This is a genomic window from Pantoea sp. Lu_F5_004 (assembly GCF_051136245.1).
In the GTDB taxonomy this organism is placed as follows: domain Bacteria; phylum Pseudomonadota; class Gammaproteobacteria; order Enterobacterales; family Enterobacteriaceae; genus Pantoea; species Pantoea agglomerans.
Genome location: NZ_CP194946.1, coordinates 2,006,196 through 2,063,866, shown reverse-complemented (window position 1 = coordinate 2,063,866; position 57,671 = coordinate 2,006,196). Strand labels below are relative to the sequence as shown.

The following is a 57,671-nucleotide window of genomic DNA, read 5'->3' as shown; positions in this document are numbered from 1 at the left end:
GGCGGCTGACGTGCAGCAGCAGACGCGGCACATAGAGCATCGCGGCGGAAATTTTGTCGGAGATCACTTCGGTGGGATGGAAATGTCCTGCATCCAGGCATAGTGCCGTCTGGCGGCTGGCGGCGTAACCAAGATAAAACTCATTGGAGCCCACGGTGTAGCTCTCTGCGCCAATGCCAAACAGCTTGCTCTCAACCGCGTCGATATGGTGCTGCGGATTCAGTTTTTCTGAGATGACCTCATCCAGTGCGCTCATCAGACGCTGACGCGGGGCCAGGCGATCCACGGTAATATCTTTCATTCCGTCCGGCACCCAGATATTCATCACTGATGGCGTGCCAAGCTGATCACCAAACGAAGCGGAGATGCGGCGACTCGCTTTGCAGTGATCGATCCAGAACTGACGCACGGTTTTATCACTGTGCGACAGCGTAAAACCGTCGGCACTCATCGGATGCGAGAAGCAGCTGGGGTTAAAATCCAGCCCTACCTTGTGCTCTTTCGCCCAGGCGACCCAATTGGCGAAATGGGCAGGTTCAATGGCATTCCGCTCTACTGGCTTGTCGCTTTCCAGATAGATAGCGTGCAGGTTCAGACGTTTTGCGCCTGGGATCAGAGACATCGCCTTGTCGATATCGCTGCGTAATTCACTGGCATTCCGTGCCCGCCCCGGATAGTTGCCGGTCGCCTGGATACCGCCTGTTAATGCGCCCTGTGGGTTCTCAAACCCCCGGACATCATCCCCCTGCCAGCAGTGCATCGAGACAGGAATGCTGTCCAGCTGGCGAATGGCCTGTTCAACATCAACTCCATTATCAGCGTAGCGTTGTTTAGCCAGTTCAAAAGCCTGTTCAATCTGCTTAGTCATAAGCGGGTTCCTTAGCGGGTTGACTCAGCGTCGCAAAGCGTGCCTGACTGGCACTGAAGACGCTGTGAGTTTGCGGTTCAAATTTTTCCAGTGGGAAGTTGTTGATGACGCTGCAGCGGAAATCAGCCACATCGATCAGTTCGCCAAGTGCAATCAGCTGGCAACCAACGTTACCCAGCGTGGAGGCTTCAACCGGACCTGCCAGCACCGGAATCTGGCAGGCATCGGCACAGAGCTGGTTAAGAAAACGGTTCTGACTGCCGCCCCCTACCACGTGAAGCTGATTGAAAGGTTTGCCTCGCAGCTCTGCCAGTTCCTGGATCACCTCGCGATAGAGCAGTGCCAGGCTGTCAAATATGCAGCGGGCCAGCGCGGCGGCAGATTGTGGCACTGGCATTCCCTGCTCTGCGCAGGCGTTCTGAATCTCGTTAACCATGCTGTCGGGATTGATGAAGCGCGCATCGTTGGGACTAATCAGTGAAACACAGGCGGGCTGGCGGGCCGACTGATCAATCAGTGCGCTGAGATCGTCAATCTGCAGTTCGCCGCAGATGCGCTGCAACAGCCATAAGCCCATGATGTTTTTCAGTACGCGGTAGCCTTCTGCGCCGCCCTCATTGGTGATATTGGCGCGTAACGCGGCATCGCAGGCATAAGGCTGCAAACTTTCAAAGCCCATCAGCGACCAGGTTCCGGAACTAAGATAGGCCGCATCGTCCTGCATCAGCGGCGTTGCCAGAACCGCGCTGGCGGTGTCGTGAGTGGCGACAGCAATCACCGGGACCGGCACACCCGCGCTATTGACCCAGTGGCCGACGGTGTTGCCCGGTGCCTGCGGCTGACCGAACCATTCAGGAGCAACCCCCGCCCAGGCGAGCAGATCACGATCCCATTCGCCGCTGTGAATATTGAGCATTTGCGTGGTGGTGGCGTTGGTGTATTCCCAGTTGAGATTGCCGGTCAGCCGATAATGCAGGTAGTCCGGCATCATCAGCGCATGCGCCACGCGGGCCTGCCAGTCGGGCTGCTGCTGATGCAGGGCACGCATCTGATAGAGCGTATTGAATGGCAGAAACTGAATGCCGGTTCGGGCGTAGATGGCACTGCGGCTCAGTTCGTGCTGCGCCTGCTCCATCAGGCCGTGGGTGCGCGCATCGCGGTAGCTGACCGCCTCACCCACCGGCTCGCCCTCTGCATCCAGCAGCACCATATCAACGCCCCAGGTGTCGATACCGATACTGTCTGGCACGATCTTCTCTTCGTCTAACTGAGCCAGCCCGGCGCGTATCTCCTGCTCAAGCATCGTCAGATCCCAGCAGTCATAACCGGCACGACGCTGGCACTTATTTTTAAAGCGCCGGACCTCACGAAGCGCCAGCTGGCGCTGCGCAGCATCCCAGCTTGCGAGCATGACGCGCCCGCTGGATGCTCCGAGATCAATAGCAACAATGTTTCTCCTGGTCATGGCGACTTTTCCCTGTGATTGAGTGGTCACAGAGTAAAAACCTGGCCGGTTAAAGACCTTCCCCGGAGTGCCAGCGGCTGATAAGCCCTGGCAGACTTGCAAAGAACTTCGTGAGAGAGATCACAGAGGCGAAAGGCGGGAGGATGTGACCCCTGCCGCAAATCTGTTAACTGCTGAGGATTTCTTGAAAAATCAGCATGATTCCTGCTGAGTCAGGCTGAAAATTCAAGGTAAGGTTAGAGTGTGCTGATTAGACTGCGTTACGGTTTTGTTAAGCAGCGAGAGATGACCATGACCATATTGCACAGTGCGGATTTTTTCCCCGAAGGCGATTACGCCATTGCGATTGAACCCCGCATACCCCAGGCAGCCTTCCCGGAACATCATCATGATTTCCATGAAATTGTGCTGGTTGAGCAAGGCTCTGGCATTCATGTGTTTAATGGTCAGCCACAAACGCTGTGCGCCGGTTGCGTCTGCTTTGTGCGCGATCACGATCGTCATCTCTACGAGCAGACCGACAACCTTTGCCTGACCAACGTGCTTTATCGCAGCCCCGGCGCGTTTCGCTTTCTCTCAGGGTTACAGGCTTTACTGCCCTGCGATCAGGACGGGCAATATGCTTCCCACTGGCGCATCAATCAAAAGGTGATGACGCAGGCGCTGAGTGTGGCGGCGCAGATGCAGCCGGATGATACCTGGTCGATGGAAAAACAGGCGCGTCAGGAACAGCTCTTTTTACAGTTGCTGGTGCTGTTGCGTGAGGCGTGCATTGATGGACAGAGTCAGGATCAGGAGGCGCGGCTGCATCGTCTGCTCGACTGGCTGGGTGAGCATTACAGTGATGAGATTATCTGGGATGAACTGGCTGATCGCTTCTCCCTGTCGCTGCGTACCCTGCATCGGCAAATGAAGCAGCAAACCGGCAGCACGCCGCAGCGCTACCTGAACCGTGTGCGGCTGTTGCAGGCCCGTCATCTGCTGCGTCACAGTGATATGCGAATTACCGATATCGCCTTCCAGTGTGGATTTGGTGACAGCAACCATTTCTCAACCCTGTTCAGGCGCGAATTTGGCTGCGCACCGCGAGCGGAGCGCCAGCAGATGATGTAAAGGAGCCAATCATGGCATTGATACTCAGTCGGGATGACTATTTTCCCGCCACTACGCTACCGGTGGCGGTCGCCGAAAGGATGCCACAACCCTCTTTCCCGCCGCACCGGCACGAGTTCAGTGAAATCGTGATTGTCTGGCGCGGCAACGGCCTGCACGTCCTCAACGATCGCCCCTGGCTGATTACCTGTGGCGACGTTTTTTATATCCGCGACAGTGACTGCCACAGCTACGACAGCGTTAACGATCTGGTGCTGGATAACATCCTCTACTGCCCTGACCGCTTTGGTCTTGCTCTTGACTGGAATCAACTGCTGCCGCAACAGGGGCCGGATGCGCCAGGCGGCTGGCGGCTGACCACGCGAGGGATGGCGCTGGCCCGGGGAGTGATCAGCCAGCTGGAGCGTGAAAGCCGAAAAAGCGATCCCCTGTCAGTTCAGCTCTCAGAGGCGCTGTTTTTACAGCTGGCGCTGATTCTGCGCCGCCACGGCTACGCGGCCGACCGCCCCTGGGCGTTGCCGGAGGGCGAACAGCTCGATCTGCTGATGTCAGCGCTACAGGGTGCGATTGCCCGCCCCTTTGATCTCGCAGAGTTTTGTCAGCTGAACCAGCTCAGCGAACGGGCGCTGAGGCAGCTTTTCCGTCAGCAGACCGGGATGACTATCGGTCATTACCTGCGTCAACTGCAGCTCTGTCAGGCAAAATATCTGCTGCGCACCCAGGATTGTCTGATTAGCGAGGTTGCCGCCCGTTGCGGCTTTGATGACAGTAACTATTTTTCGGTGGTCTTCACCCGTGACACCGGTTTACCTCCCAGCGCCTGGCGACAGCAATTTATCGCGCCACGCCAGGCGCTGAAAAGTTCCACGTCTTAATAAAACGGGCCTTCATTGAACGCTGTTGAGCAATTTACTGCACAAAAGTAGCAATAAATCAGCTAAAAGGCGCAGGGAACACAGTCAGAAGAGGAAAGCGTCCCACACCATGGACAAAAACGCCGGGAGCGTTTTTGAACAACGCAACGCGTTGGCCCGGCTACGGGCGCACCTCAGGGATGAGGTCCGTAATCGTGCGGGCCGGGCATGACATGGATGGCTGCTTTTGCGTCTTTCCGATCTGACCGGGTTCCCTGAGCGGGCACGATCTGACCGCCATTCTGATAACGCTAAGGGCCTGCATAGCAGGCCCGTTCTGTATTAAGACAGCGTCTCTGTATTCGCAATCAGGCTGCCATACCCAGACCAACAATATTGGCGGCAATGATAATCACCACACAGCCGATTGATAACACGCTGACCGGTCGGCGCCCCGCAGACTTCCACTCCTTCATCAGCAGCCCCACCAGACCACCACACAGGACATAAAGACTCATGTGCAGCATCCAGCTGACATAGTCATACTGCGCCGGGATTCTGGCATGGCCCCAGGCATAGAAGAAGAACTGCAGATACCACATGGTGCCGCCGAGCACCGCAAACGCGGTATTAGCAATCAGCAGCGACTTCCCGACCGAGAAGTCTTTACGCACCGACAGCTCTGGCCGGGTGGCCAGCCGCCAGAAACAGAAGGCCAGATTAACCAGTGCCCCGCCACCCATAATGATCACGTAGCTGGGCAGAGCCACATACAGCGGATCGATGCCAAGATTAGCGGCGGCCTGATGCATGGGTTTAGCCGCATCCATGGCAAAGGACATCCCCGCCGAGAAGATGCCGCACATCACCGCCAGCACCAGTCCTTTTCTGAGATTAAACTCTTCTGCGTTAATCCCCAGCGCCCGCTCTTTTAACAGCCCGGCACGCGACACAATTCCGACGCCAATCAGTGCCACCAGTACGCCCAGCAGGGTTAACCGGCCACCCGCCGACGCGAAGAGTTCACCAAAGCGCCCCTGCAGAAGCGGGGTCATCAGCGTGCCGACCACCAGGGTAATGCCAATCGCGATACCGATACCCATCGACATGCCGAGATAACGCATGGTCAGGCCGTAGTTGATATTGCCTATGCCCCACATCGCGCCAAACAGAAATACCGGTGTCAGCTGGGACAGTGAGAAGCTGCTGTAATAGGCCATAAAATCTGGCAGTAAAATGGCACTTACCGCCCACGGCAGGATCAGCCACGACATCAGGCCACCGATCGACCACATGGTTTCCCATGACCATCTTTTCACCTGTTTAAAAGGCGCGTAGAAACACGCGGCGCTGGCAGCTCCGACAAAATGCCAGAAGATACCCGCAATAATGGCACTGTTCATTGTTATTCCCCGGTTAGGTTGAGGCCTGTCGGAAACCTGTCTGCTTCCGCTCAGCAGGCAGTCTACGTTCAGCAGGAATTCCTCAGCCTTTGGATAAATGCCGGAAGCCACAGTGAAGTGGCAATATTTACCCGTTGTGCCCATCAGGGATCACAATTTCACCGTTGTCAGAAAACCGGACGATCAGTTAAGTAAGTAACTTATTATTCAATGTTTTTTTCATTTTTGCTGTGTGGCGCAGCACAATTCTGATCTGACTGCCATTCATAAGGGAAGGTTGGCAAATGTGCAAAGAAGCCTTTCATTAACGCGGGCAAGGCCGTATAAACTGGGGAAAATTGATCAGATCAGGGAATGGGATGACGACGAAGTGGTTAACACTGTTTCTTTCGCAGTCAGTCAGCCAGGTAATGCTGGATGATCTGCGCGCGATATTACCTGCAGATGCGATAAAGGTGTTTGTGAATGGCCTGGATGAAACCCACTATGCCACCCTTGAGTGTGTGCAGGCGGATCAGCATTGCGCCCTGATCGCCTCAGCGATAGTGGTCTGGCGTCAGCTCGGGCATGTTCACCATATTCTCTATAAAAAAGGTGAGGTGTTGCGGGAAGAAAATGATGCAACGCAGTTCCAGCTGTTCACTCTGCTGAAAACCCACCGCGCCGTACTGCAGATCTCATGATAAGATCGCAGCCCCTGAAATCGCTGTTTGCAGCAGGTAAATTATGAGAATTGGAATTCTGTTTCCGATCGCCATCATTGTGGCGGGCGTGGGCTTTCTGGCGTGGTTTATTGGCAGTGGCCTGGCGATGCCAGGCTCCTGAGGATCAGCGCAACTGACTGTCTTTACTGCCCCGACGGTTATATAAACTGCTGGTCTGCTGCTGCTTGTCGATTTTTTCCTGACACGCCACACAATAGTGCACGCCTTTAAGCGCCTGACGACGCGCTTCGGGGATCGGCTCGCCGCAGAGCTCACATTCGGTGGCGCTTTCGCCCTGTCCGATCGACTGTCTTACCCGCTCAATGCCGTCATTGACGGTGCTATCGATCTGTTCCTGTACTGCGCCTTCTGACGCCCATCCATTTGCCATGATTTAACCCCTTTATTACCACTTCACTCCTTTAAATCTACAACATATTGACGTTTTTGCCGCAGAACTCACCGATATCTGTGATTGGCTGCCAGCCGCTCCCGGCAGCTGGCAATCAGCTAAAGGTAGCCCTGAGCAATCTGTTTCACCCTGCTATCACATTACTGCAACGTATCGATAGCGGAGAGCTAAGCGAATGACAACACATCATCAACATTTCATTAATGGCGAATTTGTAGCCCATCAGGGTGACCGTTGGATTGAAGTGATCAATCCGTCCACGGAGGCGTTGCTGTCCCGTATTCCCCAGGGCAGTCGTCAGGATGCCAGCCTTGCCATCAGCGCCGCAGAAGTGGCTCAGCCTGGATGGGAAGCGCTGCCTGCAGTAGAGCGCGGCGTCTGGCTGCACAAAATTGCCACCGCCATCCGCCAGCGTGAGCCTGAACTGACGGCAACCATTGTGGCTGAGGGTGGAAAAACCCAGGGACTGGCGAAGACCGAAGTGATGTTCACTGCCGACTACCTCGACTACATGGCGGAGTGGGCGCGCCGCTATGAAGGTGAGATCATCAACAGTGACCGCCCCAACGAAAACATCTTTCTGTTTAAAAAAGCGATCGGCGTCACCACCGGAATACTGCCGTGGAATTTCCCCTTCTTCCTCATTGCCCGCAAAGCGGCACCGGCCCTGATCACCGGAAACACCATCGTGATCAAACCCAGTGAGCTGACACCGAATAATGCGGCACTTTTTGCCGACATCATACAAACGCTGGGCCTGCCTGCTGGCGTCATTAACTTTGTTTATGGTCTGGGACCGGAAGTAGGACAGGAGCTGGCGGCAAATCCCAGGGTCGGTCTGGTAAGTCTGACCGGAAGCGTCGGTGCGGGCATTGCCACCATGGAAGCCGCGGCTAAAAATGTCACCAAAGTGTCGCTGGAACTGGGTGGCAAAGCCCCCGCCATCGTGATGGATGATGCCGATCTCGAGCTGGCTGTGCGGGCGATCGTCAGCTCGCGGATCATTAACAGCGGCCAGGTCTGCAATTGCGTGGAGCGGCTCTATGTGCAGGAAGGCATTTACGAGCGTTTTATCAGCGCACTGACCGCCGCGTTTCAGCAGGTGACATTTGGCGATCCGGCCGAACGTAATGATATCGATATGGGTCCGCTGATTAATGCCGCAGCACGGGATCGGGTGGAGCAGAAAGTAGCAGAGGCCGTCGCCGCAGGGGCAAAAGTGGCGCTGGGCGGCAAGCGCGCCGGAGATAAAGGCTTCTTCTTTCAACCCACCTTGCTGACTGATGTGCGCCAGGAGATGGCGATTATGCAGGAGGAGGTTTTTGGCCCGGTTCTGCCGGTGATGAGTTTTAAAACGCTGGATGAGGCGATTGCGCTGGCCAACGACTGCGAGTATGGGCTGACCTCCTCGATTTATACGCAGAATCTGAATACCACCATGACCGCGCTGCGAAAGCTCAAGTTCGGCGAAACCTATGTTAACCGTGAAAACTTCGAAGCGATGCAGGGTTTTCATGCCGGATGGCGTAAATCGGGTGTCGGCGGTGCCGATGGAAAACATGGTCTGGAGGAGTATCTGCAGACCCATGTTGCCTATTTACAGTTCAGTTAATCACTGGCTCGATCTTACCGCCTCCCGTACCTGACGTTGTCAGTACCAGAGTGGGCCAGTAATCGGCCCACTCTTTTATGCCACCCGCTTACTGCAGCGCAGCAGCGCGATGCCACTCAGCACCGCTACGGCCATCAGGTAGTATCCAGGCGCCAGACTGCTGCCGGTGGCGGCAATCAGCATGCTGCAAATCAGCGGTGCAAACCCGCCAAATACCGTCACGGCCACGTTGTAGCTGATCGCCATGCCGCTGGCGCGCGTGGTCGCCGGGAAGAGATCGGCCATCACCGACGGCACCGTGGAGAAATAGACCGACTTGAGTAGCGCCATCCACGCCACCAGCAGGATCAGCGTGGTGGGCGTAGTGTGATCGACCATCCATTTGAAGGCGGGATAGATCGTGACCATCAACAGCAGCAGCGATCCCCACATCAGCGGCAATCGGCCTATCCGCTCCGCCCACAATCCCATTATGGGCGTCACCACCGTCAGGATAATCCCTGCGACCAGCGTGGCGGTAAAGGCTACCGACCCCGGCAGATGCAGCGTTTTGGTGGCGTAGGTCGGAATGTAATTGAGCATGTAGTTGACGGCGGTCGAGATCACCATCACCCCAATCGCCAGGGTGATCAGCGCTTTCTGCCGCCCGAACAGCGTTTTCAGCGGTGCGGCTTCCTTCTCCTGCGTCGCAAAGCTGGCGGGCTCCTGCACGTGACGGCGAATGTAGATCCCCAGCGGCCCAATGAGTAAGCCGAAGGCAAACGGGATACGCCAGCCCCACGCCTGAATCTCGCTTTCGCTCAGCCAGTGTGTCAGCCCCAGGCCGAACGCCGATGCCATCAGAGTACTGGCGCCCTGGGTGGCGAACTGCCAGCTGGCGATAAAGGCTTTGCGCTCGGGAAAATGCTCTACCAGGAAAGCGGTGGAACTGCCAAACTCGCCCCCGGCAGAGAAGCCCTGAATAAGACGCGCCAGAATAATCAGCAGCGGCGCCGCCAGACCAATAGTGGCGTAACCCGGCATAAAGGTAATGATCGCCCCGCCCAGCATCATCAGATTGATTGAGAGCAGCAGCGCTTTTTTACGGCCATGGCGGTCGGCATAGTTGCCCAGCACGATGGCACCCAGCGGACGGATCAGGAATGAGATGCCGAAGCTGCCGAAGGTCAGCAGTAGCGACACCGACGGATCGCTGACCGGAAAGAAGACGTGCGCGATGTAGCTGGCGAAGAAGCCATACACCGCGATGTCGAACCACTCCAGCGCGTTACCAATGCAGGTAGCGAACAGCGTTTTGTGCAGGCTCGGTTTCACCTTCGGAGTACTCTGCGCGATGCTGCTCATTGTTCACCTCTCCGCCACTGATGGTGGCGTGACATCAGTTGTTCGCCCTCTTCACCCAGTTGCCAGAAAAGGCGGGTCATGATCGCCAGCCCTTCACGTGCAACAGAGGTGAGCATGTGTTCGTTAACGCCGTGCTGGCCGCAGGCCGGATAGGAATGGGGCACCCACAGCGTCGGGAGGCCGAGGATATTGGCAAATACCTCATTGGGCAGTGAACCGCCGAGATTGGGCAACAGCGCCGGTTTTTTACCGCTGCTGCGGGCCAGCGTGTCCAGCGCCCAGGCCACCAGTGGATCCTGCGGATCGAGCCGCGTTGCAGGTGAACCGCGCATAAATTCCACGCTGACGTTATCGAAGCCGTGCAGACGCAGGTGACTTTCGACATGCCGGACCAGATTTTCCCAGTCGGTGCCGACCACAAATCGCAGCTGACACACCGCCGTGGCGCTGCCGGGAATGGCGTTCATCGGACGTGCCGGGTTACCGGTTTCAAACGCCAGCACCTCCAGCGTGTTCCAGCCATAAAGACGCTCCGCAGGCGTCAGGCCCGGTTCTCCCCAGCCGTCGGCCAGCGCCGGATCGCCCGGCATTCCGCCCACCTCGATATCACTGAGGATGGCGCGCACCGCATCGGTAAGGGAGTCCGGTTTCAGTGCGGCGACCTGCAATACACCCTGTGCATTCACCAGGCAGGCGAGCGCATTGGCCAGCTGGGTGCCGGGATTACTCAGCAGTCCGCCCCAGTTGCCGGAGTGATAGGCGTTGTCGCGCGCCCTGATAGTCAGACGAAAGTTCGCCGCGCCACGCGAACCCAGGAACAGTGTCGGCCGCACCGCGTTCAGTCGCGGGCCATCAGAGGCGATAAAGAGGTCTGCCTGTAACAGCGCCCGCTGCTGCTGGCAAATCTCCGCCAGCCCCGGTGAACTGATCTCTTCACCCATTTCAAACAAAATTTTGCAGTTGAAGCCCAGTGCGCCACCGCGTGCCTGCCACACCTGCTCCAGCGCCGCGAGATTGATGCAGTGCTGGCCTTTGTTGTCCGCGCTGCCGCGTCCATACAGGCGGTCATCTTCAGCCATGAGTCGCCACGGTGATAAACCGTCGCGCCAGTTCTCATCGTCGCCGAACACCACATCGCCGTGGCCATAGCAGAGCAGCGTCGGCCTGGAGGGATCTTCAATAAGCGTGGCAATCAGAAACGGCGGGCTGCCGGGCTGCGGATTCTCAAACGGGTGCAGCGTAAAGCCCATCGCCGCCAGTTGCGGGCCAATCTCCTGCTGCAGATAGTTCTCCAGCTCCGCCTGCCTGCTGGCGTGCTGGCTTTCGGTCACGCAGGAAATTCGTCGTGCCAGCAGTTGCTGAAACTCGCCACTGTCGAAATAGTGCATCGCCTGGTCAACGGTCTGTTGCTCTGTCATGTTTGCCCTGTCTGTTCTTTTTATCGTGCTTTATCTTTGACAAACTTCGCTCTTTGCCACAATTATTAATTTATCGAGTGAGCCTTGCTTTTAAAGCAAGCCACGCCTGCCCTTTTATGATGCGTTTTGCCGGAGTCACCATGTTAAGCAGTGAGATCCGCTATTTCATGGCGGTCGTACAGTGCGGATCGCTCAGCGCCGCCAGCGAGCAACTCTTTGTGGCGGTGTCGGCGATTAGTCGCCAGATCCAGCGTCTGGAGACGCAGGTCGGAGTGCCGCTGTTTGAGCGGCATGCACGCGGTATGGTATTGAACGAAGCGGGTGAAATATTCGCGCATCATGTGCGCAAGAGTCAGCTCGATATGGAATATGCGCTGGCGGAGATTAAGGGTCTGAAAGCAATACGGCGCAGCCTGATCCGCATCGCCTGCACCGATGGAATGGCGTTCAGTCTGCTGCCGGGTCTGCTGGCGGAGTTCCGTCAGGCCAACCCCGGCGTGCTGTTTGCGCTTAATGTGACGCACTCGCAGGGCGTGGCGGCATGCGTCAGAGCTGGGGAATGCGATGTTGCGCTGCAGTTCAGTCTGCAGCCGGAGCGCAGCGTTGAGGTGCTCGGCTCGTGGCCGGCGCCGGTGTTACTGGCGATGCATCAGTCGCATCCGCTGGCGTCGCGTCAGGTGACGCTGGCCGATCTGCATGGCTGGCCGCTGGCGTTGCCAGGTCAGCATACTACCGTGCGGCAGTTGTTTGACCTCTCCTGTCAGATGAACGACTGCGTGGTCGAGCCGGTGCTGACCTGCGACTATTTCGCTACGCTCTACCACTTTTTGCTGCATACCCCGCAGGCAGTAACCATTTGCAGTGCGTTTACCCTGTTGTTTGAGCGCGACACGCAAAATCTGGTGTTGCGTTCGATGGGGGTGGATCAGCTGAGTCAGCGTACGTTGCAGCTTCAGACAGTGTCGGGCCGTCAGCGGAATGCGGCGCTGACGCTGTTTCTGCAGTTTTTGCAGCAGCGGCTGACGGAGATGGATCAGCAGGTGAGGATGGGATGAGGGGTACAGGCTTAAAGGAGTTTGGTTGTTAAAGTCTGCGCTGGATGGCTGTCAGATAGTGCTGGCTTAGGGAACACGACCCGATCGGAAAGTCGCAACAGCCGCCCTCCATGGCATGCTCGACCCGCGCGATTACGCACCTCATCCCTGAGGGGCGCCCGTAGCCGGACCAACGCGTTGCGTTGTTCAAAACGCTCCCGGCGTTTTTGTCCATGGCGCGGGACGCTTTCCTCTTCGGGTCATGTTCCCTTCGCATTGAGCTTTATCATTGCGGTCATATAAACCCTGACATTAGTGCAGCTTTATCATTGCGGTCATATAAACCCTGACATTAGTGCAGCTTTATCATTGCGGTCATATAAACCCTGACTTTAGTGCATAAGCTTAGCCCCACTCGTAAGTGGGGCTCTGGCTTTAGCGGCAATCACTTACTGCTTAATATCAACCTGATAGAAAATATGTTTGCCGAACGGATCGACCTGATAGCCGCTGACCGATTTGCGCACCGGCTCAAAGATGGTGGAGTGCGCAATCATCACCGCAGGCATCTGGTCATGCATCATCTGCTGTGCCTGCAGATAGAGCGCGGTGCGTTTGCCCTGATCCGGCTCGGCGCGGGCTTCGGTGATTAACTTCTCAAATGGCTGATAGCACCATTTTGAGGAGTTGGAACCGCCCTGTGCCGAGGTACAGCTGTAAAGCGGGCCAAAGAAGTTGTCCGGATCGCCGGTGGCGGTGGTCCAGCCCATCAGTGCCGCCTGATGCTCGCCGCTGCGCACGCGTTTCAGGTATTCGCCCCACTCATAGCTGACGATATTGGCTTTGATGCCGACTTTAGCCCAGTCCGACTGAATCATCTCCGCCATGCGGCGCGCATTCGGATTGTAAGGCCGCTGAACCGGCATCGCCCAGAGCGCAATTTCGGTACCCGGTTTCACACCCGCCTGTTGCAGCAGGGCTTTGGCCTTCTCTGGGTCGTAGTCGTAGTCTTTCAGATCTTTGTCGGCGCTCCATACGCCCGGTGGCAGGATATTTTTCGCGACCGTGCCGGTGCCTTTAAATATCGCATCGATGATCGCCGGTTTGTTGATCGCCATCGCCAGCGCCTGGCGCACTTTGACGTTATCGGTTGGCGCTTTGGTGGTGTTAAACGCCAGGAAGCCGGTATTCAGACCCGCCTTCTGTTCCAGGGTGATATCCGGGTTAGCGCGCATCTTTTCAAGATCGGCGGGATTAGGGAATGGCATTACCTGACACTCATTCTTCTCCAGCTTGGCATAACGCACGGAGGCATCCGGCGTGATGCTGAACACCAGCCGATCGAGCTTCGCCTTGCCCTGCCAGTAGTCCGGGAACGCTTTGTAGAGAATGCGGGAATCTTTCTGATACTGCACCAGCTCAAACGGGCCGGTGCCGATCGGGTTCATATCGACCTTCTCCGGCGTCCCCGCTTTCAGCATCGCGTCTGCATATTCCGCCGAGTGGATCGAGGCGAAGTACCAGGCGAGATCGGCAAGGAACGGCGCTTCCGGATGGGACAGCGTAAAACGTACGGTATGGTCATCAACCCGGTCGATACTTTTAATCAGCGTGGAGAGTTCCAGGCTTTCGAAGTTGGAATAGGTGCCGCCAGAGACATTGTGGTAAGGATTTTTCGGGTCCATCTGGCGCATGAATGAGAAGATCACATCGTCGGCGTTGAAGTCGCGGCTGGGTTTGAAGGCTTTATTGCTCTGAAACTTCACGTTCTTGCGCAGATAGAAGGTGTAAACCGTGCCATCCGGGCTGATTTCCCAGCGTTCCGCCAGGCTGGGCACCAGATTGGTGGTGCCGGGCGTAAAGTCCACCAGCCGGTTAAAGACCGGCACCGCACTGGCGTCAACGCTGGTCCCGGAGGTATAGAGCTGCGGGTTAAAGTTCTCTGGCGATCCCTCAGAACAGAAGACCAGCGTTTTGGCGTTAACGCTGCCAGCCAGCGCTATCCCAGCCGTAACAAGCGCTAAGGTGGCTATCTTGATTTTCATTATTATCCTCGCTTTGTATTGACTTCCGGTGATCACAATATCTAAATGAATCATTCAGATGCTTCATTGATAGCACGATTCGGCACCATAACGAACCCCGCCGGTGGCTGACTAATAAGGAATAGTGATGACAGACAAACTTGAGTCGCAGCTCACAGAACGTTTTTTCCGTTACCTCGCCATCAGCAGTCAGAGCGATGCCAAATCCACCACCCTGCCCAGCACGCCGAGCCAGCACGCCATGGCGGAACTGCTGGCGGATGAGCTGCGCGCATCAGGGCTGGATGAGGTGGTGATTGATGAACATGCCACGGTGACAGCGGTGAAACGCGGCAACCGTCCTGACGCGCCGCGCATCGGGTTTATTACGCATATCGATACCGTTGATGTCGGTTTGTCGCCCGATATCCACCCGCAGATCCTCACCTGGCAGGGCGAAGATCTCTGTCTGAATGCAGAGCAGGATATCTGGCTGCGCCGCGATGAACATCCGGAGATCGCGCCCTACGTCGGTCAGCAGGTGATCTTCAGCGACGGCACCAGCGTGCTTGGCGCGGACAACAAAGCGGCAGTCACCGTGGTGATGACGCTGATGGAGAACCTTAAGGGCGACCACGGCGACATCGTGGTCGCCTTTGTGCCTGACGAAGAGATTGGCCTGCGCGGCGCGAAAGCGCTGGATCTGGAAACGCGCTTTAATGTCGATTTCGCCTGGACCATCGACTGCTGCGAACTGGGCGAAGTGGTCTATGAAAACTTCAACGGTGCTGCAGCAGAAATTGTGTTTACCGGCGTACCGGCCCATCCGATGTCGGGCAAAGGGGTGCTTGTCAATCCGCTGCTGATGGCCCATGACTACATCAGCCTGTTTGATCGGCTGCAGACTCCGGAGCATACCGAAGGCCGTGAAGGCTATATCTGGTTCAATGAGATTCAGGCCAACGCCAGCAAGGCGACGCTGAAGGCCTCCATCCGTGATTTTGATCTGACCAGCTTTGCGGCGCGCAAGCAGCAGTTGCAACAGGCGGCAGAGGATCTCGCGGCGCGTTACCCCACCGGCAAGGTGAGCGTGAGTATCAGCGATACCTACAGCAATATCAGTAACGCACTGGGTGAGGATCGTCGGGCGATTGACCTGATCTTCAGTGCTTTTGCCGCACTGGAGATTGAGCCGAAGGTGATTCCGATGCGTGGCGGTACAGACGGTGCCGCGCTGTCAGCCAAAGGACTGCTGACGCCGAACTTCTTTACCGGCGCGCACAACTTCCATTCACGCTTCGAATTTCTGCCGGTAACGTCGTTTGTGAAGTCCTATCAGGTGGCGGAAAAACTCTGTTATCTGGCAGCGAAATAAGCGGAGGAATCGGGCGCAGAACGCGCCCGATTGCGATTATGGCTTCGCGCTGACATCAATGCCTGGGAAATATTTTTCAGCCAGCTTTTTGATGGTGCCATCGCCCTGCACTTTAGCAATCGCCGCATCCAGTGACTGCTTCAGCTGCGCGTCATCTTTGCGCAGGCCGTAGCCGATGCCTGAACCAAGAATCGCGTCATCTTCTACTGGCTTGCCAACAAAACCAAAGCCTTTGCCCTGCGGTTTATCGAGGAAGCCAGACTGACCGGCAGCGGACATCACCAGTGTGCCATCCAGGCGGCCCGCGACCATGTCGTTGTAAACCTGGTTCTGATCCTGATACGAGGTCACGGTCACACCCTGCGGCTCCCAATGCTTCTTCGCATAGGTTTCCTGAATGGATCCCTGCAACACCCCGATGTTCTTGCCCTTCAGACCTTCGGCGGTCGGTGCCAGATTTTCACCGGTCTTCGCCACTAACATGGTGGGAATACGGTAGATCGGCTGCGTAAACGCAATGCTTCTGGCGCGCGCTTCGGTGATGTTCATCGCCGAGTTAATGGCGTCGAACTTTTTCGCCTGCAGTGCCGGGATCAGCGCATCAAAACTGCTCTCAACCCAGTGGCAGCTGAAGTTGCCCGCCTTACAGATGGCATTGCCCAGCTCGATATCAAAGCCTTCCAGCTCCCCTTTAGCATTGCGGCTTTCAAAAGGCGGATATTGTGACTCCACGCCGTAGCGTAAATCCTGTGCCAGTGCCTGTACCGATGTCATCATGCCCAGAGCGAGAAAAAGCGCGTTCAGTTTCTTCATTATGTTATTTACCCCGAAAAGTCCTGGTTACCTGTTCCCCGAGCTGCCTCACGCGGTGGCGTGAATCAGTGAGAAAAAGCACATAGCGCAGCCGCGCCAGCCTCAAGTGTCGCCTCGTCTTTGGCAAAAGAGAGCCGAATCAGTTTGTTATCTGTGCCATCCATATAAAACGCCGACAGCGGTATGGTCGCCACACCGTGACCGACGATAAGACGTTTTACCATTTCACTGTCCGGTTCGTCACTGAAATGTCCATAGCTGGCGAGCATAAAGAATGAACCAGCACTCGGCAGCAGCCGGAACGGGGAGTTCTGCATCAGGGCGATCAGCCGATCGCGCTTCTGCTGATAGAAGGCGCTGAGCGACAGATAGTTCTCTGGCGTCTGCAGATAGTGTGCGAAACCGACCTGCATCGGCGTATCGGCGGCGTACATCATAAACTGATGCACTTTCACCAGCTCAGTCATCAGCTCTGCCGGTGCCAGACAGTAGCCTATCCGCCAGCCGGTGACGTGGAAGGTTTTGCCAAACGAAGAGACAACGACGCTGCGGGCTGCCAGCTCCGGATGCGTCGCCATCCCACAATGCGGGCGGCCATCAAACAGAATATGCTCGTAAACCTCATCGGAGAGCACCACGATATCGGTGTTGCGGATTAAGGCTGCCAGCTGATTCAGGTCGTCGGGGGTCAGCACCTGCGCGCTGGGGTTGTGCGGCGTATTAATAATGATCATCCGGGTGCGCGGCGTGATTGCTGCCCGCAACTGATCCCAGTCGATAGCAAATGACGGCACCTGCAACTTCAGGCCAATCGGTTTACCGCCCTGCAACCGCACTACCGGCGCGTAGCTGTCAAACGCCGGTTCAAAGAAGATCACCTCATCGCCCTGATGGACCAGTGCGGTGATGGCCATATAGAGCCCCTGGCTGGCGCTGCCGGTGATCAGCACTTCACTGGCGGCATCATATTGTTGTCCATAGAGCGCCTGAACTTTGCTGGCAAGCGCGTCGCGTAAGGCGGGCAAGCCCATCATGGCGGCATACTGATTATGTCCTTCCTGCATCGCGCGGCTGACTGAGTCGACCAGCGCCGGATCACAGGGGAAATTGGGCGCGCCCTGCGACAGGTTAATCGCCTGATGCTGCGCCGAAAGCTGGCCAATCACGCTGAAAATAGTGGTGCCGACGTCCGGCAATTTTGAGTGGATAGCGACAGGCGTTTTCAGGGACATACTCTCTCCGTCAGGGGCATAACCGATCAGATGCGGTAAATAGCTATTCAACGGGCTGAGACTTGAGTCGGCAAGCGAAATGTCGTCATAATAGCCATGACAAAAATGCATAGCTGAGGTTCACCGTGTCACGCTTATCGCTGCCGCTTAATGGCATTCACGCCTTTCTGGTGACCGCCCGACATCTCAATCTGACCCACGCTGCCCGCGAACTTTGCCTGACGCAGGGCGCCGTCAGTCGTAAAATTGCCGCGCTGGAGCAGTGGCTGGGCGTGACGCTGTTTGACCGCCACGCGCGCGGTCTGCGCCTGACCCCTCAGGGCGCGGCGCTGCTGCCCGACTTACAGCAGGGTTTTGAGCTGATGGTTAAGGCCAGCGAGAAGGTCCGCCGTAGTCAGGTCAGCATTCGCCTGAAAGCGCCAACCTGTGCGATGCGCTGGCTGGTGCCCCGGCTGATGGCGCTGGAGCAGCATCGTCCTGAACTGCATGTGGCCCTGACCACCACGCTGGATCATGCCGCGCAGCTGGAGAACTTCGATGTGGCGATTGTCTATGGTAAGCCGCACCCTGACGGAATTTGCCTGTTCAGTGAGTCGCTGACGCCGGTGATGGCGGGTGATCAACCCCGCCCGGACTCCCTGGCGGCACTGCCCACAATGACCTTCTTGCATCCAACGGCAGATACGCGTGACTGGCAGTGCTGGCTGCAGGCGCAGCAGGTGACGCTGAGCATGAAGCGGAACCAGCATTTTGCCACCATGGACTTAGCGATCAGTGCAGCGATTCAGGGGTTTGGTGTGGCAATTGCCGACAGCAATCTGGTGGAGAGTGATATTGCCAGCGGCAGGCTGATTAAGCCGTTCGCTGGCGAGGTAAAAACCGGTGCGGTTTACAGTTTACTGCAACGGCCCGCGCAGGATGCGCCTCCGTTCCTGGCGGAACTGGTGGCGTGGCTGTGCAGGGATCAGAAGGTAACCCAGTCGCCGTTATCCGCCGGTTTAGCCTGAGCCGCACTCAGCACGGGCGCTTTCGGCGCGGTCGGTTTACTGCTGATGACCGGTGCGATCTGGCTGTTGCTGGAGAGACGGAACTTCGACACAGAAGCCTGTAACGCTTCCGTCTGCAGTGCCAGCGCGCTCGCCGCGGCCGAGACCTCTTCAACCAGTGAGGCGTTCTGCTGGGTCACGCTATCCATTTCAGTCACCGCGGCACCGACCTGAGAGATGCCTTTGCTCTGCTCTTCCGAGGCTGAAGCGATCTGTTTCATGATCGCATCAACATCCTGCACCGATTTCAGAATATTGTTCATGGTGCCGCCGGTGGTGCTGACCAGCTCAGCGCCTTTACCTACACGCTGAACCGAATCTTCAATCAGCGTCGCAATCTCTTTTGCGGCGTTGGCGCTGCGCTGTGCAAGGTTACGCACTTCAGAGGCAACCACTGCAAAACCCCGACCCTGTTCGCCGGCACGTGCCGCTTCGACGGCGGCGTTCAGCGCCAGAATATTGGTCTGGAAAGCGATGCCGTTGATCACGTTAGTGATTTCAGCGATTTTCTTCGAGCTGCCGGAGATGCCATCCATAGTGCTGACGACTTCACTGACCAGCTGACCGCCACGTTGTGCCGTGGTGGTGGCGGTTTCTGCCAGCAGGCTGGCCTGGCGGGCATTATCGGCGTTGAATTTTACCGTGGCCGTCAACTGCTCCATGCTGGCCGCAGTCTGTTCCAGCGCAGCGGCCTGCTCTTCAGTACGTGAAGAGAGGTCATTGTTACCGGCAGAAATCTCTGCGGCACCGCGCGATATATTCTCGGTGCCGCTGCGAATGGCGCTGACCGCTTCTCGCAGGCTATCCTGCATGGCGCTCAGCAGTGGCACCAGTTTACCGACGCAGTTGCGACCGAAATCGGATACCGGCTGACTCAGGTCGCCCGTGGCAATGACCGCGAAGTGGGTACGGATACTTTCCAGCGGACGGACCAGCATCGCTACCAGATAGCGGTCGGTAAACAGCAGAATAAACAGGCCGATAATTACCGTGATGGTAATTATCGTTTTGGTCATCGCCGTAAGGTGATCCACTTCAACCCGGGTTGCATCGAGCTTTTCAGCTGCGCCCTGGCTGAATTTCTCTGCGCTGATGCCAAAGGCACGACTGAGTGGGGGCGTGACGTTATTAGCCTGCTGACGATAAGCATCAGGCGACGCCTGACGGGCCAGCTGCAATTGTGGCGTGACGCCCGCATCCAGCAGCTTTTGCCAGCTCTGAATCACTCCATCCACGACATCCGGGTTCATCGGGCCAGGTGCCAGTTGTTTAAAGCGCGCCAGTTGCTGGGTCATGCTGTCCAGCGCCTGCTGCACCGGTGCATAAGCCTCATCGTTCAGGGTCTGACCTGCGGCTTTGCTTTCCATCACACGAGATAAGCGCGTGATGACACGAAAATATTGATCGTTGCCTTTGCTCAGCACCGTCATTTGCTCAACCAGATGACGGTCCACATCATTCCCTTCGCTGAGTGCGCCAAGAGAGTGAATGCTATACAGCCCGACGCCGCTCCACAGTAAACAAAACATTCCCAGAATAGAGAGCATCACTGCGCGAATGGTAAAATTTTTGAGCATTCCCATACCAAAATCCTATACACGTTGACCCGCAAGCGTCGGGCATAGGAGATTTATCGGCATGCGATTGTGAAGATGTAACTGTTTTGTTACCTAATATTTTACAGCGTCCCTAAGCCAAATTTCACTTTGTAGCCTTTTTATTCAGCAGGTTAACCTTTAAAAAGCAGAGTAATTCCATTCGCATAATTTAATGGTTAGCACGCTAACCATGGCCCGCCACTTAAAGCCTGACCATACGGGTCATTAATAGCCGGAAAAGCCGCATACGGGCGCGCATAAAGTTCCGCTTCAGAACCAGTCCGCTCTTCCGATTATCACCAAGTGACATTGTCACATCAGAGCCTGGATGCCAGGCTGGCCACATGACCTCCCCCTCCAGCTGATGCTTATATTCCGTAGCATCACGGGCAAAGGTAAACCAGTACTCGCTGACACGCGCCGCAAATGCCCGATCGGCCTCACTGAAGGGTCGTTCTTCGTTGGGATCCGGCATCTGACTCAGCGTATTCAGCACATAAGGCACTTCGTTGCCGTGCCAGGTGCCGTGCGGATAGAGGTCACGGGCATGTTCAGAGACATAATCAAACCAGTAGCGCCAGCCTGGCATTCCGGCATTGTGCTGCGCCCGCATCACCAGCCACGGCACCAGGCTGAATGCCATATCACGCGCCACGGCACGTCCCAGCCGCTGATCGTCATGAATGTCATACATCCATTTCAGCGTCCGGTAAGTGAGACGATTTTTATCGCGTAACTGATGCAACACCGCGGTGGCATCCACGCCAAAATATTCCAGCACGCTGGCTTCATCGCTGTTACTGCCCGCCATCAGCGGCAGACGGTGCTGTTTTGCAGCCATAAAGGTTTTCAGCATCGGCTCAGGCAGGACAGCATCACCCGCAATCGGCACCGGCGGGATCGCCAGCGGCCCTTCCAGCGACCAGAAGGCATCGGCGGGCAGTGCGCGCAGGTCATCAGCACTGGCATCGGGCGGCAGACCGAAATGGCGGGCCACCGCCATGCCCTGCTGACGCGCTTTTTTCAGCGGCGTGTCAGGCAGGCTGTAGGCGCTCTGCACAATCCCTTTATGAAACAGCCCTTCAGCCAGCGGCGAACAGCAGAGTGACAGCACGCTGCGTGCGCCTGAGGATTCACCGAAAAGTGTCACATTGCGGCGGTCGCCGCCAAAGGCAGGAATGTTGCGCTGCACCCACTGCAGTGCGGCAATCTGATCCAGCAGGCCAAAATTGTTCACCGTGCTGGCAACAGGGTATTCAGCATCCAGGGCCGGATGAGAGAAGAAACCGAGATGGCCGAGCCGGTAGTTGAGCGTCACCACCACCGCGCCGCGTGAAGCCATCGGCTTGCCGTTGTAAGGTGCCAGCCCGCCAGCACCAATGGTGTAGCCACCACCGTGCAGCCATACCATCACCGGCAGGGGTTTCACGGGCGCGACATCGGGCGTCCAGACATTAAGGTAGAGGCAATCTTCACTGAACTCACCCGGATCGCCACCGCCTACGGCCTGGCAGTAGGCGCGGTTTTGCCAGCCGGAAGCCCCAAACGCGGTGGCGTCGCGCACCTGCAGCCAGGGCGTAACCGGCTGTGGCGGGCGCCAGCGCAGCGCGCCAAGTGGTGCCGCCGCATAAGGTATGCCTTTGAATACGAAAAGGTCATCGTCCATGCATCCACGCAACTCCCCCTCAGCAGTCATGATCCTCAGACCTGTTTCGTTTTTCATTCCTGTTTCCCTGTTCAAACGTCCCTCCATTATTTGCAGGCCCGCCAGCATTGTCCAGGTACGGAAGGGATTTGCAGAATATGCCGAAGCGTGAGGGGCAGGCGTGAACATGCTCATCATCAGGTTCAGAGAGTCAATTACCGTTATGATTCAACGTTGTTTATCTTTTCGCAGTGGGTCAATGGCGCTGCCAGCGCCGGAGTGGCGCGTCGTTGCTCTGTTATCAGGTGCGGTTTTGCTGCTGTTAATCAGTCAGCCTGCTAATAGATTAAGATACTCACGCAGGTAAACCTGCGCTGAGCGGTAAAGCGTTGTTTTTCCCCAGTCCTGTCAGCACATTACAAGCGTTGTCCCACTTCAGGTCCACTGGCCTTAGCAGGGGCGGTGCAGAGAAAACGTTGCGGGCAACGCGCCTGTTGCCCGCAGAGGCGTCAGTCTGACCGCAAGCCGCACTGCGCCAGCGAGCGCTGCTGGCGCTCTTTGTATAATGCCATCTCATCCAGCACGACAGCGCCCAGCGCGGCTTCAAATGCCTGGCGGCTCGCCTGTCCCGCCGAACGAACCTGCGTCCGATCGCCGAGGTTGGACTGGAAAATGCCCGCCGCGCTAACGGGCAGAAAATCTTCATAGATGATGGGATCTGCCAGCACACGGCCTTCTTCGATGAGGGTCTCCAGCGATTCACCCTGAGCCGGCGGCGTCGCGATGCCCTTTTCACTCAGGCGATAATGGAACCAGGCCAGCTCCTGCTGGCGCAGCGTGGTTTCGTCGTCGGGGAAGTCACGGAAAATCGCCGCCAGATGTTGCTGATGCTGCAGATTATCCTGACCGCTGCCCGCCTCGCTGAGCAGCCGATCGTAGAGCGCACGGCCCTGAGGCGTCAGCGCCACGCCGCGCTGCTCAATTTCACCGAAGCGTGCAGTATGGGTTCCCTGATGCCCATCCTGAAAGATGATCGGCTCTTCCAGCGCTTTAAAGCTGGTCTGACGTAACAGGATCGGTACCTGACGACGCGGTGGTCCCTCGATCAGGGTTTTCGGATCGATACCGCGCGACGGCATCAGTTGCTGTACGCGGTCGATATCCAGCGTGCGCGGTGTGAGATGGTTGATGTGGCAGCCAGGGAAGCAGACCACGTCAGCGATCAGCCGATGCTGCTGGTTCAGCGCCTGATAGGTCTGACTGTCCACGCTGCTATGGGCGTGCCAGCGGAAGGTTTCCAGTGCTTCGGTAACAAACTCAGTGGCCTGCTCGTCAGTTAAACCGCCCTGCTGCTGATGCAGTTCCAAAAGCGCCCGGCAACGGGGGGTGAAAATGTCGCGCGCGGCAAGAATCTCCGCCGCCTTTTCACGCAGTGCGTGGTCGTCGATCAGTTCAGGGCGTAACAGCGAGGTAAAGACCCGAAAGGGATTGCGCCGCAGCGCCGCATCGGTGACCGGCCGGAACGCCGTGGAGTGTACCGGCACACCAGCCTGAGAAAGATCGTAATAGCCAACCGGGTGCATTCCCATCACCGCAAACAGCTGCCGCAGTGTGGCTAATTCGTCTGCCGTGCCCACTCGGATTGCACCGTGACGTTCCAGGTTGAGTCGGCCGATCTCATCGGCTGCGGTGAGACGATCTTTCAGCGCGATATCCGCTTCCAGCGCACGGTCGTTGACAGTCGCCACCAGTTGCATCAGCGTGCCATATTGCGGCACTTCCTGCTGATACATAGCTGACATCGCCTGAGAGAAACGGGTGCGGATGAGATCCGCACTGAGAAAGTTGTCCATCTTATCCACCTGACACCGTTAGCGTTGCTGCTAATGTAATGCAACGCGCTGGCCTCAGCGGAAAAAATCACGAATCTGTGATCGGCTTAAAGCCGTAGCGGTTTTTTAACAGCAGCATCAGTGTAGTGATCACAGCTGGTATTGCCAGCAGCAGAAAGATTACGCTGAAAGACCACCCGAGAGACATCATCTCTGCGCCAACGAAGGCGCTTAAAATCGCGCCGATGCGGCCCACACCATGCATCCAGCTGGAACCGGTAGCGCGGGCGTGGGTAGGATAATAACTGGCGGATAAGGCATTCATACCGGTATTAGCCCCGTTAAAACAGAAGCCACTGCAAAAGGCAATCGCACTCATCATCCCCACTTCCGCAGGTGAAAAGCCCAGCGCCACAATAAACAGCCCGCCGCAGCCGTAGATCGCCGCCAGCGCCAGGTTAGCGTTGAAGCGGTCCATCATCCAGCCCGCAAACAGGGAACCCAGCGTCCCGCCCGCCTGATACATCGCGGTGATAATCGCCGCTTCGGTCACTGACATGCCCAGGGTGTTGACCAGCGACGGAAGCCAGCTGCCAATCAGGTAAACCATGAACAGCCCCATAAAGTAGCCGCCCCACAGCATGGTGCTGCCAAACAGATAGCGGCGTGAAAGTACGGTGCCTATCGCGCCGCTCACCGGCACGGTGGCCTCAGGCGCGTGAAACGCACAGTCGGGCGCGGTTTTGCCCGGCATCATCCGGTCGAGGATGGCGTGAATGCGGGCAGCCGGTGCGCCACGGCTGATAAGAAATCGCACCGACTCCGGCAGGCCGCGGATCAGTAATGGCAACACCAGCAGCGGCAGAATGCCGCCCAGCAGTAGCACGGAGTGCCAGTCATAGCGCGGTAGCAGCCAGGAGGCAGCAAATCCCCCGCTGGCGGCACCAAAGGTAAAGCCGCAGAACACCACCGTGATGATAAAAGCCCGTCGCCGCTCAGGTGCATATTCCGCCACCAGCGTGCCGACGTTGGGCATCGCCGCACCCAGTCCCAGCCCGGTCAGGAAACGGAACAGCATCATCTGCTCAATGTTCTGTGACAGCGCCGTTGCCAGCGTCCAGAGACCGAAAAAGAAGACGCTGAGGATAATCATCATGCGACGGCCATAGCGGTCAGCCAGCGGCCCTGCCACCATGGCACCCAGCGCCAGCCCGATTAACGCTGCGCTGATGACGACCCCGAGCTGATGATTGCTCACCCCCCACGCGGCTTTCAGTGTCGGCGCAATAAATCCCATGATCGCAATGTCCATGCCATCGAGTGCCACCACGATAAAACAGAGCGCAATGAGCCGCTTTTGCCAGTGGCTCAGCCCCTGCTGGTTGATAAGCTGGCGGACATCTACCGCCTCGACGCTGGTCAATGAACACTCCTCTGGAGTAACGAAATCTGACATCAGTTTAAGTAAAAAAAACGGCGCTAATGATAGCCGATCGTTAACCTTAAGCGGTCAGATTTTTATATGATATTGAGAATTATTCAACATTCAGCAGTTAAGTTATTGATATACCGTAGACAGAGGATGGCGTATTTCAGCGGTATACCAGGCCGAGCGCTTTTTTATCAGAGAGTTAAAGGGTAACGCGGTCATTTCGACTCGTTTGTTAAAATAAATTTGCAGCAAAGTTAACAGAATTCATTTTAAACAGTTGCCTGAAGCCGGTCATTCTCATTAAGTTTAGGATATGGAAAAAAATATCCTTTTCAATCAGCGCATTCGCTTGCGCCATCTACATACCTTTGTTGCGGTTGCGCAGCAAGGCACGCTGGGCCGGGCGGCAGAGACGCTTAGCCTCAGTCAGCCTGCCCTCTCCAAAACCCTGAATGAGCTGGAGGAGCTGACTGGCGTTCGTCTGTTTGAACGTGGCCGGCTGGGCGCGCAACTGACCACCATGGGAGAGCAGTTTCTGACCCATGCGGTGCGGGTGCTCGACGCGCTGAACCATGCCGGACAAAGTTTTAATGAGCAGCCGGGGGATGCGCCGGTGATTATCCGGCTGGGAGCATTGACCACTGCCGCGATGGGGATGCTGCCACGCATCCTGGATCGTTTTCATCAGTTACAACCCAATACCACCATTCAGGTGGCGACACTCCACAATAATGTGTTGCTGGCAGGCCTGCGCGGCGGTGAGTTCGATATCGGCATTGGCCGGATGGCGGACAGCGCCATGATGACCGGGCTGACCTATGAATTGCTGTTTCTGGAGTCACTCAAGCTGGTAGTCAGGCCGGAACATCCGCTGTTAAGTGACAATGTCACGCTTTCGCGTGCGATGCAGTGGCCGGTAGTGATTTCGCCCGAGGGCACGGCTCCGCGCCGGATTGCACAGCAGATGCTGGATGAACAGGGCTGCACCCTTCCGCCTCACTGCATTGAGACCTCATCAACTTCACTGGCGCGCCAGCTGGCTCTTCGCTACGACTACATCTGGTTCGTCCCTTCCGGGGCGATTAAAGAGGATCTGAGCCACAACGCTGTTTGTGCGCTGCCGATCGCCTCTTCCGGACCGGGCGAACCGGTGGGCATCATTACCCGCACCGGCGCAGAACTGAGCCTGAGTGCCGAGGTGCTGATGTCCACCATCCGTAAGTTTCACAGTTAGCGGCTGCGTTTCGCATGCCGCTCACGGTTTTCAAGGCGTGCTTTATCAGTTTTGCGCAATCCCACATAAAGCGCCCCGGCCCCGCCATGCCGGGTCTGGGCCACGCAAAAGGTCTGTACGTCATCAAACTGCTTTAGCCAGCGCGCGAGATAGCTGCGCACAATGTTGGCATGCGATTCATCATCACGACCTTTGCCGTGGATGATCAGCAGATTGCGCAATCCCTGTTTGTGCGCCTGCATCATAAAGTTAAAGAGCGCCTGACGACAGGTTTCAACCGGTTGCCGCAACAGGTTGAGGCTGGCATTCAGCTGATACTCTCCTCTGCGCAGTTTATCCAGAATACCCTGCTGAATGCCGTCGGCTTTGTATTCCAGCGGGGTATTGAGTGGAACGATCTCCAGATCGCCCCGGGTCAGGAAATTCTCCAGCTCAGATTCACCTGGCGGTTTTCGTGGCGCCTTCGTTGAGGGTGCTTTGAGCCACAAGGTTGTGGTGGTGTCTTTTAACGGCGTGACATCGCCCATGGCATCCCGAAAGAGATCATTATCATCAAGGTTCATGGTTTTCTCACACCTGGTTAAAATTGATGGAATGTGCAAATCACGCTCTACCCGTTAGCGTAGCAAAAGCTGGAATCATCGGCCCACCCCACTTTTTCGAATGTCACTGCCAGCACAGAAGCGTGTGACAGATCACATAAGCGGAAACTTTTCGTGACAGTCGAACCTGTCGGGATTCTGAGAAGCCCGTCACATCAGCGTTTGTCGTTGTGTGCTTCGTCCATAATGTTTGTAGGTGTAAAACTGCTCGGATGAGTTCCCTTCAGCACAAAAAATGTTAAAATTGACCCCAGTCAATAATCGTCGAGCAAACCATTATGATCCCTGAAAAACGCAGCATTCGTCGTATTCAGTCGGGCGGTTGTGCCATTCACTGCCAGGATTGCAGCATTAGTCAGCTCTGCATCCCCTTTACGCTAAATGAACATGAGCTGGATCAGCTCGACAATATCATTGAGCGTAAAAAACCGATTCAGAAAGGGCAAACGCTTTTCAAAGCAGGCGATGAACTCAAGTCTCTGTATGCGATTCGCTCCGGTACTATTAAAAGCTACACAATCACTGAACAGGGTGATGAGCAGATCACCGGTTTCCATCTGGCGGGCGATTTAGTCGGCTTTGACGCGATTATGGGCTCCAGCCACCCCAGCTTTGCGCAGGCGCTGGAAACGGCAATGGTATGTGAGATCCCTTTTGAAACGCTGGATGATCTGTCGGGCAAAATGCCAGCCCTGCGTCAGCAGATGATGCGTCTGATGAGCGGTGAAATCAAAGGCGATCAGGACATGATCCTGCTGCTGTCAAAGAAAAATGCTGAAGAGCGCCTGGCGGCGTTTATCTGGAACCTTTCCCGTCGTTTTGGCCAGCGCGGCTTTTCACAGCGCGAATTCCGCCTCACCATGACGCGTGGCGATATCGGTAATTACCTGGGCCTGACGGTTGAAACCATCAGCCGCTTGCTGGGGCGTTTTCAGAAGTCCGGTATGCTGGCGGTGAAAGGCAAATATATCACGATTGAAAATCACGCCCTGCTGGAAGAGCTCGCGGGTCAGAGCCACCAGGCCGCCTGATACTCAGCCGGATCAATAAATCTTATTTTGTTGATCCGGCAGTAACTTTTTCACTTCTTCCGCTGTGCAACATAGGCTATCTTTATTCCAGTCGCTCTGGTTTAAGGAGAACGCCTCATGTCCCAGTACCAAAATGTTCTGGTCGCCATTGATGCCCAGCAAGACGATCAGCCCGCGCTGCGACGTGCGGTCTATCTGAATCAACGTCTTGGCGGAAGAATTAAAGCCTTCCTGCCTATCTATGACTTCTCATATGAGATGACCACCCTGCTTTCGCCGGATGAGCGCGCGTCGATGCGCCAGGGCGTGATCAGCCAGCGTACCGAATGGATCCGCGAGCAGGCCCGCGCTTATCTTGATGCCGGTGTCGAAATTGACATCAAAGTCATCTGGCACAACCGTCCCTATGAAGCCATTATTCAGGAAGTGCTCGCCCATCAGCATGACCTGGTGCTGAAGATGGCGCATCAGCATGATCGCCTTGAGTCAGTGATTTTCACTCCAACTGACTGGCACCTGCTGCGTAAATGCCCGTGTCCGGTGTGGATGGTCAAAGATCAGCCGTGGCCGGAAGGCGGTAAAGCGATTGTCGCGGTCAATCTTGCCAGTGAAGAGCCGCATCACGATGGCCTGAATCAGAAGCTGATTCGTGAAACGGTGATCCTGGCGGAAAAGGTGAATCAGACCGAAGTGCATCTGGTCGGCGCCTACCCGATTACCCCAATCAATATTGCTATCGAACTGCCCGATTTCGATCCCAGCGTCTACAACGACGCGATCCGTGGTCAGCATCTGGTGGCAATGAAAGCGCTACGGCAGAAGTTCTCGATTGGTGAAGAGTTCACCCATGTGGCTAAGGGCCTGCCGGAAGAGGTCATCCCCGATCTGGCGGCGCATCTGGGAGCCGGTGTGGTGGTGCTGGGAACGATTGGACGCACCGGACTGTCGGCGGCATTCCTCGGCAATACGGCGGAACAGGTGATTGATCATCTGCGTTGCGATCTGCTGGCACTTAAGCCTGACGATTTCAAATCGCCGATTGACCTGGATGATGAAGAGGATGAGGAGGATTAATCCTCCTCAGAAACAGAGAGGGCGGCTGATTAGCCGCCCTTTTTTATTACAGCGCTTTGAGAATCGCTTCCACGCTGGCTTTGGCATCGCCAAACAGCATCTGGCTATTCTCTTTGAAGAACAGCGGATTCTGCACCCCGGCATAGCCAGTGTTCATTGAGCGTTTGAACACTATCACGTTGTGCGCCTTCCACACTTCCAGCACCGGCATGCCCGCAATCGGACTGCGGGGATCATCCTGCGCCGCCGGGTTGACCGTGTCGTTAGCACCAATGACCAGCACCGTGTCGGTGTCACTGAAATCGTCGTTGATCTCATCCATCTCCAGCACCACGTCATAAGGCACTTTCGCCTCTGCCAGCAGCACATTCATGTGACCCGGCAGACGCCCCGCCACCGGATGGATACCGAAACGCACTTTGATACCAAGCGCACGCAGTCGGGCAGTCATTTCCGCGACCGGATACTGCGCCTGCGCTACCGCCATGCCGTAGCCTGGGGTGATAATCACCGAGCTGGAAGCCTTGAGCATCTCAGCGGTCTCTTCAGCCGTAATCTCACGATGCTCGCCCGCTTCCTGACTTTCATCGCCACTGCTGGCTTCAGTACCAAAGCCGCCCGCGATCACGCTGATAAACGAACGGTTCATCGCTTTGCACATGATGTAGGAGAGGATCGCACCGGATGACCCCACCAGCGCACCGGTCACAATCAGCAGATCGTTGCTTAACATGAAACCGGCAGCGGCGGCGGCCCAGCCTGAATAGGAGTTAAGCATCGAGACCACGACCGGCATATCCGCGCCGCCGATCGACGCGACCAGATGCCAGCCAAACGCCAGCGCAATCACCGTCATCAGCAAGAGTGCAAACACCTGCACAGCCGTGCTGCTGGTGTTAACAAACCACAGCAGCAGCAGGAATGAAACCACCAGCGCCAGCAGATTCAGCTTGTGACGATGCGGTAACGCTAACGGCCGTGAAGAGATTTTGCCGCACAGTTTGCCAAACGCCACCAGCGAGCCGGTGAAGGTGACGGCACCGATAAAGATACCGATAAACACTTCGCTGAGATGGATATTCTCCATCACCGCTGGCAGGCCAGGCGCATGGTCGATATAGCTGTTGATGCCCACCAGCACCGCGGCCAGGCCGACAAAGCTGTGCAGAATCGCCACCAGTTCCGGCATTTCCGTCATTTCGACTTTCTTCGCCAGACGAATGCCGATAGCGCCGCCAATGACCATCGCCAGCAGGATCCAGACCACATTACCGCTGTCCGGGCCAAATATGGTGGCGATCAGCGCAATCGCCATGCCGCTGATACCGAAAATATTACCCCGCTTAGAGGTCTCATGACGCGAAAGACCAGCAAGGCTACAGATGAACAGAATCGCAGCCACAATATAGGCTGCAGTGACTAATCCGCCAGACATGTATTACCCCTTACGAAACATTTTCAGCATGCGCTGGGTGACGGTGAAGCCACCAAAGATATTGATGCTGGCAATCAGCACGGCAATAAAGGAGATAAAGGTGACCCAGCCACCGTGGCCCATCTGTAAGACCGCACCGATAACGATGATGCCGGAAATAGCATTGGTTACGGACATCAGCGGTGTATGCAGCGCATGACTGACGTTCCAGACCACGTAATACCCCACCACGCAGGCGAGCGCGAACACGGTAAAGTGGGAGAGGAAGTCGGCCGGTGCCACGTTTGCCAGGCAACCAAACAGCACGATAGCCAGGGCGATCAGCAGATATTTACGCCATGGTGAAACGGGCTTCGCCTCAATTTTTTCTGACGGCTTCGCGGCGGCAGCGGCAGCCTGTGGCGTGGCGGAGACCTGAATCGGCGGGGCCGGCCAGGTCACTTCGCCATCGCGTACCACGGTGACGCCACGCACCACCACATCTTCGAAATCGACCTGGATTTCGCCATTTTTCTCTTTACACAGCAGCTTGATCAGATTGACCAGATTGGTGCCGTAGAGCTGGGAGGATTGTGTCGCCAGACGGCTGGGCAGATCGGTGTAACCGATGATTTTCACACCATTCGGCGTGACGGTAACCTGGTCAGCGACGGTCAGCGCACAGTTGCCGCCGGTCTGCGCCGCCAGATCAACAATGACGCTGCCCGGCTTCATGCTGGCGACCATCTCTTCGGTGATCAGTTTCGGAGCCGGTTTGCCTGGGATCAACGCCGTGGTGACAATGATGTCCACGTCTCTGGCCTGACTGGCAAACAGTGCCATCTCAGCTTTGATAAAAGCCTCGGACATGACTTTGGCATAGCCGTCGCCGCTACCCGCTTCCTCTTCAAAGTCGAGCTCAAGGAATTCGGCGCCCATACTCTGCACCTGCTCTTTGACTTCGGGACGGGTATCAAACGCCCGCACAATCGCGCCCAGGCTGCCCGCTGCGCCAATCGCGGCCAGCCCGGCAACACCGGCCCCAATCACCATCACTTTTGCCGGTGGCACTTTACCGGCTGCCGTGATCTGACCGGTAAAGAAGCGGCCAAATTCATGGGCGGCTTCGACAATGGCGCGATAACCGGCAATGTTCGCCATAGAGCTCAGGGCATCCAGCGACTGCGCCCGTGAGATACGCGGCACTGAATCCATGGCCATTACCGTAACCTGACGTGCGGCCAGCTTTGACAGCAGGTCTGGATTCTGTGCGGGCCAGATAAAACTGACCAGCGTGCTGCCCGCACGCGTCAGCGCAATCTCTTCGTCATCCGGCGCATTCACCTTCAGCACGATATCGGACTGCCAGACCTGCTCTCTGTCGCTGAGTGTGGCACCGGCTGCGATATAGCTTTCATCATCGAAGCTGGCGCGTTTACCGGCGTCATGCTCAAGGGTGACGCTGAAACCCAGCTTGATGAGTTGTCCCACGGTCTTAGGCGTGGCGGCCACGCGCGACTCGTTTGGCAACCTTTCCTTGGGTATTCCAATTAACATAGTGTTTCCTTTCATCGGTTAAAGGATGATGGCCCGAACCTGCACCACGAGAGCGCGACTAAAACGCGGTTTCAGCCGCTTTTGGACGAAACGCAGGTATTTCAAAGTGTTTATAACCTACTGAAAATGTGACGAGCGATCTACAGCGACTACGCAGAGTGATGACATTCACCCAATTATGCAGTGTTCTGTTAAGAAACCTGCGTTATCCCACTGCAAAATAGTCTCACAGGCAGATAATCTGCCAGAGATAATTGTACCAGGACGAATTAACCAACAAGAAAAACCTTTATTTAACAATGCATTAACTGTTTTAGCGCTAATAGTTACCGCTTTTAGTGGTAACTGTCACTAAAACTGGCCATAACTGCGTTTGATGACAAACAAATGAAAAAATCATGGTTGAATAACGCGATCTGACACAAAAAATCGCTGCGACAGTCTGTTTATAACATGCAATAATCAGCGGCTATTCTGTTATACATCAAGAGTCCAGCACGTTTTCGTACTCATTTTTGCGTAAGGCGAAGGATTATTTTTATGAAGCTGAAGAACACTATTCTGGCGACTACTCTGTTGTCCCTGCTGGCAGCCAACGCATTCGCTGCGCAGGAACTTACGCCAGAAAAAGCGGCCGCGTTGAAGCCATTCGAACGTATTAATATCACCGGCCGTTTCAACGCAATTGGCGACGCTGCCGATGCGGTATCTAAGCGTGCAGATCAGATGGGCGCTGCCTCTTATTACATTCAGGCGATCAACGACAGCAACGGCAACAGCGGTAACTGGCGCGTTACGGCTGACCTCTATAAAGCCGATGCCCCGGCAGCCACAGAGTCAACGACCTACCGTCGTTTCAACGGCGTAAACGAACTGCCAAAAGCAGAAGCGTATAAACTCGAACCCTTCGATACCGTTTCGGTCAGCGGCTTCTTTGCCAGCCAGCCGGATGTAAACGACGCAATTTCGAAAGCCGCAAAACAGAAAGGCGCAGCCTCCTTCTTTATCGTTCGCCAGATCGATGCCAACAGCGGCGGCAATCAGTATGTCACCGCCTATGTCTATAAAGCGGATGCTAAAGAGCGTGCGGTGCAGACACCAAATGCGATTCCTGCCGATTCAGAAGCGGGTAAAGCCGCACTGGCAACCGGTGGCGCTGCGGCGGCTAACGTAGAGATCCCAGGCGTGGCCTCGTCTGAAACGCCAAGCAACAAAGTGGGCCGTTTCTTCGAAACCCAAAGCTCTACCGGCAAGCGCTATACCGTCAATCTGCCAAACGGCAAATCGGTGCAGGAAGTGAATGCCATTACTGCTGCGCAGATGCAGCCGTTCGATACCGTAACCTTCACCGGTCACTTCGGTACGCCAACTGAGATTTCAGAAGAAGTGGCGAAGCGTGCGGCGGATAAAGGTGCCAAGTTCTACCACGTTACCCGTCAGTGGCAGAACCAGAGTGGCGGTAACCTGACCGTCACGGCTGACCTGTTTAAGTAATCCTTCTCAGGGCGGCGCCTGCCGCCCTGCTGTTTGCATAATTCCTGCGCTGTTTTGCATAGTCACGCATTGCCATCCCCTGCCACACTCCGTAAAATCCTCCGCCTGTTTTACCGGATATTGTCCCTGTATTGTGCCTTTGGTGTGACATAACCCAGTGACAGAATCCGATTTACCCAGCCATATATGCTAGCGGGAAGGTTGTTTTGGAGAAAAAATTAGGTCTCGGTGCGCTGACGGCGCTGGTGCTCAGCTCTATGCTGGGCGCAGGCGTGTTCAGTCTGCCGCAAAATATGGCTGCAGTGGCCGGTCCGGCGGCGCTGCTGCTGGGCTGGCTGATTACCGGCGTCGGCATCATCTTTCTGTCGCTGGCGATGCTGCTGCTGACCCGCCTTAAACCCGAGCTGGATGGTGGCATCTTTACCTATGCCCGTGCCGGTTTCGGCGAGCTGATGGGCTTCTGCTCCGCGTGGGGCTACTGGCTGTGCGCCGTGATCGCCAACGTCTCCTATCTGGTGATTGTCTTCTCTGCCCTGAGCTTCTTCACCGATACGCCGGACCGGATTATCTTTGGCGATGGCAACACCTGGCAGGCGATGCTGGGTGCATCCGTGCTGCTGTGGCTGGTTCACTGGCTGGTGCTGCGCGGCGTGCAGACCGCTGCCAGCATTAATCTGATGGCGACGCTCGGCAAGCTGGTGCCGCTGCTGCTGTTTATTGTGCTGGCGGTGATGGCGTTCAACTATGATCGCTTCCGCTTTGATTTTTCCGGCGTCACGCTAGGGCAACCGCTATGGGAGCAGGTCAAACAGACCATGCTGATTACCCTGTGGGTCTTTATCGGCGTCGAGGGGGCGGTGGTGGTCTCTGCACGCGCGCGCCAGAAAAAGGATGTGGGCCGGGCTACACTATTCGCCGTGCTGGCAGCGTTGCTGGTCTATCTGCTGGTGACACTGCTGTCGCTTGGCGTGGTTCCACGTGCTGAACTGGCTCAGATGCGTAACCCCTCCATGGCGGGATTGATGACCCGACTGATGGGCAACTGGGGCGATGCGGTGATTGCGGTGGGTCTGGTTATCTCGGTGTGCGGTGCCTATCTGAGCTGGACGATTATGGCCGCTGAAGTGCCCCTGATTGCTGCGCAACAGGGTGCATTTCCACGCAGTATCGCCCGACAAAACCGCCATAACGCGCCAGCCGCCTCACTGTGGCTGACCAACGGCAGTATTCAGCTCTGCCTGATCCTGATTGCCCTGACCGGTGCGAACTACAACAACCTGCTGACCATCGCCTCTGAGATGATTCTGGTGCCCTATCTGCTGGTGGGGTTATATCTGATCAAAGTGGTACGCGGACAGCATAAACCGCTGGCGATGGCGACCGGTATCGGTGCCAGCCTGTATGGCATCTGGCTGCTTTACGCCTCGGGGCCATTGCACCTGATGATGTCTGTGGTGCTCTATACACCGGGCCTGCTGCTGTTTCTGTTTGCACGACGCGGTGGCCGCGCAGAGTTTGCGCTGACTTCGCTGGAGCGGATTGCAATGGGATTGCTGATTGCCGCGACGCTGCCCGCCGTGTGGCAGCTGACGACTTAGCGCCTGGCCCGGCAGGCGTAATGGCTGCAGGCAGAGCGAACCCGGCCAGCGCGGAGCAACCAGGCGTACAGACAGTACGTGAGGATGGTGAGCACTGCCCAGGTTCAGAGCCTGATGGGAGAGGTTCTCAGTGTGACTGCACAGGTATTGAGACACACAGCAGGTCATCCTGCTGTGTCAGATTCAGCGGCCTGGAATATTCATGATGGATCGCGTCCAGCTGCTCCGCCGAAAGCGGATAAGGAAGCTGAATATCGAAGCGACTAATCTGCTGTTGTTCCGCAAGGGTAATCAGGCGCGCGATATTAATTTCGTCGCTGACCTGAGTAGAAATGATTTGTAATGCTAATTCTTTTAACGGGTCGTCACTGCCCTGTAAGCGGTGTGCCGATTTACGTGTCACCATGCCAAATATCGGCATCACACCATAAATAGCATCGACGAAGCTCCAGCGCTTTTTGCAGGAAGCGGAGAGAAAGTCACTGTAATTGAAGCAGATGCGGTCGGGGTATATGGCTGATGCCAGCTCTTTATCAGACACACTAACGCTCCTCATGATAATCATCAATATCCCAAACCTGGCGCAAAAAGGCCGCGCTAATGATTGCACATTTTGCCGGTTATATACCAGCAAGCCACGGATATTTCGTGCGGTAACGTAGAGCTCAGGACCAGGAAAAGATATGCTTCCGTCCATCCCTGTCTCTGCTTTGTGAACTATGAACAAAATTGTTTATGTAGAAGATGAACCCGAAGTGGGCTCACTGATTGCGGCCTATCTGGGTCGTCATGATATTGAGGTGATTGTCGAGATGCGCGGCGACCGTGCTGAAGCGGTCATTGCCGAACAGCAGCCCGATCTGGTGATGCTGGATATCATGTTGCCAGGCAAAGATGGCATGACTATCTGCCGTGACCTGCGGGCCAACTGGCAGGGGCCGATCGTGCTGCTCACCTCACTGGACAGCGACATGAACCATATTCTGGCCCTGGAGATGGGTGCGCAGGATTACATTCTGAAAACCACGCCGCCGGCGGTACTGCTGGCCCGCCTGCGCCTTCATCTGCGTCAGTCGCAGCAGGGACAGCCGGACGATGCGCCCAGCGCACCCGCCGCCAACCGTATGCTGCGTTTTGGCTCGCTGACCATCGATGCGCTGAACCGCCAGGTCACGCTGTTTGACGAGCAGATTGCCCTTTCCACCGCAGATTTCGATCTGCTGTGGGTACTCGCCAGCCATGCAGGCCAGACGCTTAACCGTGATGCGCTGCTGAAAACGTTGCGCGGGGTCAGCTATGACGGCCTTGACCGCAGCATCGACGTGGCCATCTCCCGGTTGCGCAAAAAGCTGCACGACAGCGCCACCGAGCCGTTCCGCATTAAAACCATTCGTAACAAAGGCTATCTGTTTGCGCCCCAGGCCTGGGATACCCGCGGACTATGAGAAAGCTTTTTATTCAGTTTTATCTGCTGCTGTTTGTCTGCTTTCTGGTGATGGCGCTGCTGGTGGGGCTGGTCTACAAGTTCACCGCTGAGCGTGCGGGCCGCCAGTCGATGAATGACCTGATGGCCAGTTCGCTCTACCTGATCCGCAGCGAACTGCGCGAGATCCCGCCGCGTGACTGGAATAAAACCATCAAGAGTCTCGATCTCGGCCTGTCGTTCGACCTGCACATTGAGCCGATGAACAAATATCAGCTTGATGAAGGCAACATGCGTCGGTTGCGCGCCGGAGAGATCGTGGCGCTCGACGATCAATACACCTTTTTGCAGCACATTCCGCGCAGCCACTACGTATTGTCAGTCGGGCCGATTCCCTATCTCTTCTATCTGCATCAGATGCGACTGCTGGATATTGCCCTGCTGATCTTTATAGGTATGTCACTGGCGCTGCCGGTGTTTATCTGGCTGCGCCCCCACTGGCAGGAGATGCAGCGACTGGAAAAAGCGGCTCAGCGCTTTGGCCGTGGCGAGCTGGACGTGCGCACCCATTTTGACAGTACCTCCAGCCTGTTCCGGCTCGGCATCGCCTTTAACCAGATGGCAGAGAACATCAATACGCTGGTTGCCAGTAAGAAGCAGCTGATAGACGGTATTGCGCATGAGCTACGCACACCGCTGGTGCGCCTGCGTTACCGGCTGGAGATGAGCGACAACCTCACTGATAGCGAACGGGTGGCGCTGAATCGCGATATCGGCCAGCTCGAAAGCCTGATTGAGGAGCTGCTGACCTATGCGCGTCTTGACCGGCCGCGCGTCGATCTCAATCTGAAAACACTGGATTTGGCCAACTGGCTGCGCGAGCGGCTTGACGATTTCCGCACTATCAATCCCGACGTGCGGCTCGACCTTGAGCTGCCGCAGCGTGAAAACATCGGCATTTCTGATACCCGCCTGATGGAGCGGGTACTGGATAACCTGGTAAACAATGCGCTGCGTTATGCGCAACAGCGGCTGCGCGTCAGTTTGTGGTTCGACGGTCCGATAGGGTGTCTGCAGGTGGAAGATGACGGTCCCGGCATTCCGCCTGAGGAGCGTGAACGGGTTTTCGAACCCTTTGTCCGGCTGGACCCCAGCCGCGATCGCGCTACAGGCGGCTGCGGACTGGGACTTGCGATTGTTCACTCTATTGCCCAGGCGCTGAGCGGCAATGTGACCATTGAGTCCAGTCCACTGGGCGGCGCCAGCGTTCGCTTTTGCTGGCCGGTTGATCTAACCTTGCGGGAAATTCCGCTGCGTTAAAAAACCACAAGGAGTCTTACGTGACCTCAGCGTATCAACAACTTACCAAGACGTTCCAGCGTCTTTCCCGTTTCAGCCACGTCACGGCCATCGCCGGATGTGACATGCAAACCACCATGCCGCCAGGCGGCAGTCAGGCGCGTGGTGAAGCGCTGGCCGAAATGAGCGTGTTGCAGCACCAGATCCTCACTGCCCCTCAGGTTGGTGAGTGGCTCAGGGCCGCGGAGCAGCAGTCACTGAACGATGTTGAGCGGGCCAATCTCAACGAGATGCAGCGCGCTTACCAGCAGGCCACTCTGCTGCCTGATGATTTTGTTGAAGCCAAATCAATTGCCGGTTCGGTATGTGAACATGCATGGCGCACTCAGCGTCCGGCCAACGACTGGCAGGGCTTCGCCGCCAATCTCAAAGAGGTGGTGCGTCTGAGCCGCGAAGAGGCCCAGCGCCGCGCCGACGCCACTGGCTGCTCGCGTTACGATGCGCTGCTGGATCTTTATGAACCGGGGATGACCCGCGCCCGGCTGGATGAAACTTTTGGCGAACTGAAAACCTGGCTGCCCGATCTGTTACAGCAGGTCGTGGAAAAACAGGCGAAACAGACTGTTGTCACGCCGCAGGGACCGTTCGCCCTGCCTGCTCAGCGTCAGCTCGGCCTGAGCATCATGGAAACGCTGGGTTTCGACTTTAACCATGGCAGGCTGGATATCAGTGCGCATCCCTTCTGCGGTGGCGTGCCGGAAGATGTGCGCATTACCACCCGTTACAACGAGAATGAGTTTCTCAGCGCGCTGATGGGCGTGATCCACGAAACCGGCCACGCTCGCTATGAGCAAAATCTGCCGCAGCAGTGGCGCGGGCAGCCGGTGGCGCTGGCGCGCTCCACCGCTATCCACGAATCACAAAGCCTGTTTATGGAGATGCAGCTTGGTCGCAGCCGCGAATTCCTGCAGCGCATTTTGCCGCAGATCATCGCCACCTTTGGCGACCAGCCTGCCCTGCAGGCGGATAATTTTGTGCGTCTGACCCAGCAGGTTAAGCCTGGCCTGATCCGGGTTGACGCCGATGAGCTCAGCTATCCGGCGCATGTCATTCTGCGTTATGAAATCGAGCAGGCGCTGATTGAAGGCGAGATTGAGGTTGAGGATATTCCGGCGCTGTGGGATGAGAAAATGATGCAGTCGCTGGGTCTGGATACCCGGGGTAACTACCGTGATGGCTGTATGCAGGATATCCACTGGACCGACGGCGCCTTTGGCTACTTCCCGACCTATACGCTGGGCGCGATGTACGCGGCACAGCTGTTCCGCTCGGTACATCTTGCGATTCCTCAGCTCAGCGAGCTGATTCAGCACGGTGAGCTGCAGCCGGTATTCGACTGGCTGCAACAGAACATCTGGCAGCACGGCAGCCGTTTCTCCACCGATCAGCTGCTGATCAACGCCACCGGCGAAGCGCTGAATCCGGCTTTCTTCCGCCAGCACCTTGAACAACGTTACCTGAATAGCTAAGCTCTCGGGCGGTCTGCTGACCGCCCTTTCCCGCCTTTGTACAATCGGTTACACGCCGATACCAAACACCCACGGACACCGTTCATTGATATCCCTATAGTCTCTTCACCGGCCCCGCAGTGGGCTACACATGAAAAAATAGTCTTCGAGGGATTTGCAATGAAAAAATTATTTGCACTGGTTGTCGCCGCTGCTATGGGTATGTCTTCTGTTGCTTTCGCTGCTGACACCACAGCTGCTCCAGCTGCTGCGCCAGCCGCAACAACCACTACTACCGCTGCAGCACCGGCTAAAACCGTTCACAAAACTGCGCACAAGAAACACCATAAAGCGGCTCAGAAAGCGCAGGCTGCTAAGAAACACCACAAAAAAGCTGTGAAAAAAGATGCCGCGCAGAAAGCGCAGGCTGCTAAAAAAGTTCACCACAAAAAAGTAGCTAAACCTGCTGCACAGAAAGCCCAGGCCGCTAAAAAAGTTCACCACAAAAAAGCCACTAAACCAGCTGCTCAGAAAGCCCAGGCCGCTAAAAAAGTTCACCACAAAAAAGCCACTAAACCAGCTGCTCAGAAAGCCCAGGCCGCTAAAAAAGTTCACCACAAAAAAGCCACTCAGCCAGCCGCTCAGAAAGCCCAGGCTGCTAAAAAAGTTCACCACAAAAAAGTAGCTAAACCAGCTGCACAGAAAGCTCAGGCTGCTAAAAAAGTTCACCACAAAAAAGTTGTGAAACCAGCAGCTAAAAACTAAGGTCGCCTTCAGCGCACGGCCACGAGATGATGATTAAAAACACCCGGTTCTGCCGGGTGTTTCTTTACTGGAGTCGATGATATGGTGCGTCGCTATCGCTTCGAAATTATTCTGCTGGTGATGATCCTGTGTGGCATTGTTGCAGCAAGCTTTTTTGTTTAACCGCTGTAGCGTACTGATTAACCAATAAAACTCCCTTTTTCAACGCTCACCGACTATAGTTACCGTACTTACGTAATAACAATAACGTTAATTTTTTCTCGCCATTGAGATTTCTATGCGCCTGGCTACCCTGTTAATGGTTGGACTCTTCAGCTTTGCCACCACGGTTCATGCCGATGATGACGATGACTCGCCTACTCCTGCTGAAATAAAGATGCTGTTTTTCGGTAAGGATCATCGCCAGGCAATCACCGATATTACCGCTGCCCCCTGGGATGCCATTGGTCAGCTGGAAACCGAAAGCGGCAACCTCTGTACTGCCACACTCATCTCTCCGCATCTGGCGCTGACCGCCGGACACTGTCTGCTTGCTCCGCCGGGTAATTTCGATAAGCCGGTTGCGCTGCGATTTATGGCCAGCGATAAAGGCTGGCGCTACGAGCTTCATGATATTGATGCGCGAGTTGAACCCTCGCTGGCATCAAAGTTAAAAGCGGACGGTGAAGGCTGGATCGTGCCGAGCAGTGCAGCACCCTATGATTACGGCATCGTGATTTTACGCAACCCGCCCTCAGCGATTACGCCTATTCCGCTGTTCGATGGCTCACGCAGCGATCTCACTGCGGCGCTGAAGCTGACCGGACGCAAAGTGACGCAGGCAGGCTATCCGGCTGATCATCTGGACACGCTTTACTCCCACAGCGATTGCCTGATCACCGGCTGGGCGCAGCGCGCCGTGTTGTCGCATCAGTGTGACACCCTGCCAGGTGACAGTGGTTCGCCACTGCTGCTCAACAGCGATAAAGGCTGGCAGTTAATCGCGGTACAAAGCTCAGCACCGGCAGCGAAAGATCGCTACCTGGCTGATAACCGCGCGATTTCGGTCACCTCGTTTAAAGATAAGCTGGAATCCCTGGCGCAGTAGCCCGCACTCTTACCCTCATTATCGGATGCGCGCCGGTTACGGCGCGCATCCCGGCGTTTAACCCGCTATCTGCTCCATCATCTGCAGAATACGCTTATCTGAGATGGGATAAGGCGTACCCAGCTGCTGAGCAAAATAACTGATACGCAGCTCTTCGATCATCCAGCGGATGCTCTGCACCTCTTCATCATCCTGACGCTGCGGCGGCAACTTGTTGCGCCACGCCTGATAAGCCTGCTCCACTGCCTGCACTTTTAACATCCGCGCACGATCGCTGTGCGGATCGGCAGGCAGTTTTTCCAGTCGGCGCTCAATCCCATGCAGATAACGCAGGGTATCGGCCAGTCGCTGCCAGCCGTTGCCGGTGACAAAGCCGCGATAAACCAGACCACTTAACTGCGCTTTGATGTCAGATAACGCCAGCGCCATGGTCATATCGACCCGGCCCTTCAGACGCTTATTAATGTTGAAGACTGCCGTCAGGATCTGCTCGACCTGCTTCGCGATGGTCACCACGGTTTCATTGAGTTCGCCGCGCACTTTGTCACGCAACTGCTCAAAAGAGGTTTGATCCCAGGCCGGTCCGCCCGCTTCCCCCATCAGCTTGTCGATGCCACAGGCGATGCAGTCGTCAATCAGCTCCAGCACTTTGCCATAAGGGTTAAAGTAGAGTCCGAGCTTGGCTTTGTTCGGCAGCTTCTCGTGCAGATATTTAACCGGTGACGGCACATTCAGCAGCAGCAGGCGACGCTGACCGCGCCACATCATTTTTTGCTGCTCCTGCTCGCTGTCAAACAGACGAATGGCGACGCTCTCTTTCTCGTCGACCAGCGCAGGCCAGGCTTTAACCTGGTAGCTGCCGCGCTTCTGTTCATAACTGCGTGGCAGATCGCCAAAACTCCAGATATGCAGCCCGCTCTGCTCCAGCCCGTCATCCGCCACTTTCGACAGCGTTTCCTGCACTTTGTCTTTCAGCTGTGCCTTAAGCGCAGTGAGATCTTTACCTTCCAGCAGTTTACGGTTGTGCTCGTCGACTACCCGGAACGTCATTTTCAGATGATCGGGCACCTGTTCCCACTGCCAGTTTTCCCGCTCCAGCGTGACGCCGGTCATGCGGCGAAATTCCCGCGCCAGCGCATCAGGCAGCGGCATCTCCATCGCTTTCACTCTTCCTAAGAACGCCTCGGCGTAGTTGGGCGCAGGCACCAGGTTGCGTCGCAGCGGCTTTGGCAGCGACTTAATCAGTGCGATGATTAGTTCACGGCGTACACCGGGGATCTGCCACTCAAAACCGCTATCCTCTACCTGGTTCAGCAGCGGCAGCGGAATATGTACCGTCACGCCATCCGCATCTGCGCCCGGCTCAAACTGATAACTCAGCTTCAGTTTGAGGTTGCCCTGATGCCAGAAGTTGGGGTAGTCGAGCTGACTGACTTTATCCGCACCCTCTTTGATCAGCATCTGCTTGTCGAAATTCAGCAGTTCTGCGTTTTCGCGACTGGCCAGTTTCCACCAGCTGTCGAAATGCTTCGCCGAGACCACCTCTTTGCCAATGCGCTGGTCATAAAAAGCAAACAGCGTTTCGTCATCGACCAGAATGTCGCGACGACGGGATTTGTGTTCCAGGTCTTCCACTTCGCTGCGCAGCTTCTGGTTTGCACGGAAGAAGGCGTGTCGGGTCTGCCAGTCGCCCTCCACCAGCGCGTGACGAATAAACAGTTCACGGCTCAGGGTGGGATCGATGCTGCCATAGTTAACTTTACGGGCGGCGACAATCGGCAGGCCATAGAGCGTGACTTTTTCGCTGGCCATCACCGCGCCCTGCGATTTCTCCCAGTGCGGTTCACTGTAGCTGCGCTTGATCAGATGCTGTGCCAGCGGCTCAATCCACTCCGGTTCAATACGGCCTGCCGTGCGGCCCCACAGGCGGCTGGTCTCGACCAGTTCCGCCACCATGGTCCACTTCGGCGGCTTTTTAAACAGCCCGGAGCCAGGGAAGATCGCGAAGCGGGTATTGCGCGCGCCGGTATACTCCTGCTTATCGGTATCTTTCTGCCCGATATGCGACAGCAGACCACTTAACAGCGCGCAGTGGACGGGCTGCAGCTCAGCCGGTTCACTGTTAACCGGAATGCCGAGTTCACGCACCACCTGCCGCAGTTGGGTGTAGATATCCTGCCATTCCCGCACGCGCAGATAGTTAAGGAAATCGCTTTTGCACTGGCGGCGGAAAACATTCCCGGACAGCGCTTTCTGCTGCTCCGCCAGATAGTTCCAGAGGTTCACATAGGCGAGGAAGTCGGAGTCTTTGTCGGCAAAGCGCCGGTGCTTTTCATCGGACGCCTGTTTTTTATCTGCCGGACGCTCACGCGGGTCCTGAATCGACAGGCCTGCGGTGATAATCATCACTTCACGCACGCAGCCAAATTTCTGCGCTTCCAGCACCATCCGCGCCAGGCGGGGATCCACCGGCAACTGCGCCAGCTGACGCCCGGAACCGGTGAGCTTATAGTGACCGGTCTCTTCGTTCAGGGTCAGCGCGCCCAGCTCTTCCAGCAGGCGGACGCCATCCTGGATATTGCGCTTATCGGGCGCTTCCACAAACGGGAAGGCAGCGATATCGCCGAGGCCCAGCGAGGTCATCTGCAGGATCACTGACGCCAGGTTGGTGCGCAGGATTTCAGGATCGGTAAAGGCCGGACGACTCAGGAAGTCATCTTCCGCGTAGAGACGGATACAGATACCGTCTGAAACGCGGCCGCATCGCCCTTTACGCTGGTTGGCAGACGCCTGTGATATCGGTTCAATCGGCAGGCGCTGCACTTTGGTACGGAAACTGTAACGACTGATACGCGCCGTACCGGGATCGATCACATATTTAATCCCTGGCACCGTCAGTGAGGTTTCCGCGACGTTAGTCGCCAGCACGATACGACGGCCACTATGCGACTGAAACACCCGGTTCTGTTCGGCGTTCGACAGCCGTGCATAGAGCGGCAGCACTTCGGTGTGTGGCAGATCGCGTTTGTTCAGCGCGTCGGCGGTATCACGTATTTCACGCTCACCACTCATGAAGATCAGGATATCGCCCCGGCTTTCCCGGCCCAGTTCATCTACGGCATCAAAAATCGCCTGCAGCTGGTCACGATCGCCATCATCCGCCTCTTCGATCACCGGCCGATAGCGCACTTCAACCGGATAGGTCCGGCCTGAGACTTCAATCACCGGCGCATTATTGAAATGACGCGAGAAACGCTGTGGATCGATGGTGGCGGAAGTGATAATCACTTTCAGATCGGGGCGACGCGGCAACAGCTCTCGCAGATAACCGAGCAGGAAATCGATATTCAGGCTGCGTTCGTGCGCTTCATCAATAATGATGGTGTCATATTGCATCAGCAGACGATCCTGCTGGATCTCTGCCAGCAGAATCCCGTCGGTCATCAGTTTAATCTGCGTCAGGTCGCTGACCTGGTCGTTAAACCGCACTTTATAGCCGACGCAGCCGCCCAGCGAAGTGCTGAGCTCATCGGCAATGCGGTTCGCCACGGTACGCGCGGCCAGACGGCGCGGCTGCGTATGACCAATCAGACCCGTCACACCACGTCCCAGCGCCAGACAGATTTTCGGCAGCTGCGTGGTTTTGCCCGAGCCGGTTTCACCGGCGACAATCACTACCTGGTGATCGCGAATCGCCTCAGCAATATCCTGCTGCTTCTGACTGACCGGCAGATTGTCCGGGAAGGTAATGGCTGGCGTGGCCGCACGGCGCTGGGCCACGCGCTGCTCGGCAGCGATAAAATCCTGCTCAAGCTCGCTGGCAATGCCCTGCTGTGCCTCGGGATTTTTAGCTTTTCTGGCACCCTGTAAACGGCGCTGTAACCGCTGGCGATCGCGCAGCATTACGCCGTCGAGGCGTGACCAGAGCGCTGCCAGTGGGGAAGTATCGGGAGATGACATAATAGTGACGTACCTTACTCAGACGGTGTCGCTGCGCGAAGCAGCGCCCTGCAAGCCGGGATAACCAGCTGATTCAATAAAAATAATTGCGCGCATCATAGCACATTCTGAACTGTTCCGGCGGCTGGCCCCGGTTACGCTTATTCAATTAATTCGAACATGGGTCTCGAAATATTGCGCTTTCACCGCGCCATCGATAACCGTAGAGTGTAAACCATTGAGCGGAAAGTCTTCCGCGTAACAGACAGGAAACCACCATGAGCAAAGTTTTAGTTCTGAAATCAAGCATTCTTGCAGGCTACTCACAATCAAGCCAGCTCGCTGACTTCTATATCGAACAGGCAAAGGCCCAGGGTAAAGAGGTTACCGTACGTGACCTGGCGGCTAACCCGATCCCGGTACTGGATGGCGAGTTAGTGGGTGCAATGCGTCCATCTGATACCCCGCTGTCACCTCGTCAGCAGGAGGCTCTGGACCTGTCTGATGAACTGATTGCAGAACTTCAGGCTCATGATGAAGTGGTGATTGCCGCGCCAATGTACAACTTCAACATCCCGACCCAACTGAAAAACTATTTCGACCTGATTGCTCGTGCTGGCGTGACGTTCCGTTACACCGAAGCAGGCCCGGAAGGTCTGGTTAAAGGCAAAACGGCAGTCGTTATCTCCAGCCGTGGTGGCATCCACAAAGATACCCCAACTGACCTGCTGACTCCTTACGTCAAGCTGTTCCTGGGCTTCATCGGCATCACTGACGTTGAGTTCGTGTTTGCTGAAGGCATCGCTTACGGTCCGGAAGTGGCCAGCAAAGCGACCGCTGAAGCGAAAGACGCTATCAAGCAGATCGTGACTGCATAAGTCTCACTCATCTCAGGATGAGGCTGATCAGTTAAGATTAGATTTGTAAAGGCTGTCACGGTTAAACGTGGCAGCTTTTTTTATGGGCGAGGGAGCCGCAGTGCGGGCCTGAGCACCTCTGCAGCTGCCGGGCCGTCCTCGCGCCGCTCACGCGGTACCTTCGGCTTTGACGTCGTGCCGACGAACCGTTCGGGGATCGGCCCTCCCTGGCCGGCCCCGAACTCTCCACGCTTCCCGGCGTGGACTTCTGGCCCACCGTCACGCCTCAGCGCTGCGGATAGCCCTTTCAGCAGCAGAGGCGCTCAGGCCTCCACCTTTCGTGCCCTTTTTAACAATACACGCTGAAGTTTCAGAGCAGGCCCCTGCCCGGCGCCAGACTGCATTATCACCTGTCGCTTAACTGACTGGCATCAGGCCATGCGCCCGTTTTTTTTCGCCGGTTACTGGCTGCTCTCTGCCGCTTTTCTCAGCCACTGACCATTGATGCCGCGCACATATTCCCCCGCGGCCGCACGGCTCACCAGCTTCTGTCCGGCAATACTGGCGACATCGGCCGTGGAGAGATTATTCTGTTCTGCCAGTCGCTGATACTCCTGCTGACGTCCGGCATTAATACGCTGCACCAGCGCCAGCGTTTCACTATCCTGCGCACGTGCCGCCAGATAGCCGGAGAGCGTTTCACCTGCCCGCCCCGATTGCCGCGCCTGATCCAGCGTCAGTGCCCAGGCAGGCTGCGCCATCGTAAGAGCGAGGAACAGCACCGCGCTTATGCGTTTCATCGTTGCTCTCCTCAGAACAGACCGCTCTGGTTTTTCAATAGCGCTTCCACGTCTTTATCGACTTTGATGTGGATCTCATGTTCGATTTTCACGTTCATGTTGATGGTGATGGGATCTTTAGGTGCCGTGACTTCAATGCGCGGCACGCAGCCGATGCTCAGCAGTCCGGCTGCCAGAACCAGTAGTGCCCTCAGGCTCATGGTGAAGTGTCCTTGTTGGATGGCAAATTCGCATGTTGCTCTAACCAGGATTGCAAATTATCGCCAAAGCGCAGGCTGCGCCAGAGCTGAAACAGGTTTTCCTGATGATGATAGTTGAGATTGACCGTCTGACGACGGTTACTGAACTGGCTGATGCCCTGTACCTGGGCCTCCATGGTGAGGTCGCCAAGATTATCCAGATTGATCGTGGCCCAGCTGCGGGAGACTTCCATATAACGTAACCAGTCCAGCGCGGCGCCCGTCGCCACGTTATTGCGGGTAATCGCATCCGCCATATCTTTATCCAGCCGGAAGGTCAGCGGACCGCTGTTGGCAATCCACCCTTTCTCCACCAGCCAGTGTGGATTATTGAGCCACAGCGGCAGTTCACCGTTGACCTTGCCCGACATGGCAAACTGTTTAGGTTTCAGCGCCGTCACCAGCTCGCTGAGGCTGATATTGCGCAGTGACACCCGGGCTGGATCATGCTGCGGCATGCGCAAAGCGGGCAGCGTAATTTGTCCGCCCAGCAGATCAAGGCTGACATCCTGCAACGTCAGTGGCGCCTGTTCGGACCACGGCCAGTTACCCTGCAGGTCAGCGCGAATATTCTGCATCGCAAACTGGTTCTTAACCTCGGCAATGCGCAGTGATACCGGGCCATGCTGACCAAACTGCCATTGCTGCTCATGGAATCTGAACGGCAACGAGAAATCGATACCGTTAACCTGGCTGTCAGGCGTCCAGATGCTGCCCTGTTTTACCGTCCAGTGGCCTCCCGCCTGGAAACCCTGCTCACTTGCGGCGGAAAAAGCGACCTGTGCCTGCAAACTGCCGCCCTGGATCTGCATTTTCATGTCGGGGCTGAGCAACGGCTGAAACACCGTCAGCGACTGTGCCGGCCACCAGGCCTGGCCGCGAAGCCGTTCGCCATCCCAGCGGCCATTAACCCGCAGCGGGCCAACCTTGCCCGCTTGTAAAGTGCCTCGCCAGATAAAATAGCCGGGATCACGACCTTTCGCCTCAAAGTCGAGCGTGGAGTCTGCCAGATGTCCGCCATAGCTGAAGCGGGTCTCTCCCGCCTGCAGGCGGAAATGCCCATTGAACGCCGGATGCGCCGCATCACGCTGCCAGTTTACTGGTTTAGTCAGTGTCAGACGCGGTTTTGCAACGTTGACACTGCCATACGCCAGCTGATTAAAACCGGTGGACAAGGTATCCAGATGGATCAGGGTGTCGTGCCAGCCGCCCGTGCCTTTAACATCCCAGCGCGCCTGCAGCGGCAGCATCTCGCCATCTCCCCAGTAGCGCCAGTTCCATTCGCCCTTATCGGGCCAGAAATCAGTGGCGCGGCCATCGAGATGCAACCGGAAGCGGCCAAAACTGGCATCGTGCGCATTGAGAATGGCCTGCAGGCGGCCATCAATACCCTGCGAGGAGAGTCGTACGCCCGCCAAAGGCCAGCGCGCTTCGTCCACTTCCAGCGTTGACAGCAACCGGCCACGCAGGCGCAGCAGCGATTTAGGTTGCAGCAACAGTTGAGGATCGAGCAGCGAGCCGCTGAGCACGCCCGGAATGGAGCCGTAAAGTTGAAGATCGGCCAGCTTGCTTTCGCCGGTTAGCTGAAACGGCAGGTTGCTGTTGGTCAGGCTGAGGTTGCCGGGACCGACGCCAAGCACCACGTTGCCCTTGCCGCCGCGTCCCTGGGTCAGCAGGTTAACGCGACCGCTAATCTGGCTACTTTCAAGGCCCGACTGCCAGTTATCCAGCGTCAGGTTAACAAACCCTGATAGCGGCTGAGCCTCCAGCGGCCAGAAGTATTCGCCCTTTTCAATCCGAATCTGATCGCGGCTGATCTGCCAGGGCAGTCTGAGAAGCGGCCTGGTCACTTCGGCCATCGCCACGCGTAGCTCGCCCTGCTGCTGCTGCCAGTTAAGCGTCAGATGCAGGGGATGCGGCAGTGCGTTCAGCGCCAGCTGTCCGGTCACTTCGCCGTTCACCGGCAGATCAGTGGCAAAGGTGGGTAACGCCAGATGACCACTCAGTGTGACAGGTTCAGGAAGTGCGGGATGGGTGAGCGTCAGGCGACTGATAGCGAGCTGCTGACCGGTCAGCGTTGCCGCCAGCTGCAGATTATCGCCCTGATAACTGAGTTGCTGGCGATCTTTTTCCAGCGTCAGATCCAGCGCGCCCGCATACGTCTGCCACGGCGTAACGATTAATTTGCTCAGATGAACGTCGGCGCCAGGCAGCATTGCCTGCCATTCGGCCAGCGTTTTGGGGGCTGCCGTGCTGTCATCACTGGCAGGTAATTTTTGCAGGCAGGTGCTATCCAGCGTCAGCTCTGACGCATTCAGTTTCCAGCGCGACTGATGCCAGCCCAGCGACACCCCCTTTACCGTTGCCAGGGAGCAATCCCCTGCGAGATAACGAAGTTGTGGCAACCACAGGCCACCCTCCCGCCAGCGCGGTGCGCCCGACAGCTCAATGCGGGTATCTTCAGGTAGCCAGATGCCGACCAGCCGCGGCAGCCATTGCGTTACAGTCAAGATCAGGCCGAGCAGCAGCAGAATCAGCGCCAGAATGGCGGCCAGCCGTCGCCGGAACATCCGTGGCATAAAAGCCATAATCCTTTTCCTTACAGTATCCTGACAACGATGATGGCATGTAATCTGCCAGAGGTGAAGGTCTGCGCCGGACACAAGTCAGCTGTTTCAGCAAAGTCTGTCAGAAAACGTTATCCTTGCTCTATCACCTCTGCAGGAGCACAACGATGAAAATCGCGGTTTACAGCACCAAACATTACGATCAGAAATACCTTGAGCAGGTCAATCAGCAGTTCGGCTTTGAACTGGTGTTTTTTGACTTTTTACTCTCTGAAAGCACCGCCAAAACCGCTGTGGGTTGCGATGCTGTCTGTATCTTTGTAAACGATGACGGCAGTCGCCCGGTGCTGGAAGAGCTGGCCGGGCTGGGTGTGAAATACATCGCGCTGCGCTGTGCCGGTTTCAATAATGTTGATCTGGCTGCTGCAAAAGAGCTGGGTCTGGAGGTGGTGCGCGTGCCCGCCTACTCACCGGAAGCGGTCGCTGAACATACTATCGGCCTGATGATGACCCTGAATCGCCGTATTCATCGCGCTTATCAGCGTACCCGTGACGCAAACTTTTCGCTCGACGGCCTGACCGGTTTCAACATGCATAACAAAACCGCGGGTGTTATTGGTACCGGTAAAATCGGGATTGCGACGATGCGGATTCTGAAAGGTTTTGGTATGCGGCTGCTGGCGTATGATCCCTACCCGAGTGAGCAGGCGCTGGAACTGGGCGCGGAATATGTCGATCTGAAGACGCTGTTTGCTGAATCCCACGTCATTACGCTGCACTGTCCGCTGACGCCGGAGAATCATCATCTGCTCAACGCCGACGCGTTTAAACAGATGCGTGATGGGGTGATGGTTATCAACACCAGTCGTGGTGGTCTGATTGATTCACAGGCGGCGATTGACGCGCTGAAACAGCAGAAAATCGGCGCGCTCGGCATGGATGTTTATGAGAATGAACGTGATCTGTTCTTTGAAGATAAGTCGAATGATGTGATTCAGGACGATGTGTTCCGCCGTCTGTCGGCGTGCCATAACGTGTTGTTCACCGGCCATCAGGCGTTTTTAACCGCCGAAGCGCTGACAGCCATTTCTGAAACGACACTGAATAATCTCAGCCAGCTCGACCGCGGTGAAAACTGCCCGAACCGACTTTCTGCCTGACTGTGCGGGCCGGAGCAATCCGGCCTGATCATCAGCGCGCGCAATTCCCGCCAATTAACGCCTGCTCATCACAGCGACGGCCATTCACTAACTGACACATCCCCACTCTTGAGCCATCCAGCTGATGCGAAAATGCCAGCGTTCCACCCGCATTTGAACAGGTGCTTTCTGCCAGGGAAGACATCACCACCCGTGGCTGGATGTGGGCGGCGGTGGCTTGTTGCGGTGGCTCGTTATCATCACTGTTGCTGCTGCAGGCAGAGAGTAATAACGCGGCACCGGCCAGCAAAAAGGTGGCTGCTTTCATCAGTCGGACTCCGGGAAGTGGGGGAAAAGGCTGGCTCAGCATATGTCAGGCAGCACAACGGGTCGAGAGGTGAAACAGCTTTTTACAAAATTCTTCGGCGTCATTTGCAAGCAGAATTATCTTGTTTACCTGTTATCGCTGAACTGTCACCCTTTTTCAGCCCTTCTTAATTCGGAGTAAAGCCATGTTAATGGATATGTTAATTCGCATAGCGCTGGCCGGTATTCTTGGCGGCCTGATCGGCATGGAGCGCCAGATGCGGGCCAAAGAAGCGGGACTGCGTACCCATATTCTGGTCGGTATCGGTAGTGCGATGTTTATGCTGGTATCGAAATATGGCTTCGCCGATATGCTCAACAGCGAACATGTAGCACTGGATCCCAGCCGTATTGCGGCACAGGTGGTCAGCGGCATGGGTTTCCTTGGCGCGGGCACCATTATGATTCAGAAGCAGGTGGTGAAAGGCTTAACCACGGCGGCGGGATTATGGGTGACTGCGGCGATTGGTCTGGTGATTGGTAGCGGCATGTATGAGATAGGCATTTATGGCACGGTTCTGGCGCTGGTGGTGCTGGAGGTCTTCCGCCGCCTGAGCCATTTTCTCATCGGTAAACATCATACGCTGCTGGTTTTCCTTAAGCCCAAAAGTGTGCCGCTGGTGCTGCTGGTCATGCAGCGGGAAGGCATTCGCTACGGCAATGTGACGGTGATTAACCGGGATGAGGAGAGTGGTCTGTGTGAGCTCAGTGTTCAGGTGACGCTGTCCCGCAAATCAAACGATGCTCACCTCTACGATAAGATCATGGAGATCAAAGGAGTTCAGTCGCTGGAGATGATGTAAATCCCTCTCCATAAAAGTCATTCCTGCTGAACCCAGGCCGGTCAGCGGCAGGACGTTGCAGAAGGGAGTCATCCGAACTCACTGCCTTCTGCCCTCTCCATTAAATTCAACTATTACCAGAATCAGAAAATCATGCAGACTGACCTGAGAGATAGAGCCCGCCGGGAATTAATGTCATAATCCGTGATTGTTTATTAAGGTAACCATTTATCCGGGGAAAAATGCGCCAGAACTCTGACCATCGTGACGATACCCTGTCCGCTTCTGCACGTAAAAGTAGCTGGCCGGTATTGAGTATGTTTATGTTTACGCTAATTGCGGGCGCTGTGGCTATCATGATGATCCTGGATCATCGTAATTCCGTGAATAATGCGCTTGAGACCGGACAATGTCTGGCGGTGGAAGGCGCTGAAAGTTTGCTGGAAATGCTCAGACACTTTTTACATCATGCCTATCGCTGGATTTTTAAAGCCTGTGGCTAGCAATACTAAATTCAGTGCAGCAGAAAATGCAGTAATCCGTGTCGGTTGACCAGTAACAAAACGCCGCAATACATAACTGCAACATAGCAGAGTAAAAAGAGTATCAGCGTCAATATAAATCGAACACCATGATTTTTTATATCGTGCGTGTTTTCCTGATGTCTCATAGCCTTTAAACTTTCCTCCGTCCTTATTCACATATATAGCCAGCAATTTAACGATTTGTTACGCTGCCTGCATTGCCATGATGTGCGAAACGATAAAGTCACAGCAGGTCTCTCAGGAAAAAAGTTATGTGTGTAAAAATTAAAGCCACCCTTTTTAACTTTCACATTCACTTTAATGGCTTTAATTTCACCCGTCTGCTTTGAAAAGCAACAGTTTTGGACGTGGTGATATGTGCCAGTAAAATCGTTTCAGATTTAACGGGACACAAAAAACCCTGATGTTTGTGCAATTCAGGTGTTCTTAATTATAACCCGGCAGTGTCAACGCACATTCAACAGCAAGGTTTTTCAGATTCAGTCGATAATGAAATTAACAGTACATCATGATATTTAACTCCCTGCGAATTTATAGCAACAATTCAAATAGAGTTTTCAGATCAGATAAGCATAAACAGAACTCCGTTTAGGCATGATTGATTAATAGCGGTGCATGCTCTTTTTTTTGTTAACTGGTCGCTCTGATGAAATCTCTGTTAATTATCTCCATCATTTTTATGACTGCGGGTTGTGCGGCAAAAAAAGAGAATGCGCGGGCTGATGCTTACCAGGCATCACCGCCATCCTGTTCTGCGCACAATGATGAAATCGATTGTCAGTGGAAAGATGTGCCAGCCAGCTGACATCGCATAGTTGAACTCTGTTCGTGTTGTCTCATCCCACAGTTTTTGGGTAATGACCTGGTAAGGCCTGCCCTCTTTGCTTCATTGAGTACCGCCGCATCGATTTACGTCGCTGCCTCCCTTAACGGGCAGCCTCTGCCGGATTCGCCGGGCGGCTATCCGCTGATTACTTCACTCCAGTACTGGCATTCGCGGCAACAATCCGTACCATACGCTGCATATTCGTGACACCGCAGTGAAGTGTCTGGCTGAACGCGCACGGCAATTTGCCCTTTAGCTACGCTTTCTGGATTTTGAGATAGGTAAAAATGCAAGATAATCAAACGGTTGACAAGAAAGAACAGTACAACCTCAATAAACTGCAAAAACGTCTGCGTCGTAACGTCGGCGAAGCCATTGCAGATTTTAATATGATTGAAGAAGGCGACCGCATCATGGTCTGCCTGTCGGGCGGCAAAGACAGCTACACCATGCTGGAAATTTTGCGCAGTCTGCAAAAAAGCGCGCCGGTCAACTTCAGTCTGATTGCCGTTAACCTCGACCAGAAACAGCCGGGCTTCCCTGAGCATATCCTGCCGGAATATCTTGAGTCGCAGGGCGTTGAGTATCGGATTATCGAAGAAGATACCTACTCCATCGTCAAAGATAAGATCCCGGAAGGCAAAACCACCTGCTCACTCTGCTCGCGCCTGCGTCGTGGCATCCTCTATCGCGTCGCGACTGAGCTGGGCTGTACTAAAATTGCGCTGGGCCACCATCGCGATGACATTCTGCAGACGCTGTTCCTGAACATGTTTTACGGCGGAAAAATGAAAGGCATGCCGCCAAAGCTGATGAGTGACGATGGCAAGCAGATTGTGATCCGTCCGCTGGCTTACTGCCGTGAGAAAGATATCATCCGCTTCTCAGAAGCGCGTCAGTTCCCGATTATTCCGTGTAACCTCTGTGGTTCTCAGACGAACCTGCAGCGTCAGGTGGTGGCCGATATGCTGCGAGACTGGGATAAGCGCTATCCTGGCCGTATCGAAACCATGTTCAGCGCGATGCAGAATGTGGTGCCGTCACATATGGCGGATATCAACCTGTTCGATTTTAAAGGCATTAAGCATGGCGATGCGGTGGTTGATGGCGGAGACCTCGCCTTTGACCGGGAAAGCCTGCCGCTACAGCCTGTTGGCTGGCGGGCTGATGAAGAGGATGCCCCGGATACCAGTGCGCGTCTGGATGTGATTCAGATTAAATAAGTGCTGGACAGATTAAGGGCGTGCTGCTGGCAGCACGCCCTTTTTTTATATGTTGCGGTGCGGTGGTGGATCCATTATCGGTGGAAACTCCGGATCTGTCGGCGGATCAGGCTGGGGTTGTGGCTGAGGAATAGGCTCAGGAATCGGGGTCGGATCCGTGGGGATAGGCTCGCTGTTAAAAATCGCGCTCATGCCGTACTCCTTTTGTTGCGAATGGATTTTAAGCTTAGGTAAGGAACGGCATTACAGCCAGGCGGGCAAAAAAAAGCCGGCACACGGGCCGGCATGTTTCGAATTAAATGTGCTATGCATTAATTCTAAATTAGGAAGTAAGACAATATGGAGCGCAACGCCCATCGCTTGACGTTGCATTCACCTGCGGGAGAGAGTTTGCGTCAGCAGCGACAATGGGTTCTTGATGTCGATCAGCTTTTGCGTCCTTTACGGGATTTTCAGCGCAGATAACCGATACGCTACGCATACCGTCAGAGCCAGCGCCGTTTGCGCAGGTACCCCGCTACCCCGACGGCCAGTGCCACCAGCAGCAGACAGAAGATAGAGAAACCGTATCGCCATTCGCCGCCCGGAATACCGCCCAGGTTGACGCCAAACAGGCCGGTCAGGAAGGTGGCTGGCAGAAAAATCATCGCCATCAGTGACATGGTATAGGTACGACGGTTCATCGACTCCGCCATCGCAGAAGCAACCTCATCAGCCAGAATCGCGGTACGCGCCACGCCCGCATCCAGATCATCCAGCCCGCGTCCCAGCCGATCGGCAATTTCCTGCATCCGGCGCCGTTCGCTGTCATCCATCCAGGCCAGTTTTTCACTGGCCAGCCGCGCATAGACATCCCGCTGCGGTGCCATATACCGCCGCATCACAATCAGCTGTTTGCGCAGCAGGCCGAGTTCGCCTCGTGCTGGCATCCGCTGGTCAAGAAGCGCATCTTCCAGCTCAATGATTTTGTCATGTAAATCTTCGATAAATTCGCTGGTGTGATCGGTCAGGGCATCACAGACATCGACCAGCCAGCTGCCGCAGTCAATCGGGCCATTACCATTCTGCAAATCCGTAAGGACTTCATCGACGGCAGAAACTTTACGCCGCCGGGTCGAGACGATGAGCTTATCGTTGATAAACACCCGCATCACCACCAGCTGGTCGCGACGCGCATCGCTGTTGTGGTTGACGCTGCGCAGCACGATCATAAAGCCGTCGCCCAGCCGGCTGACGCGTGGACGCATACTGTCGCCTGCTAAGGCGTCTCGCACGGCATCAGGGATTTGTGGCGTCGACTGCAGCCATTCCGCGCTCTTACGGTGGGTATAGTTCAGATGGAGCCAGCAGGGCTGCTCACACTGGATGACTTCATCTTCAGCAATCGGGATCATCCCGCCCTTGCCATCCAGCTGGCAGGAAATTATGGCATCTGAAACCTGTAACGCTTTTCCTTCAATTACGTCCACACCATCGCCTCACTACTAAAATCAATACGATACAGTCTAGCGTGACGGTGTTGAGTTGCAATCTCCGGGCTGTGTAGAAAGATGTCAGAGGGTGGCCGGTTGACCGGCCACCTGCACTCAGTGCTTTTCAATCCACAGTTCACGACTGTAGGCGACATCTTCAGGGTTAGTAATGGGATAGCCTTTAACCCAGGGCTTAATCAGGCGGCCATTGGTATACTGATAGATGGGGGCGATCGGAGCCTGCTCAGCCAGGATCTGCTCGGCACGGTTGTAATCGCTGTTACGTACCTGATCGCTGGTCTCCCGGCTGGCTTTAGCGATAACCGCATCATAATCCGCGTTGTTAAAGCGCGCGATGTTGCTGCTGTTGCCCGACGTCAGCAGATTCAGGAAGGTGGAGGGTTCATTGTAGTCACCGACCCACGAGGCGCGGATCACATCGAAGTTTCCGCTGTTACGGCTGTCGATATAAGTTTTCCACTCCTGGTTCTCCAGCGTGACATCCACACCCAGGTTCTTTTTCCACATCGAGGCCACAGCAATCGCAATCTTCTGGTGGCTCTCAGAGGTGTTGTAGAGCAGTTTGAGTTTCAGCGGCTTGCCGGGACCGTAACCGGCAGCAGCGAGCAGCGATTTAGCCTGTGCATTCAGGCTGTTCTGATCGTGCTGTTGCATAAATGTGGGTAATGGCTTAAAGCCTGCTGTCACATCTGGCGTAAAGTGCCACGCCGGTTTCTCACCGGTGCCCAGCACTTTTTCAGCAATCACTTTCCGGTCGATAGACCAGGAGAGCGCTTTGCGAACCCGCACATCGGCCGTCGGCCCTTTCTGCGTGTTAAACGCGTAGTAGTAGGTGCCTAACTGGTCAGGTGTGTAGACCTCTCCGGGCAGGGTTTTCTTCAGTAGCGCATACATGTTTTTAGGGAAGGATTCGGTGATATCAATATCGTTGGATCGATAACGTTTAGTGGCGCTCGACTCTTCATTAATCGGCACGAAAGTCACTTTCGTCAGCACCGAATGCGCATCATCCCAGTAGTGAGGATTACGTGTCAGTACGATTTTTTCGTTTACTACGCGTTCGCTGAGCTGATAAGCCCCGTTGCCCACCAGTTTGCCGGGTGACGTCCAGCTGTCACCCTGTTGCGCAATAATTTTCTGCGGCACCGGAAAAAGCGCCACGTTAGCCACCAGCGCCGGGAACCACGGCACCGGACGATCCAGCGTCACCTTAAGCTGGTTTTTACTCTGTGCGACCACACCCAGCTTGTCGGGCGTCATTTCGCCTTTGGTAATCGCTGCCGCATTTTGAATACCGCTTAAGCCCGCGAACCAGGCAAAGGCTGAACTGTTTTTCGGATCGACCAGCCGCTGCCAGCTGTAGACAAAATCCTGAGCCGTGACCGGATCACCGTTCGACCAGCGCGCGTTATTACGCAGCGTAAAGACCCAGGTTTTGTTATCGCTGCTGCTCCAGCTCTGCGCCACGCCCGGCACGATTTTGCCCTGTGCATCCTGATTGGTCAGCCCTTCAAACAGATCGCGTATCACCTGAATTTCAGGCAGTCCTACCGCTTTAAGCGGATCGAGCGAAGCGGGTTCATCT

The 57,671-nt window shown here is 55.8% G+C and carries 48 protein-coding genes (2 of these 48 cut by a window edge); 24 read left to right on the top strand and 24 right to left on the bottom strand.

Translation table 11 applies throughout. The features are described from left to right. A protein-coding gene (locus ACR8BN_RS09500; protein ID WP_434746855.1) for an L-rhamnose isomerase crosses the window boundary here: on the bottom strand, positions 1-868 show its 5' portion. The gene continues 389 nt to the left of window position 1, outside the view; only the first 868 of its 1,257 coding nucleotides appear in the window; the start codon lies at positions 866-868; its stop codon lies beyond the left edge, outside the window. Next, positions 861-2,333 carry a rhamnulokinase gene (rhaB, locus tag ACR8BN_RS09495; RefSeq protein WP_434746854.1) on the bottom strand — a complete coding sequence of 491 codons (1,473 nt, stop codon included), beginning with the start codon at positions 2,331-2,333 and terminating at the stop codon, positions 861-863. The genes ACR8BN_RS09500 and rhaB overlap by 8 nt, the downstream gene beginning before the upstream one ends. 291 nt (positions 2,334-2,624) lie before the next feature. On the opposite strand from rhaB, the gene rhaS reads away from it, so the two are divergent. Together rhaS and rhaR are read left to right on the top strand one after the other, a co-directional pair. Next, positions 2,625-3,446 (top strand): HTH-type transcriptional activator RhaS, encoded by an 822-nt coding sequence (gene rhaS / locus ACR8BN_RS09490; protein WP_029519076.1) that lies wholly within the window; start codon positions 2,625-2,627, stop codon positions 3,444-3,446. A gap of 11 nt (positions 3,447-3,457) precedes the next feature. Further along, positions 3,458-4,321 carry an HTH-type transcriptional activator RhaR gene (gene rhaR, locus ACR8BN_RS09485; protein ID WP_031592393.1) on the top strand — a complete coding sequence of 288 codons (864 nt, stop codon included), beginning with the start codon at positions 3,458-3,460 and terminating at the stop codon, positions 4,319-4,321. Between the two features lie 347 nt (positions 4,322-4,668). Here rhaR and rhaT read toward each other — a convergent pair whose 3' ends face one another. Continuing rightward, a complete protein-coding gene (gene rhaT, locus ACR8BN_RS09480; protein ID WP_033787799.1) occupies positions 4,669-5,703 on the bottom strand; it encodes an L-rhamnose/proton symporter RhaT in 1,035 nt (344 codons plus the stop codon). A 359-nt stretch (positions 5,704-6,062) separates the two neighbouring features. Here rhaT and ACR8BN_RS09475 point away from each other — a divergent pair, with 359 nt between their 5' ends. Both ACR8BN_RS09475 and ACR8BN_RS09470 read left to right on the top strand, forming a co-directional pair. Next, positions 6,063-6,386: a hypothetical protein gene (locus tag ACR8BN_RS09475; RefSeq protein ID WP_010244743.1), complete on the top strand. Its 324-nt coding sequence runs from the start codon at positions 6,063-6,065 to the stop codon at positions 6,384-6,386. A 43-nt stretch (positions 6,387-6,429) separates the two neighbouring features. Next, positions 6,430-6,528 (top strand): YoaK family small membrane protein, encoded by a 99-nt coding sequence (locus ACR8BN_RS09470; RefSeq protein WP_008925225.1) that lies wholly within the window; start codon positions 6,430-6,432, stop codon positions 6,526-6,528. Positions 6,529-6,531: 3 nt separating this feature from the next. Here ACR8BN_RS09470 and ACR8BN_RS09465 read toward each other — a convergent pair whose 3' ends face one another. Then, positions 6,532-6,798 carry a DksA/TraR family C4-type zinc finger protein gene (locus tag ACR8BN_RS09465; protein ID WP_010244737.1) on the bottom strand — a complete coding sequence of 89 codons (267 nt, stop codon included), beginning with the start codon at positions 6,796-6,798 and terminating at the stop codon, positions 6,532-6,534. Between the two features lie 196 nt (positions 6,799-6,994). On the opposite strand from ACR8BN_RS09465, the gene aldA reads away from it, so the two are divergent. After that, entirely contained in the window at positions 6,995-8,431 is a 1,437-nt protein-coding gene (aldA, locus tag ACR8BN_RS09460) for an aldehyde dehydrogenase (RefSeq protein ID WP_193585183.1), read from the top strand. Positions 8,432-8,506: 75 nt separating this feature from the next. Here aldA and ACR8BN_RS09455 read toward each other — a convergent pair whose 3' ends face one another. Together ACR8BN_RS09455 and ACR8BN_RS09450 are read right to left on the bottom strand one after the other, a co-directional pair. After that, complete coding sequence (locus tag ACR8BN_RS09455; protein ID WP_115765367.1) at positions 8,507-9,775, bottom strand: MFS transporter; 1,269 nt, start codon at positions 9,773-9,775, stop codon at positions 8,507-8,509. Beyond that, entirely contained in the window at positions 9,772-11,193 is a 1,422-nt protein-coding gene (locus ACR8BN_RS09450; RefSeq protein WP_115765368.1) for a M20 family metallopeptidase, read from the bottom strand. The genes ACR8BN_RS09455 and ACR8BN_RS09450 overlap by 4 nt, the downstream gene beginning before the upstream one ends. Before the next feature lie 140 nt (positions 11,194-11,333). On the opposite strand from ACR8BN_RS09450, the gene ACR8BN_RS09445 reads away from it, so the two are divergent. After that, complete coding sequence (locus ACR8BN_RS09445) at positions 11,334-12,248, top strand: LysR family transcriptional regulator (RefSeq protein WP_163792876.1); 915 nt, start codon at positions 11,334-11,336, stop codon at positions 12,246-12,248. Between the two features lie 428 nt (positions 12,249-12,676). On the opposite strand, the gene ACR8BN_RS09440 is transcribed toward ACR8BN_RS09445, so the two are convergent. After that, complete coding sequence (locus tag ACR8BN_RS09440; protein ID WP_050679896.1) at positions 12,677-14,272, bottom strand: ABC transporter substrate-binding protein; 1,596 nt, start codon at positions 14,270-14,272, stop codon at positions 12,677-12,679. Positions 14,273-14,399: 127 nt separating this feature from the next. Here ACR8BN_RS09440 and pepT point away from each other — a divergent pair, with 127 nt between their 5' ends. After that, positions 14,400-15,626, top strand: coding sequence for a peptidase T (gene pepT, locus ACR8BN_RS09435; RefSeq protein ID WP_115387513.1), 1,227 nt, complete (start codon positions 14,400-14,402; stop codon positions 15,624-15,626). Between the two features lie 36 nt (positions 15,627-15,662). On the opposite strand, the gene ACR8BN_RS09430 is transcribed toward pepT, so the two are convergent. Both ACR8BN_RS09430 and ACR8BN_RS09425 read right to left on the bottom strand, forming a co-directional pair. After that, complete coding sequence (locus ACR8BN_RS09430; protein ID WP_010670199.1) at positions 15,663-16,439, bottom strand: transporter substrate-binding domain-containing protein; 777 nt, start codon at positions 16,437-16,439, stop codon at positions 15,663-15,665. Positions 16,440-16,504: 65 nt separating this feature from the next. Next, positions 16,505-17,671 (bottom strand): methionine aminotransferase, encoded by a 1,167-nt coding sequence (locus ACR8BN_RS09425; protein WP_434746853.1) that lies wholly within the window; start codon positions 17,669-17,671, stop codon positions 16,505-16,507. Between the two features lie 125 nt (positions 17,672-17,796). On the opposite strand from ACR8BN_RS09425, the gene ACR8BN_RS09420 reads away from it, so the two are divergent. After that, positions 17,797-18,678, top strand: coding sequence for a LysR family transcriptional regulator (locus ACR8BN_RS09420; RefSeq protein ID WP_031594037.1), 882 nt, complete (start codon positions 17,797-17,799; stop codon positions 18,676-18,678). Here the strand turns inward: ACR8BN_RS09420 and ACR8BN_RS09415 are convergent. The 4 genes from ACR8BN_RS09415 to ACR8BN_RS09400 all read right to left on the bottom strand — a co-directional run bounded on the left by ACR8BN_RS09415 (position 18,636) and on the right by ACR8BN_RS09400 (position 25,215). Then, positions 18,636-20,300: a methyl-accepting chemotaxis protein gene (locus ACR8BN_RS09415; RefSeq protein WP_064704296.1), complete on the bottom strand. Its 1,665-nt coding sequence runs from the start codon at positions 20,298-20,300 to the stop codon at positions 18,636-18,638. The genes ACR8BN_RS09420 and ACR8BN_RS09415 overlap by 43 nt on opposite strands. A gap of 217 nt (positions 20,301-20,517) precedes the next feature. Then, positions 20,518-22,038, bottom strand: a complete 1,521-nt coding sequence (locus ACR8BN_RS09410; protein ID WP_434747562.1) for a carboxylesterase/lipase family protein — start codon at positions 22,036-22,038, stop codon at positions 20,518-20,520. A 431-nt stretch (positions 22,039-22,469) separates the two neighbouring features. Then, entirely contained in the window at positions 22,470-23,813 is a 1,344-nt protein-coding gene (gene hglS, locus ACR8BN_RS09405) for a 2-oxoadipate dioxygenase/decarboxylase HglS (RefSeq protein ID WP_275103057.1), read from the bottom strand. A 67-nt stretch (positions 23,814-23,880) separates the two neighbouring features. Further along, complete coding sequence (locus ACR8BN_RS09400; protein WP_010244695.1) at positions 23,881-25,215, bottom strand: MFS transporter; 1,335 nt, start codon at positions 25,213-25,215, stop codon at positions 23,881-23,883. Positions 25,216-25,537: 322 nt separating this feature from the next. On the opposite strand from ACR8BN_RS09400, the gene ACR8BN_RS09395 reads away from it, so the two are divergent. Then, on the top strand, positions 25,538-26,458 hold the full coding sequence (locus ACR8BN_RS09395) for a LysR substrate-binding domain-containing protein (protein ID WP_010670205.1): 921 nt from the start codon (positions 25,538-25,540) through the stop codon (positions 26,456-26,458). On the opposite strand, the gene smrA is transcribed toward ACR8BN_RS09395, so the two are convergent. Then, positions 26,455-27,021: a DNA endonuclease SmrA gene (gene smrA, locus ACR8BN_RS09390; protein WP_109650440.1), complete on the bottom strand. Its 567-nt coding sequence runs from the start codon at positions 27,019-27,021 to the stop codon at positions 26,455-26,457. The genes ACR8BN_RS09395 and smrA overlap by 4 nt on opposite strands. 317 nt (positions 27,022-27,338) lie before the next feature. On the opposite strand from smrA, the gene ACR8BN_RS09385 reads away from it, so the two are divergent. Both ACR8BN_RS09385 and uspE read left to right on the top strand, forming a co-directional pair. Further along, positions 27,339-28,091 (top strand): FNR family transcription factor, encoded by a 753-nt coding sequence (locus tag ACR8BN_RS09385; protein ID WP_010244686.1) that lies wholly within the window; start codon positions 27,339-27,341, stop codon positions 28,089-28,091. 117 nt (positions 28,092-28,208) lie between these two features. Further along, positions 28,209-29,165, top strand: coding sequence for a universal stress protein UspE (gene uspE / locus ACR8BN_RS09380; RefSeq protein WP_010244683.1), 957 nt, complete (start codon positions 28,209-28,211; stop codon positions 29,163-29,165). A gap of 46 nt (positions 29,166-29,211) precedes the next feature. Here uspE and pntB read toward each other — a convergent pair whose 3' ends face one another. Continuing rightward, positions 29,212-30,600, bottom strand: a complete 1,389-nt coding sequence (pntB, locus tag ACR8BN_RS09375; RefSeq protein ID WP_010670206.1) for a Re/Si-specific NAD(P)(+) transhydrogenase subunit beta — start codon at positions 30,598-30,600, stop codon at positions 29,212-29,214. A gap of 3 nt (positions 30,601-30,603) precedes the next feature. Beyond that, positions 30,604-32,136: a Re/Si-specific NAD(P)(+) transhydrogenase subunit alpha gene (pntA, locus tag ACR8BN_RS09370; protein WP_434747561.1), complete on the bottom strand. Its 1,533-nt coding sequence runs from the start codon at positions 32,134-32,136 to the stop codon at positions 30,604-30,606. Positions 32,137-32,676: 540 nt separating this feature from the next. On the opposite strand from pntA, the gene ydgH reads away from it, so the two are divergent. Together ydgH and ACR8BN_RS09360 are read left to right on the top strand one after the other, a co-directional pair. Beyond that, positions 32,677-33,630 (top strand): DUF1471 family protein YdgH, encoded by a 954-nt coding sequence (ydgH, locus tag ACR8BN_RS09365; protein WP_010244673.1) that lies wholly within the window; start codon positions 32,677-32,679, stop codon positions 33,628-33,630. 206 nt (positions 33,631-33,836) lie between these two features. Continuing rightward, positions 33,837-35,228: a basic amino acid/polyamine antiporter gene (locus ACR8BN_RS09360; RefSeq protein WP_033757764.1), complete on the top strand. Its 1,392-nt coding sequence runs from the start codon at positions 33,837-33,839 to the stop codon at positions 35,226-35,228. 127 nt (positions 35,229-35,355) lie between these two features. Here the strand turns inward: ACR8BN_RS09360 and ACR8BN_RS09355 are convergent, their stop codons facing one another. Beyond that, on the bottom strand, positions 35,356-35,769 hold the full coding sequence (locus ACR8BN_RS09355) for a hypothetical protein (protein WP_010244668.1): 414 nt from the start codon (positions 35,767-35,769) through the stop codon (positions 35,356-35,358). Positions 35,770-35,947: 178 nt separating this feature from the next. Between ACR8BN_RS09355 and rstA the strand changes: the two genes are divergently transcribed. The 5 genes from rstA to ACR8BN_RS09330 all read left to right on the top strand — a co-directional run bounded on the left by rstA (position 35,948) and on the right by ACR8BN_RS09330 (position 41,310). Then, the gene (gene rstA, locus ACR8BN_RS09350) at positions 35,948-36,673 is read left to right on the top strand and encodes a two-component system response regulator RstA (RefSeq protein ID WP_010244666.1); all 726 of its coding nucleotides are present in this window, start codon (positions 35,948-35,950) and stop codon (positions 36,671-36,673) included. After that, the gene (rstB, locus tag ACR8BN_RS09345) at positions 36,670-37,971 is read left to right on the top strand and encodes a two-component system sensor histidine kinase RstB (protein WP_033757765.1); all 1,302 of its coding nucleotides are present in this window, start codon (positions 36,670-36,672) and stop codon (positions 37,969-37,971) included. Before rstA ends, rstB begins: the two co-directional genes overlap by 4 nt. Before the next feature lie 20 nt (positions 37,972-37,991). Then, on the top strand, positions 37,992-39,479 hold the full coding sequence (locus ACR8BN_RS09340; protein WP_434747560.1) for a carboxypeptidase M32: 1,488 nt from the start codon (positions 37,992-37,994) through the stop codon (positions 39,477-39,479). Positions 39,480-39,638: 159 nt separating this feature from the next. After that, positions 39,639-40,223 (top strand): acid resistance repetitive basic protein Asr, encoded by a 585-nt coding sequence (gene asr / locus ACR8BN_RS09335; RefSeq protein ID WP_434747559.1) that lies wholly within the window; start codon positions 39,639-39,641, stop codon positions 40,221-40,223. 277 nt (positions 40,224-40,500) lie between these two features. Next, positions 40,501-41,310, top strand: coding sequence for a trypsin-like serine peptidase (locus ACR8BN_RS09330; protein WP_010670211.1), 810 nt, complete (start codon positions 40,501-40,503; stop codon positions 41,308-41,310). Positions 41,311-41,367: 57 nt separating this feature from the next. Here ACR8BN_RS09330 and hrpA read toward each other — a convergent pair whose 3' ends face one another. Further along, positions 41,368-45,270 (bottom strand): ATP-dependent RNA helicase HrpA, encoded by a 3,903-nt coding sequence (gene hrpA, locus ACR8BN_RS09325; RefSeq protein WP_062757709.1) that lies wholly within the window; start codon positions 45,268-45,270, stop codon positions 41,368-41,370. Between the two features lie 257 nt (positions 45,271-45,527). Here hrpA and azoR point away from each other — a divergent pair, with 257 nt between their 5' ends. Beyond that, the gene (gene azoR, locus ACR8BN_RS09320) at positions 45,528-46,127 is read left to right on the top strand and encodes an FMN-dependent NADH-azoreductase (RefSeq protein WP_010244651.1); all 600 of its coding nucleotides are present in this window, start codon (positions 45,528-45,530) and stop codon (positions 46,125-46,127) included. Positions 46,128-46,567: 440 nt separating this feature from the next. Here the strand turns inward: azoR and ACR8BN_RS09315 are convergent, their stop codons facing one another. The 3 genes from ACR8BN_RS09315 to ACR8BN_RS09305 are packed head-to-tail and all read right to left on the bottom strand — an operon-like array spanning position 46,568 to position 49,733. Next, entirely contained in the window at positions 46,568-46,906 is a 339-nt protein-coding gene (locus ACR8BN_RS09315) for a YdbL family protein (protein ID WP_033779117.1), read from the bottom strand. Between the two features lie 11 nt (positions 46,907-46,917). After that, the gene (locus ACR8BN_RS09310) at positions 46,918-47,106 is read right to left on the bottom strand and encodes a YnbE family lipoprotein (protein ID WP_009090058.1); all 189 of its coding nucleotides are present in this window, start codon (positions 47,104-47,106) and stop codon (positions 46,918-46,920) included. After that, a complete protein-coding gene (locus ACR8BN_RS09305; protein ID WP_307746419.1) occupies positions 47,103-49,733 on the bottom strand; it encodes a YdbH family protein in 2,631 nt (876 codons plus the stop codon). Before ACR8BN_RS09305 ends, ACR8BN_RS09310 begins: the two co-directional genes overlap by 4 nt. A gap of 146 nt (positions 49,734-49,879) precedes the next feature. Here ACR8BN_RS09305 and ACR8BN_RS09300 point away from each other — a divergent pair, with 146 nt between their 5' ends. Continuing rightward, the gene (locus ACR8BN_RS09300) at positions 49,880-50,872 is read left to right on the top strand and encodes a 2-hydroxyacid dehydrogenase (protein WP_010244644.1); all 993 of its coding nucleotides are present in this window, start codon (positions 49,880-49,882) and stop codon (positions 50,870-50,872) included. A 31-nt stretch (positions 50,873-50,903) separates the two neighbouring features. Here ACR8BN_RS09300 and ACR8BN_RS09295 read toward each other — a convergent pair whose 3' ends face one another. After that, entirely contained in the window at positions 50,904-51,179 is a 276-nt protein-coding gene (locus ACR8BN_RS09295; protein WP_003853763.1) for a putative hemolysin, read from the bottom strand. A 184-nt stretch (positions 51,180-51,363) separates the two neighbouring features. Here ACR8BN_RS09295 and ACR8BN_RS09290 point away from each other — a divergent pair, with 184 nt between their 5' ends. The 4 genes from ACR8BN_RS09290 to ttcA all read left to right on the top strand — a co-directional run bounded on the left by ACR8BN_RS09290 (position 51,364) and on the right by ttcA (position 54,593). After that, a complete protein-coding gene (locus ACR8BN_RS09290) occupies positions 51,364-52,020 on the top strand; it encodes an MgtC/SapB family protein (RefSeq protein WP_434747558.1) in 657 nt (218 codons plus the stop codon). Positions 52,021-52,241: 221 nt separating this feature from the next. Continuing rightward, on the top strand, positions 52,242-52,502 hold the full coding sequence (locus ACR8BN_RS09285; RefSeq protein WP_109650449.1) for a hypothetical protein: 261 nt from the start codon (positions 52,242-52,244) through the stop codon (positions 52,500-52,502). Positions 52,503-53,190: 688 nt separating this feature from the next. Next, positions 53,191-53,349 (top strand): hypothetical protein, encoded by a 159-nt coding sequence (locus tag ACR8BN_RS09280; RefSeq protein WP_167620266.1) that lies wholly within the window; start codon positions 53,191-53,193, stop codon positions 53,347-53,349. A gap of 308 nt (positions 53,350-53,657) precedes the next feature. Then, the gene (gene ttcA / locus ACR8BN_RS09275) at positions 53,658-54,593 is read left to right on the top strand and encodes a tRNA 2-thiocytidine(32) synthetase TtcA (RefSeq protein ID WP_434747557.1); all 936 of its coding nucleotides are present in this window, start codon (positions 53,658-53,660) and stop codon (positions 54,591-54,593) included. A gap of 485 nt (positions 54,594-55,078) precedes the next feature. On the opposite strand, the gene zntB is transcribed toward ttcA, so the two are convergent. Both zntB and ACR8BN_RS09265 read right to left on the bottom strand, forming a co-directional pair. Then, entirely contained in the window at positions 55,079-56,062 is a 984-nt protein-coding gene (gene zntB / locus ACR8BN_RS09270; protein ID WP_064704283.1) for a zinc transporter ZntB, read from the bottom strand. A 117-nt stretch (positions 56,063-56,179) separates the two neighbouring features. Then, positions 56,180-57,671, bottom strand: partial view of a peptide ABC transporter substrate-binding protein gene (locus ACR8BN_RS09265; protein WP_115758483.1) — the 3' portion only. It continues 128 nt past the right edge of the window; the window shows 1,492 of its 1,620 coding nt (coding positions 129-1,620); its start codon lies beyond the right edge, outside the window — the gene reads right to left on this strand; its stop codon occupies positions 56,180-56,182.

Excerpts from the sequence above, each read along its gene's own strand:
- rhaB (WP_434746854.1), bottom strand. The coding sequence starts at position 2,333 with ATGACCAGGAGAAACATTGTTGCTATTGATCTCGGAGCATCCAGCGGG.
- rhaS (WP_029519076.1), top strand. The coding sequence starts at position 2,625 with ATGACCATATTGCACAGTGCGGATTTTTTCCCCGAAGGCGATTACGCC.
- rhaR (WP_031592393.1), top strand. The coding sequence starts at position 3,458 with ATGGCATTGATACTCAGTCGGGATGACTATTTTCCCGCCACTACGCTA.
- rhaT (WP_033787799.1), bottom strand. The coding sequence starts at position 5,703 with ATGAACAGTGCCATTATTGCGGGTATCTTCTGGCATTTTGTCGGAGCT.
- ACR8BN_RS09475 (WP_010244743.1), top strand. The coding sequence starts at position 6,063 with ATGACGACGAAGTGGTTAACACTGTTTCTTTCGCAGTCAGTCAGCCAG.
- ACR8BN_RS09470 (WP_008925225.1), top strand. The coding sequence starts at position 6,430 with ATGAGAATTGGAATTCTGTTTCCGATCGCCATCATTGTGGCGGGCGTG.
- ACR8BN_RS09465 (WP_010244737.1), bottom strand. The coding sequence starts at position 6,798 with ATGGCAAATGGATGGGCGTCAGAAGGCGCAGTACAGGAACAGATCGAT.
- aldA (WP_193585183.1), top strand. The coding sequence starts at position 6,995 with ATGACAACACATCATCAACATTTCATTAATGGCGAATTTGTAGCCCAT.
- ACR8BN_RS09455 (WP_115765367.1), bottom strand. The coding sequence starts at position 9,775 with ATGAGCAGCATCGCGCAGAGTACTCCGAAGGTGAAACCGAGCCTGCAC.
- ACR8BN_RS09450 (WP_115765368.1), bottom strand. The coding sequence starts at position 11,193 with ATGACAGAGCAACAGACCGTTGACCAGGCGATGCACTATTTCGACAGT.
- ACR8BN_RS09445 (WP_163792876.1), top strand. The coding sequence starts at position 11,334 with ATGTTAAGCAGTGAGATCCGCTATTTCATGGCGGTCGTACAGTGCGGA.
- ACR8BN_RS09440 (WP_050679896.1), bottom strand. The coding sequence starts at position 14,272 with ATGAAAATCAAGATAGCCACCTTAGCGCTTGTTACGGCTGGGATAGCG.
- pepT (WP_115387513.1), top strand. The coding sequence starts at position 14,400 with ATGACAGACAAACTTGAGTCGCAGCTCACAGAACGTTTTTTCCGTTAC.
- ACR8BN_RS09430 (WP_010670199.1), bottom strand. The coding sequence starts at position 16,439 with ATGAAGAAACTGAACGCGCTTTTTCTCGCTCTGGGCATGATGACATCG.
- ACR8BN_RS09425 (WP_434746853.1), bottom strand. The coding sequence starts at position 17,671 with ATGTCCCTGAAAACGCCTGTCGCTATCCACTCAAAATTGCCGGACGTC.
- ACR8BN_RS09415 (WP_064704296.1), bottom strand. The coding sequence starts at position 20,300 with ATGGGAATGCTCAAAAATTTTACCATTCGCGCAGTGATGCTCTCTATT.
- ACR8BN_RS09410 (WP_434747562.1), bottom strand. The coding sequence starts at position 22,038 with ATGAAAAACGAAACAGGTCTGAGGATCATGACTGCTGAGGGGGAGTTG.
- hglS (WP_275103057.1), bottom strand. The coding sequence starts at position 23,813 with ATGGACAACTTTCTCAGTGCGGATCTCATCCGCACCCGTTTCTCTCAG.
- ACR8BN_RS09395 (WP_010670205.1), top strand. The coding sequence starts at position 25,538 with ATGGAAAAAAATATCCTTTTCAATCAGCGCATTCGCTTGCGCCATCTA.
- smrA (WP_109650440.1), bottom strand. The coding sequence starts at position 27,021 with ATGAACCTTGATGATAATGATCTCTTTCGGGATGCCATGGGCGATGTC.
- ACR8BN_RS09385 (WP_010244686.1), top strand. The coding sequence starts at position 27,339 with ATGATCCCTGAAAAACGCAGCATTCGTCGTATTCAGTCGGGCGGTTGT.
- uspE (WP_010244683.1), top strand. The coding sequence starts at position 28,209 with ATGTCCCAGTACCAAAATGTTCTGGTCGCCATTGATGCCCAGCAAGAC.
- pntB (WP_010670206.1), bottom strand. The coding sequence starts at position 30,600 with ATGTCTGGCGGATTAGTCACTGCAGCCTATATTGTGGCTGCGATTCTG.
- pntA (WP_434747561.1), bottom strand. The coding sequence starts at position 32,136 with ATGTTAATTGGAATACCCAAGGAAAGGTTGCCAAACGAGTCGCGCGTG.
- ydgH (WP_010244673.1), top strand. The coding sequence starts at position 32,677 with ATGAAGCTGAAGAACACTATTCTGGCGACTACTCTGTTGTCCCTGCTG.
- rstA (WP_010244666.1), top strand. The coding sequence starts at position 35,948 with ATGAACAAAATTGTTTATGTAGAAGATGAACCCGAAGTGGGCTCACTG.
- rstB (WP_033757765.1), top strand. The coding sequence starts at position 36,670 with ATGAGAAAGCTTTTTATTCAGTTTTATCTGCTGCTGTTTGTCTGCTTT.
- asr (WP_434747559.1), top strand. The coding sequence starts at position 39,639 with ATGAAAAAATTATTTGCACTGGTTGTCGCCGCTGCTATGGGTATGTCT.
- ACR8BN_RS09330 (WP_010670211.1), top strand. The coding sequence starts at position 40,501 with ATGCGCCTGGCTACCCTGTTAATGGTTGGACTCTTCAGCTTTGCCACC.
- hrpA (WP_062757709.1), bottom strand. The coding sequence starts at position 45,270 with ATGTCATCTCCCGATACTTCCCCACTGGCAGCGCTCTGGTCACGCCTC.
- azoR (WP_010244651.1), top strand. The coding sequence starts at position 45,528 with ATGAGCAAAGTTTTAGTTCTGAAATCAAGCATTCTTGCAGGCTACTCA.
- ACR8BN_RS09315 (WP_033779117.1), bottom strand. The coding sequence starts at position 46,906 with ATGAAACGCATAAGCGCGGTGCTGTTCCTCGCTCTTACGATGGCGCAG.
- ACR8BN_RS09310 (WP_009090058.1), bottom strand. The coding sequence starts at position 47,106 with ATGAGCCTGAGGGCACTACTGGTTCTGGCAGCCGGACTGCTGAGCATC.
- ACR8BN_RS09305 (WP_307746419.1), bottom strand. The coding sequence starts at position 49,733 with ATGGCTTTTATGCCACGGATGTTCCGGCGACGGCTGGCCGCCATTCTG.
- ACR8BN_RS09300 (WP_010244644.1), top strand. The coding sequence starts at position 49,880 with ATGAAAATCGCGGTTTACAGCACCAAACATTACGATCAGAAATACCTT.
- ACR8BN_RS09295 (WP_003853763.1), bottom strand. The coding sequence starts at position 51,179 with ATGAAAGCAGCCACCTTTTTGCTGGCCGGTGCCGCGTTATTACTCTCT.
- ACR8BN_RS09290 (WP_434747558.1), top strand. The coding sequence starts at position 51,364 with ATGTTAATGGATATGTTAATTCGCATAGCGCTGGCCGGTATTCTTGGC.
- ACR8BN_RS09285 (WP_109650449.1), top strand. The coding sequence starts at position 52,242 with ATGCGCCAGAACTCTGACCATCGTGACGATACCCTGTCCGCTTCTGCA.
- ACR8BN_RS09280 (WP_167620266.1), top strand. The coding sequence starts at position 53,191 with ATGAAATCTCTGTTAATTATCTCCATCATTTTTATGACTGCGGGTTGT.
- ttcA (WP_434747557.1), top strand. The coding sequence starts at position 53,658 with ATGCAAGATAATCAAACGGTTGACAAGAAAGAACAGTACAACCTCAAT.